General features: G+C 45.2%; 54 protein-coding genes, 7 tRNA genes and 1 other RNA gene (1 of these 62 running past the window's edge). 32 read left to right on the forward strand and 30 right to left on the reverse strand.

All coding sequences use genetic code 11. The annotated features are described in order from the left end of the window. Positions 1-204 carry the beginning of a pyridoxal phosphate-dependent aminotransferase gene (locus tag FIV04_RS04480; protein WP_150871535.1) on the reverse strand. It extends 1014 nt beyond the left edge of the window, so 204 of the gene's 1218 nt are visible here — the first part of the coding sequence; it begins with the start codon at positions 202-204; its stop codon lies off the left edge, out of view. 291 nt (positions 205-495) lie between these two features. Between FIV04_RS04480 and FIV04_RS04485 the strand changes: the two genes are divergently transcribed. From FIV04_RS04485 to menE, 6 genes are all read left to right on the forward strand, one after another. Beyond that, positions 496-1803: an isochorismate synthase MenF gene (locus FIV04_RS04485; RefSeq protein WP_152468363.1), complete on the forward strand. Its 1308-nt coding sequence runs from the start codon at positions 496-498 to the stop codon at positions 1801-1803. 11 nt (positions 1804-1814) lie between these two features. Further along, a complete protein-coding gene (gene menD / locus FIV04_RS04490) occupies positions 1815-3539 on the forward strand; it encodes a 2-succinyl-5-enolpyruvyl-6-hydroxy-3-cyclohexene-1-carboxylic-acid synthase (RefSeq protein ID WP_152469526.1) in 1725 nt (574 codons plus the stop codon). 9 nt (positions 3540-3548) lie between these two features. Next, on the forward strand, positions 3549-4349 hold the full coding sequence (gene menH / locus FIV04_RS04495; protein WP_032549593.1) for a 2-succinyl-6-hydroxy-2,4-cyclohexadiene-1-carboxylate synthase: 801 nt from the start codon (positions 3549-3551) through the stop codon (positions 4347-4349). Between the two features lie 132 nt (positions 4350-4481). Beyond that, complete coding sequence (gene menB, locus FIV04_RS04500; protein ID WP_032549592.1) at positions 4482-5348, forward strand: 1,4-dihydroxy-2-naphthoyl-CoA synthase; 867 nt, start codon at positions 4482-4484, stop codon at positions 5346-5348. Positions 5349-5422: 74 nt separating this feature from the next. After that, complete coding sequence (menC, locus tag FIV04_RS04505; protein WP_152468364.1) at positions 5423-6430, forward strand: o-succinylbenzoate synthase; 1008 nt, start codon at positions 5423-5425, stop codon at positions 6428-6430. A gap of 74 nt (positions 6431-6504) precedes the next feature. Then, positions 6505-7905 carry an o-succinylbenzoate--CoA ligase gene (gene menE / locus FIV04_RS04510; RefSeq protein ID WP_152468365.1) on the forward strand — a complete coding sequence of 467 codons (1401 nt, stop codon included), beginning with the start codon at positions 6505-6507 and terminating at the stop codon, positions 7903-7905. A 109-nt stretch (positions 7906-8014) separates the two neighbouring features. Here menE and nagE read toward each other — a convergent pair whose 3' ends face one another. Continuing rightward, complete coding sequence (gene nagE, locus FIV04_RS04515) at positions 8015-9460, reverse strand: N-acetylglucosamine-specific PTS transporter subunit IIBC (RefSeq protein ID WP_172974262.1); 1446 nt, start codon at positions 9458-9460, stop codon at positions 8015-8017. A 191-nt stretch (positions 9461-9651) separates the two neighbouring features. Here nagE and FIV04_RS04520 point away from each other — a divergent pair, with 191 nt between their 5' ends. Beyond that, positions 9652-10530, forward strand: coding sequence for a LysR substrate-binding domain-containing protein (locus FIV04_RS04520; RefSeq protein WP_152468367.1), 879 nt, complete (start codon positions 9652-9654; stop codon positions 10528-10530). Between the two features lie 107 nt (positions 10531-10637). Then, on the forward strand, positions 10638-10805 hold the full coding sequence (locus FIV04_RS26880) for a hypothetical protein (RefSeq protein WP_172974221.1): 168 nt from the start codon (positions 10638-10640) through the stop codon (positions 10803-10805). 104 nt (positions 10806-10909) lie between these two features. Here FIV04_RS26880 and FIV04_RS04525 read toward each other — a convergent pair whose 3' ends face one another. The 3 genes from FIV04_RS04525 to FIV04_RS04535 all read right to left on the reverse strand — a co-directional run bounded on the left by FIV04_RS04525 (position 10910) and on the right by FIV04_RS04535 (position 14493). Continuing rightward, complete coding sequence (locus FIV04_RS04525; RefSeq protein ID WP_152468368.1) at positions 10910-11830, reverse strand: YeiH family protein; 921 nt, start codon at positions 11828-11830, stop codon at positions 10910-10912. Positions 11831-11978: 148 nt separating this feature from the next. Next, positions 11979-13853, reverse strand: coding sequence for an MFS transporter (locus tag FIV04_RS04530; protein ID WP_152469527.1), 1875 nt, complete (start codon positions 13851-13853; stop codon positions 11979-11981). A gap of 49 nt (positions 13854-13902) precedes the next feature. Further along, on the reverse strand, positions 13903-14493 hold the full coding sequence (locus FIV04_RS04535; RefSeq protein WP_150871560.1) for a TetR/AcrR family transcriptional regulator: 591 nt from the start codon (positions 14491-14493) through the stop codon (positions 13903-13905). Between the two features lie 196 nt (positions 14494-14689). Between FIV04_RS04535 and FIV04_RS04540 the strand changes: the two genes are divergently transcribed. Then, positions 14690-15598 carry a Tim44 domain-containing protein gene (locus tag FIV04_RS04540; protein ID WP_032549584.1) on the forward strand — a complete coding sequence of 303 codons (909 nt, stop codon included), beginning with the start codon at positions 14690-14692 and terminating at the stop codon, positions 15596-15598. An 82-nt stretch (positions 15599-15680) separates the two neighbouring features. Here FIV04_RS04540 and FIV04_RS04545 read toward each other — a convergent pair whose 3' ends face one another. The 8 genes from FIV04_RS04545 to FIV04_RS04580 all read right to left on the reverse strand — a co-directional run bounded on the left by FIV04_RS04545 (position 15681) and on the right by FIV04_RS04580 (position 18342). After that, entirely contained in the window at positions 15681-16937 is a 1257-nt protein-coding gene (locus tag FIV04_RS04545) for a hypothetical protein (protein ID WP_152468369.1), read from the reverse strand. Positions 16938-17205: 268 nt separating this feature from the next. Next, a tRNA-Tyr gene (locus FIV04_RS04550) sits at positions 17206-17290 on the reverse strand. A gap of 89 nt (positions 17291-17379) precedes the next feature. Beyond that, positions 17380-17464 (reverse strand) — tRNA-Tyr (locus tag FIV04_RS04555). 91 nt (positions 17465-17555) lie between these two features. Next, positions 17556-17640: transfer RNA gene (locus FIV04_RS04560), tRNA-Tyr, on the reverse strand. Between the two features lie 91 nt (positions 17641-17731). Next, a tRNA-Tyr gene (locus FIV04_RS04565) sits at positions 17732-17816 on the reverse strand. 92 nt (positions 17817-17908) lie between these two features. Then, a tRNA-Tyr gene (locus tag FIV04_RS04570) sits at positions 17909-17993 on the reverse strand. An 89-nt stretch (positions 17994-18082) separates the two neighbouring features. Next, a tRNA-Tyr gene (locus FIV04_RS04575) sits at positions 18083-18167 on the reverse strand. 90 nt (positions 18168-18257) lie between these two features. Beyond that, positions 18258-18342, reverse strand: a tRNA-Tyr gene (locus FIV04_RS04580). Between the two features lie 422 nt (positions 18343-18764). On the opposite strand from FIV04_RS04580, the gene FIV04_RS04585 reads away from it, so the two are divergent. Together FIV04_RS04585 and vexH are read left to right on the forward strand one after the other, a co-directional pair. Next, on the forward strand, positions 18765-19832 hold the full coding sequence (locus FIV04_RS04585) for an efflux RND transporter periplasmic adaptor subunit (RefSeq protein WP_152468370.1): 1068 nt from the start codon (positions 18765-18767) through the stop codon (positions 19830-19832). Then, the gene (vexH, locus tag FIV04_RS04590) at positions 19832-22945 is read left to right on the forward strand and encodes a vibriobactin export RND transporter permease subunit VexH (RefSeq protein WP_152468371.1); all 3114 of its coding nucleotides are present in this window, start codon (positions 19832-19834) and stop codon (positions 22943-22945) included. Before FIV04_RS04585 ends, vexH begins: the two co-directional genes overlap by 1 nt. 95 nt (positions 22946-23040) lie before the next feature. Here the strand turns inward: vexH and elbB are convergent, their stop codons facing one another. After that, positions 23041-23691, reverse strand: a complete 651-nt coding sequence (elbB, locus tag FIV04_RS04595) for an isoprenoid biosynthesis glyoxalase ElbB (RefSeq protein ID WP_152468372.1) — start codon at positions 23689-23691, stop codon at positions 23041-23043. 402 nt (positions 23692-24093) lie between these two features. On the opposite strand from elbB, the gene FIV04_RS04600 reads away from it, so the two are divergent. Further along, complete coding sequence (locus tag FIV04_RS04600) at positions 24094-24414, forward strand: DUF1244 domain-containing protein (RefSeq protein WP_032549579.1); 321 nt, start codon at positions 24094-24096, stop codon at positions 24412-24414. Between the two features lie 89 nt (positions 24415-24503). Here the strand turns inward: FIV04_RS04600 and FIV04_RS04605 are convergent, their stop codons facing one another. After that, the gene (locus FIV04_RS04605; RefSeq protein ID WP_150871575.1) at positions 24504-25568 is read right to left on the reverse strand and encodes a PLP-dependent cysteine synthase family protein; all 1065 of its coding nucleotides are present in this window, start codon (positions 25566-25568) and stop codon (positions 24504-24506) included. A gap of 149 nt (positions 25569-25717) precedes the next feature. Between FIV04_RS04605 and FIV04_RS04610 the strand changes: the two genes are divergently transcribed. After that, positions 25718-26173, forward strand: coding sequence for an Lrp/AsnC family transcriptional regulator (locus FIV04_RS04610; protein WP_032549577.1), 456 nt, complete (start codon positions 25718-25720; stop codon positions 26171-26173). A gap of 81 nt (positions 26174-26254) precedes the next feature. Next, positions 26255-26953 (forward strand): hypothetical protein, encoded by a 699-nt coding sequence (locus FIV04_RS04615; protein ID WP_152468373.1) that lies wholly within the window; start codon positions 26255-26257, stop codon positions 26951-26953. Positions 26954-27047: 94 nt separating this feature from the next. Here FIV04_RS04615 and tesB read toward each other — a convergent pair whose 3' ends face one another. Continuing rightward, entirely contained in the window at positions 27048-27908 is an 861-nt protein-coding gene (gene tesB, locus FIV04_RS04620; RefSeq protein ID WP_032549575.1) for an acyl-CoA thioesterase II, read from the reverse strand. Between the two features lie 167 nt (positions 27909-28075). On the opposite strand from tesB, the gene FIV04_RS04625 reads away from it, so the two are divergent. Beyond that, complete coding sequence (locus FIV04_RS04625; protein WP_152468374.1) at positions 28076-28516, forward strand: YbaY family lipoprotein; 441 nt, start codon at positions 28076-28078, stop codon at positions 28514-28516. 47 nt (positions 28517-28563) lie between these two features. Here the strand turns inward: FIV04_RS04625 and FIV04_RS04630 are convergent, their stop codons facing one another. Further along, the gene (locus tag FIV04_RS04630) at positions 28564-28866 is read right to left on the reverse strand and encodes a DNA base-flipping protein (RefSeq protein WP_152468375.1); all 303 of its coding nucleotides are present in this window, start codon (positions 28864-28866) and stop codon (positions 28564-28566) included. Between the two features lie 51 nt (positions 28867-28917). Here FIV04_RS04630 and FIV04_RS04635 point away from each other — a divergent pair, with 51 nt between their 5' ends. The 7 genes from FIV04_RS04635 to FIV04_RS04665 all read left to right on the forward strand — a co-directional run bounded on the left by FIV04_RS04635 (position 28918) and on the right by FIV04_RS04665 (position 36086). Next, on the forward strand, positions 28918-29661 hold the full coding sequence (locus FIV04_RS04635; protein WP_152468376.1) for a hypothetical protein: 744 nt from the start codon (positions 28918-28920) through the stop codon (positions 29659-29661). A 216-nt stretch (positions 29662-29877) separates the two neighbouring features. After that, an RNA gene (ffs, locus tag FIV04_RS04640) (signal recognition particle sRNA small type) lies at positions 29878-29974 on the forward strand. Positions 29975-30150: 176 nt separating this feature from the next. Beyond that, complete coding sequence (locus FIV04_RS04645; RefSeq protein ID WP_152468377.1) at positions 30151-30879, forward strand: GntR family transcriptional regulator; 729 nt, start codon at positions 30151-30153, stop codon at positions 30877-30879. A gap of 207 nt (positions 30880-31086) precedes the next feature. After that, positions 31087-32451 carry a PTS transporter subunit EIIC gene (locus FIV04_RS04650; RefSeq protein WP_152468378.1) on the forward strand — a complete coding sequence of 455 codons (1365 nt, stop codon included), beginning with the start codon at positions 31087-31089 and terminating at the stop codon, positions 32449-32451. Positions 32452-32497: 46 nt separating this feature from the next. Continuing rightward, a complete protein-coding gene (locus FIV04_RS04655; RefSeq protein ID WP_152468379.1) occupies positions 32498-33934 on the forward strand; it encodes a sucrose-6-phosphate hydrolase in 1437 nt (478 codons plus the stop codon). A gap of 80 nt (positions 33935-34014) precedes the next feature. Continuing rightward, positions 34015-35133, forward strand: a complete 1119-nt coding sequence (locus FIV04_RS04660) for a carbohydrate porin (RefSeq protein ID WP_152468380.1) — start codon at positions 34015-34017, stop codon at positions 35131-35133. 29 nt (positions 35134-35162) lie between these two features. Then, positions 35163-36086, forward strand: coding sequence for an aminoimidazole riboside kinase (locus tag FIV04_RS04665; protein WP_152468381.1), 924 nt, complete (start codon positions 35163-35165; stop codon positions 36084-36086). 89 nt (positions 36087-36175) lie between these two features. On the opposite strand, the gene FIV04_RS04670 is transcribed toward FIV04_RS04665, so the two are convergent. Beyond that, a complete protein-coding gene (locus tag FIV04_RS04670) occupies positions 36176-36937 on the reverse strand; it encodes a transporter substrate-binding domain-containing protein (RefSeq protein WP_152468382.1) in 762 nt (253 codons plus the stop codon). Positions 36938-37095: 158 nt separating this feature from the next. Next, positions 37096-37437 (reverse strand): hypothetical protein, encoded by a 342-nt coding sequence (locus tag FIV04_RS04675; RefSeq protein ID WP_032549564.1) that lies wholly within the window; start codon positions 37435-37437, stop codon positions 37096-37098. Positions 37438-37726: 289 nt separating this feature from the next. On the opposite strand from FIV04_RS04675, the gene adhP reads away from it, so the two are divergent. Then, on the forward strand, positions 37727-38743 hold the full coding sequence (adhP, locus tag FIV04_RS04680) for an alcohol dehydrogenase AdhP (RefSeq protein WP_152468383.1): 1017 nt from the start codon (positions 37727-37729) through the stop codon (positions 38741-38743). A 77-nt stretch (positions 38744-38820) separates the two neighbouring features. Here adhP and FIV04_RS04685 read toward each other — a convergent pair whose 3' ends face one another. Then, positions 38821-42216: an EAL domain-containing protein gene (locus FIV04_RS04685; RefSeq protein WP_152468384.1), complete on the reverse strand. Its 3396-nt coding sequence runs from the start codon at positions 42214-42216 to the stop codon at positions 38821-38823. Between the two features lie 302 nt (positions 42217-42518). Between FIV04_RS04685 and FIV04_RS04690 the strand changes: the two genes are divergently transcribed. The 3 genes from FIV04_RS04690 to FIV04_RS04700 all read left to right on the forward strand — a co-directional run bounded on the left by FIV04_RS04690 (position 42519) and on the right by FIV04_RS04700 (position 44486). Next, positions 42519-43346, forward strand: a complete 828-nt coding sequence (locus FIV04_RS04690) for an AraC family transcriptional regulator (RefSeq protein ID WP_032549563.1) — start codon at positions 42519-42521, stop codon at positions 43344-43346. Between the two features lie 94 nt (positions 43347-43440). Then, complete coding sequence (locus FIV04_RS04695; protein WP_152468385.1) at positions 43441-44160, forward strand: AzlC family ABC transporter permease; 720 nt, start codon at positions 43441-43443, stop codon at positions 44158-44160. Next, a complete protein-coding gene (locus FIV04_RS04700; RefSeq protein WP_032549561.1) occupies positions 44157-44486 on the forward strand; it encodes an AzlD domain-containing protein in 330 nt (109 codons plus the stop codon). The genes FIV04_RS04695 and FIV04_RS04700 overlap by 4 nt, the downstream gene beginning before the upstream one ends. Before the next feature lie 44 nt (positions 44487-44530). Here the strand turns inward: FIV04_RS04700 and FIV04_RS04705 are convergent, their stop codons facing one another. After that, entirely contained in the window at positions 44531-44779 is a 249-nt protein-coding gene (locus tag FIV04_RS04705; protein ID WP_032549560.1) for a DUF3297 family protein, read from the reverse strand. Between the two features lie 471 nt (positions 44780-45250). On the opposite strand from FIV04_RS04705, the gene FIV04_RS04715 reads away from it, so the two are divergent. Together FIV04_RS04715 and FIV04_RS04720 are read left to right on the forward strand one after the other, a co-directional pair. Then, positions 45251-45586, forward strand: coding sequence for a zinc ribbon domain-containing protein YjdM (locus FIV04_RS04715; RefSeq protein ID WP_032549559.1), 336 nt, complete (start codon positions 45251-45253; stop codon positions 45584-45586). Positions 45587-45733: 147 nt separating this feature from the next. After that, a complete protein-coding gene (locus tag FIV04_RS04720; protein WP_032549558.1) occupies positions 45734-46000 on the forward strand; it encodes a DUF5062 family protein in 267 nt (88 codons plus the stop codon). A 90-nt stretch (positions 46001-46090) separates the two neighbouring features. Here FIV04_RS04720 and FIV04_RS04725 read toward each other — a convergent pair whose 3' ends face one another. The 3 genes from FIV04_RS04725 to FIV04_RS04735 form a co-directional block, all read right to left on the reverse strand. Next, positions 46091-46378 carry a Bor family protein gene (locus FIV04_RS04725; RefSeq protein WP_032549556.1) on the reverse strand — a complete coding sequence of 96 codons (288 nt, stop codon included), beginning with the start codon at positions 46376-46378 and terminating at the stop codon, positions 46091-46093. Positions 46379-46474: 96 nt separating this feature from the next. Next, the gene (locus tag FIV04_RS04730) at positions 46475-47797 is read right to left on the reverse strand and encodes an ATP-binding protein (protein ID WP_152468386.1); all 1323 of its coding nucleotides are present in this window, start codon (positions 47795-47797) and stop codon (positions 46475-46477) included. A 33-nt stretch (positions 47798-47830) separates the two neighbouring features. Beyond that, positions 47831-48535 (reverse strand): response regulator transcription factor, encoded by a 705-nt coding sequence (locus FIV04_RS04735; RefSeq protein ID WP_152468387.1) that lies wholly within the window; start codon positions 48533-48535, stop codon positions 47831-47833. A gap of 220 nt (positions 48536-48755) precedes the next feature. On the opposite strand from FIV04_RS04735, the gene FIV04_RS04740 reads away from it, so the two are divergent. Beyond that, positions 48756-49841 carry an alpha/beta hydrolase gene (locus FIV04_RS04740; RefSeq protein WP_152468388.1) on the forward strand — a complete coding sequence of 362 codons (1086 nt, stop codon included), beginning with the start codon at positions 48756-48758 and terminating at the stop codon, positions 49839-49841. 21 nt (positions 49842-49862) lie between these two features. Here FIV04_RS04740 and FIV04_RS04745 read toward each other — a convergent pair whose 3' ends face one another. After that, a complete protein-coding gene (locus FIV04_RS04745) occupies positions 49863-50264 on the reverse strand; it encodes a thiol-disulfide oxidoreductase DCC family protein (RefSeq protein ID WP_152468389.1) in 402 nt (133 codons plus the stop codon). A 202-nt stretch (positions 50265-50466) separates the two neighbouring features. On the opposite strand from FIV04_RS04745, the gene FIV04_RS04750 reads away from it, so the two are divergent. Beyond that, positions 50467-51024: a DUF1439 domain-containing protein gene (locus tag FIV04_RS04750; RefSeq protein ID WP_152468390.1), complete on the forward strand. Its 558-nt coding sequence runs from the start codon at positions 50467-50469 to the stop codon at positions 51022-51024. Between the two features lie 37 nt (positions 51025-51061). On the opposite strand, the gene FIV04_RS04755 is transcribed toward FIV04_RS04750, so the two are convergent. From FIV04_RS04755 to FIV04_RS04765, 3 genes are all read right to left on the reverse strand, one after another. Next, on the reverse strand, positions 51062-51790 hold the full coding sequence (locus tag FIV04_RS04755) for an esterase family protein (protein ID WP_150871624.1): 729 nt from the start codon (positions 51788-51790) through the stop codon (positions 51062-51064). Continuing rightward, positions 51780-52748: an acetylxylan esterase gene (locus tag FIV04_RS04760; protein WP_032549549.1), complete on the reverse strand. Its 969-nt coding sequence runs from the start codon at positions 52746-52748 to the stop codon at positions 51780-51782. The genes FIV04_RS04755 and FIV04_RS04760 overlap by 11 nt, the downstream gene beginning before the upstream one ends. A 267-nt stretch (positions 52749-53015) precedes the next feature. Next, positions 53016-53918, reverse strand: a complete 903-nt coding sequence (locus FIV04_RS04765) for a DMT family transporter (RefSeq protein WP_172974222.1) — start codon at positions 53916-53918, stop codon at positions 53016-53018. A 210-nt stretch (positions 53919-54128) separates the two neighbouring features. Here FIV04_RS04765 and FIV04_RS04770 point away from each other — a divergent pair, with 210 nt between their 5' ends. Further along, positions 54129-54509, forward strand: coding sequence for a VOC family protein (locus FIV04_RS04770; protein ID WP_152468391.1), 381 nt, complete (start codon positions 54129-54131; stop codon positions 54507-54509). 48 nt (positions 54510-54557) lie between these two features. After that, positions 54558-54962, forward strand: coding sequence for a globin (locus FIV04_RS04775; protein ID WP_152468392.1), 405 nt, complete (start codon positions 54558-54560; stop codon positions 54960-54962). A gap of 62 nt (positions 54963-55024) precedes the next feature. Here the strand turns inward: FIV04_RS04775 and FIV04_RS04780 are convergent, their stop codons facing one another. Beyond that, positions 55025-55591 (reverse strand): outer membrane protein, encoded by a 567-nt coding sequence (locus tag FIV04_RS04780; RefSeq protein ID WP_152468393.1) that lies wholly within the window; start codon positions 55589-55591, stop codon positions 55025-55027. A 352-nt stretch (positions 55592-55943) separates the two neighbouring features. After that, the gene (locus FIV04_RS04785; protein ID WP_152468394.1) at positions 55944-56717 is read right to left on the reverse strand and encodes a hypothetical protein; all 774 of its coding nucleotides are present in this window, start codon (positions 56715-56717) and stop codon (positions 55944-55946) included. Positions 56718-56784: the final 67 nt, after the last annotated feature.

Consider the following 56784-nt stretch of genomic DNA (forward strand, 5'->3'; position numbering starts at 1 on the left):
GTAACCTTGAGATGTCGGCAGGTTACGAATTACGTCAACTAGGATTTCATCTGGGGCGTCAAAACCAAACGGGGCGGGATTACCAATATTTAGCTTTAGGATTTTATGTCCTTCTTCTTCCATGCGCTTAGCATGTTTTAGTACTGGTCCCCTGATCTCATAGCATACACTGTTGAGTTTTGACGACATCCCGATATTTTGCATTGCCGATTTCCTAAAAATTATTTAAATACTTTATTAAAGTACCCTAAATTGACGTTTGATAGAATAAAAATCTGAACAATCGGTTAATTCCGAATAACCTTTAGCCAGTGGCTGTTTAGAAGTGATAGTGAGGGATTTCGTAAACTTGGACCGAGCTTAGGTAAACTGAGGGACGAAACGCTTAAAATCACAGGAATACTGAAAAGATTTTATACATTCTTGATCTAAGTAGGTGCTACCCATAAAGTATCAAACTAATATAATAATAAATTAGATGTGAACGAGGTCGATTTGTCACATTTCCAACAAACCATCTGCGCTTTGATTGAGCGAGTTCAAAATGCACAAGCTGGCGACGTTCGTTGTGTTGAAGTTCTTAAGCAAAAACCACCGTTTGCATTTATTGAATGGCTTCATGCTCAACCGCTGTTCCCCAAGTTCTACTGGCAATCTCGAGACACTCGAGAAGAGGTTGTTGCGTTAGGACAAATCCATACCTTTTCTGATCCTGCACCGGCTTACGCGATTCTTGGAGACGATCAACGCATCTGGGGTGGTCGCTCTTTCGATGGACACACAGAGAAGAATCGACGTTGTATGGAATCGTTTTTCTTTCTCCCGCAGATAGAGCTGATTCGATTTGATGACAAATGGTCTTTAGCCGTCAACTTGACACCCGATCGCGTTGCCTCAATCAATGCGCTGACGAAGCTGTCTGTTGATGCCGCAATATTGGCCCCGTTGAGTGCGCATATTGAACATATCGACCACCTTCCAGAGCAACCAGAGTGGAATGGTTTAGTTGAGAAAGTGCTCACTGGTATCGACAATAACGATTTCAAAAAAGTGGTGCTTGCGCGTAAAACGACAGTGCATTTGGATGAGCCGATTTGTGCAGCTCAGCTGTTAAAAGCGAGCTATCAGAAGAATCACAACAGCTTTCATTTCATGTTGGTGCTGGACTCCAAGCATAGCTTTATCGGTTCAACGCCAGAAAGACTCTACAGTCGCCACGGTACTGAGCTAGATACGGAAGCACTCGCGGGCACGATTGGGCGCGGCAAGAATGCATCGTCTGATATGGAGCTCGCCAACTGGCTGACTCAAGATCAGAAGAATCTCAATGAAAATCAATATGTTGTAGACGACATTATTGATCGCTTAAAGGCGTATTCGCACTCTGTGAATGTTGAGAAAGAGGCTCGATTGGTTCGCCTTCGCAAGGTTCAACACCTGAAGCGTCATATTCATGCGCAGTTACATGCTGGCGTAAACGGGGTGCAACTACTCGGCACACTGCAACCAACCGCCGCTGTTGCTGGTTTGCCTCGCAAAGAGTCAATGGACTTTATTCTGAAACACGAGCCCTTTGCTCGAGGCTGGTACGCAGGTTCGGTTGGCTTCATTAGCCACCAACGCGCTGAATTCTGTGTAGCGATTCGCAGTGCATTGATCGTTGGCGATCAAGTTCAGTTGTTCGCAGGGGCGGGGATCGTGCCAGGATCGGTCGCTGAGCATGAGTGGCAAGAGTTGAATAAGAAAATGTCGACTCTGCTAAGTCTTATTTCTGAGCACCCACCACTGGGTGTGGCATCATGAGTTCACCATCATTGAAGCATGACCAAGCGGTATTAAATCGAGTCTGGTCATCGACAATGCTTGAAGAGTTAGCACGCAGCGGTGTCGAGCACGTCTGTATTGCTCCGGGCTCACGTTCAACGCCTTTGACTCTTGAGGCGGAAGCCAACAACAAACTCACCATTCACACGCATTTTGATGAGCGTGGTTTAGGCTTTTTCGCTTTAGGTTTAGCTAAGGCAACCAAAAGCAAGGTCGCGGTGATTGTGACTTCTGGTACCGCAGTTGCCAACCTTTTACCGGCAGTAGCTGAAGCGGGATTAACTCGTGAGTCTCTGATTCTTTTGACCTCAGATAGACCCGTTGAATTAGTTAATTGTGGTGCGAACCAAGCTATTCAGCAATTGGGTATTTTCTCTCAACATGTTGAAGGTTCATTGAATCTACCAAGCCCGAACACACAAGTGTCACTCAATTGGCTTCTGTGCTCGCTGGGTGATTTGTTGGCGCAGCAGAGTGCCAAGGGTGGACCTATCCATATTAATTGCCCTTATCCAGAGCCGCTTTATTCCAAAGAGAATTCAGATATTTATCATGAGTACCTCTCTTCGATTGCTGCATGGAAGGAGAGTGATAAACCATATACTTCCAAGGCATACAGCTTAAACGCAACTAGTCCCAACATCTCGTCGAGTGATTATTATCAGCGTCGTGGGGTGGTTGTCATTGGATCTTTAGCGTTAGAAGAAGCACAGGCAGCCAAACAGTTCGCACAGTCGCTAGGTTGGCCAGTGTTTTGTGATGCTCAATCTGGCGTTGCGAGCGATTGGCAGCACTACGATCTTTGGCTTCAAATTCCTGAATTCGCTCAGCAATTAAATGATTGTGATTGCATCGTGCAGTTTGGTGAGCGTATTGTGTCTAAGCGTTTAAATCACTGGATCAAGCAACAAGCTAAACACTTTTCGCCAGAGCAGTATCTTGTAATATCGCCTGATAGTCATTGCATCAATCAAGATCATCTGCCTCAGACACACATCGTTTCTCAGCCTGCATCATGGCTGGGCTATCAATCACTACCAAGTCTGCATGCGCAGAGTGCGGGGTGGGCAGATAGTTTGAAGTCAGCCTCACAAAGCATTGCTCAACTGTCTCGTGCACAGTTGATGAATGATGACCAATTAACCGAGCTCAGTATTGCGGTCGATTTGTCGGCTAGACTTAAAGAGCGAGCGCTGTTTGTTGGAAACAGCCTAATGGTGAGACTGGTCGATATGTTGTCAGCAGTTCCGAATAGCTCAGTTTATAGTAACCGAGGCGCATCAGGCATTGATGGGCTAGTTGCTACTGCAGCGGGCGTACTTAAAGCGCGTCAGCAGCCTATGATGATGTTAATCGGTGACACGTCGCTTCTATACGATTTGAATTCACTAGCACTGCTTAGTGAGTCACAGACACCTATGGTTATCGTGGTGACGAATAACGACGGTGGTGCGATTTTTGACTTGCTCCCTGTTCCTCAGCAGCAGAAGCAGTCTCTCTACCAAATGCCTCATGGGTACAGCTTTGAACATGCGGCTGCTCAGTTTCGATTGCAATATGTCGCCCCTGAAACCCTAACTCAGTATCAAGATGTCATTGATTCACACTTTGAGCAGGGCGAGGGCACACTACTGGTTGAAGTAAAAACACCTCCAGAACAAGCCTCTCACTTGTTGAAGCAGTTCAATTCAATGTTAAAAGAGGCGCAAGCCTAAGGAGTCGACATGCTTTTCTCCACTTACTACCCCGCTGAGCAAACCTCATCAGAGAAACCTTTGCTTGTGTTCTTGCACGGTCTACTTGGAAGCGGAGAGGATTGGAGTGCATGTCACTCATATCTGTCTGAATACCCGCGCTTGTGTATCGATCTGCCAGGGCACGGTAAGAGCTGTTTTGTTGATCCTATTGGCTTTGATCATTGCTGCGAGAAAATCGTTCAAAACGTTCTATTTCAGTTTCAGCAATATCAGTTACCTGATGACTATCCTATTGTTTTGATTGGTTACTCGCTGGGTGGCCGCTTAGCGATGTATGGAGTCACCAGTGGTAAGTTTGAAGCACTTAATTTGGTGAAAGTCGTGGTAGAGGGAGGTAACTTCGGACTCGACTGTGATGACGCAAGAGCACAGCGCCTGGTGCATGACACTCAATGGGCGGTACGCTTTGCACAGCAATCAATTGAGGATGTTTTAGACGATTGGTATCAGCAAAGTGTCTTTTCTTCACTAAATCATGAGCAAAGACAAACTTTAGTGATAAAGCGTAGTGGTAACCTTGGAGTATCCGTAGCAAATATGTTGTTATCTACATCACTGGCTAAGCAACCGGATTTACGTGCCACATTGAAATCTTGTGAGCATCAGCTGCATTACATTTGTGGCAAAAAAGATCGTAAATTCATTGAATTGGCGGAGAGTAGCGGCTTTGAATGTAGTCAGGTCGATCACGCTGGGCATAATGTCCATTTTGAACAGCCTGAACTATTTTCGAATTTGATCATCCAATGCATTAGCAAGCATGATTGAACTCGCACTCAACGCATTACGTAAAAACGCTTGATGTAAACAGCACTCGACATATCTAGCAATTGATATAAACAGAGATTGCGACACCGCCGAATATCGGCTGTGATCATGAATATAACAATGGGAACCACCATGGCGAAAACAGTAGGCATCACCGAAGAAGAACTATACGCAGCAGTAAATTGGAGCGATGTAGGCAGTCAATACGAAGATATCCAATACCACAAGTCAGACGACGGTATTGCCAAGATCACGATTGCGCGTCCTCAAGTCCACAATGCGTTTCGTCCACAAACTGTAAAAGAGATGATTAACGCTCTGGCTGACGCTCGTTACGACGAGAAAGTTGGCGTGATTATTCTTACCGGACTCGGTGAAAAAGCATTCTGTTCTGGCGGCGACCAAAGCATCCGTGGTGACTACGGCGGCTACCAAGATGATTCTGGCACGCACCACTTGAACGTTCTGGACTTCCAACGTCAGATCCGTACTTGTCCTAAGCCTGTCATTGCAGCTGTTTCTGGTTGGGCTGTTGGTGGCGGTCACGTACTGCACATGATGTGTGACCTCACGATTGCTGCTGAAAATGCTCAGTTCGGTCAAACAGGCCCGAAAGTGGGTTCATTTGACGGTGGTTGGGGCGCATCTTACATGGCGCGTATCGTTGGTCAGAAGAAAGCGCGCGAAATCTGGTTCCTATGTCGTTTCTACGATGCACAAGAAGCTGTAGATATGGGCTTGGTGAACACAGTCGTTCCTGTAGAGGATTTAGAGAAAGAGACAGTACGTTGGTGTCGTGAGGTTCTACAACACAGCCCGATGGCTCTACGATGCCTAAAAGCAGCACTGAACGCTGATTGTGACGGTCAAGCTGGTCTGCAAGAACTAGCGGGTAATGCGACCATGATGTTCTACATGACAGAAGAAGGCCAAGAGGGTCGAAACGCGTTTAACGAGAAACGTCGCCCCGATTTCGACAAGTTCCCGCGTAACCCATAATCGAATCTACTACCACACTGAGTCGCACAATGCGGCTCTTTGTGTTTTTGATGCTTTGTTCACTAGGAAGACTTATGAACACAATGAATTCTACACGCACAGCTAAACTCTATCGTTATCAATTACCTATGGATAGTGGTGTGGTTCTGCGTGATAACAAGCTGAATCAACGTACAGGTTACGTTATCGAGCTTGAGCATGACGGCAAGCGAGCGCTAGGTGAGGTTTCTCCTCTACCTGGGTTTAGCTTGGAGAATACCGAGCAAGCGGGTATTCAACTTCAAGAACAGTTGGAGTTATGGAGCCACAACAAACCTTTGACGCCTTATGAAGAGCTGTATCCTTCGGTTGCATTTGGCTTGTCGATGGCAATGATGGAGCTTGAAGGTGAATTGGGAGAGCAGGGCAACTACCGCGCAGCTCCTCTGTGTACAGGAGACCCTGATGAACTCATTCCTGTGCTCAATGAGATGGAAGGTGAGAAGGTCGCTAAAGTGAAGGTTGGTCTTTATGAAGCGATTCGCGATGGGATGCTAGTGAGTCTTTTCCTGGAATCAATTCCAGACCTAAGCCTACGACTGGATGCCAATCGCGCTTGGAAACCAGAAAAAGCTAAGCAGTTCATAAAGTACATCTCCCCTTCGCTGCGTCAGCGCATTAGCTTTATCGAAGAGCCGTGTCAGCAGCCGGAGGATAGTCTAGCGTTTGCCATTGATAATGGCGTCGCGATTGCGTGGGATGAAACCCTGCAAGATGCAGTGAAGCGACCAGATTTCAACCTTAGCGATCTCACAGGTGCTAAAGCTGTGGTGATTAAACCAACACTGATTGGTTCAGTAGAGCGCTGCGTTGCAATCATTGAGCGAGCGAAACAATTAGGCATTAAGCCAGTGCTGAGTTCAAGTATTGAGACAAGTCTTGGTCTGACGCAGATTGCTCGTTTGGCCCATCAATACTTGCCTGAGGAAGTGCCGGGTTTAGACACTATTGGTCTGTTCCAGTCTCAACTTGAAGTCGCTTGGCCAAACTGCGATTTACCTCTAGAGACGTTAGAAAGTCAGCAGTTGATTTGGCAGTCTTAACGCCCTTGTAGTATTTACATCAGTTCAGCTCATCATGTTGCGATGAGCTGACTCCTTCAGCATTAGGTACGCTTGTGACCTTTACCAATTCATTATGGCAGCAGTGGGTGAATGCTTCACCATTCAGCCGCGCGTTAATCACCCCATTACACACGCTAAATTGGCGCGAGCTCGATGCGTTAGTCGAACGCTATAGCGCCTACTTAAATACGCAAGGTCTATCCAAAGGTGACATACTCACCATTGTTGGAAAAAACAGCAGTGAGTTAGTGCTCGCTTATCTTGCTTCTATCAACCTTGGGGTTTTGGTCGCGATGACGATGCCTCAGCCGTCGAAGAAACTAGAACAAAAGCTAGAGACCCTTTATTCAGCTGGGAAAGAGCGTTTTGTTGCATTCACAGGCGAGTATGGCGAAGCGTTGAATGTCGATGCAAAGCTCATCCAACTCCCAAGTTTAGAAGAGGTTCTAGGCTTGCAACTACATCCCCTGAAACAACCTTTAGGTGAAACGAATGATCTTGCATCAATCGTGTTTACATCGGGTTCTACTGGTAACCCAAAGGCAGTAGCACACACGGCTAAGCAGCACATTGCTTCGGCTACAGGGTTATTAGAACATTTTAAGTTTGGTTCTGATGATACTTGGCTGCTCAGCTTGCCTATGTACCACGTCTCTGGGCTAGCCATTTTTTATCGCTGGCTGTTGGCGGGTGCGACGCTCAAAGTGGGTACTCAAGGTCTAGAGCAAGACATTGATGGTTGTACTCATGTCTCGCTGGTCGCGACTCAGCTTAGACGTTTGCTTGATAGTGAGTGTCCACTTTCATTGAGTCATGTGCTGCTCGGTGGTAGCCATATTTCAAATCAATTGGCACAAGAAGCCAACCAACGTGGTATTAAAACCTGGTTGGGTTACGGCATGACAGAGGCTGCATCAACGGTGACGGCTAAACCTGTTGATGAAAGTAATACAACGGGCTTTGTGCTTCCTCAACGGCGGGTAAGAGTCGACGATGGTCGAATCTACATCGCTGGCGAGACACTAGCCAGCGGTTACTATTATCAGGGGAATCTAACACCTTTGGTTGATGATACAGGTTGGTTTGATAGCAAAGACCTAGGGCAATGGGTCGATGATCAGCTGTTGATTATTGGTCGTGCAGATAACCAATTTATTTCAGGTGGAGAGAACATTCACTGTGAAGAGATAGAGCAAGCCTTGAGTAAACTATCGGGTATCAATCAAGCGATTGTCGTGCCGGTAGAGGACCGCGAATTTGGTTTTCGCCCTGTCGCCATTGTTGATTGTGTTGAGCTACCTACCAAGGACTGGTTCTGTGAAAAGCTGGTGGGGCGTTTAGAAAAATTCAAATTGCCGATCGAGTATTATCGTATGCCAGTGCTAGATCAACAGGGTATTAAAGTTTCAAGAGCTGACCTTGCACGCTGGCTTAAGGAAGCTAGGCGCCAATAAAACGAAGCGCAATACACGGTGACTAGTCGTAATTGCGCTTCAGGGGGTTGTGATAGAGGTGAAGCCATCACAAATTCTTAGTTCTTGTTAAGGAAGGTATCTGTTTAGATTAAGCGAGTGCCTTCTTCATTTGCTCCGCCACTTTATCGACTTTGCCTAGGCCAATGATGACTTGTAGTCCACCTTTGCCCACTGGAACTACGCCAGCCGCCCCAAGCTTTTTCAAGGCTTCGCTATCTGCTACTGACGAGTCTTTTACTGTCAGGCGGAGGCGAGTGATACAGTTGTCCACTTCAAGAATATTATCTGCACCACCAATCGCTTCTATGTAGTTCTGGGTTAGGTTAACCAATGCTTCCGGAGATTCACTTTTATCCTCTGATTCCATCTCTTCACCACGACCTGGAGTGCGTAGATTGAACTTGATAATCGCAAAGCGGAAGATGCTGTAGTAAAGCGCGAAGAACACCACACCTTGAACCAATAACATGTACCAGTTAGTCGCTAGTGGGTTTTGGCTCGATAGTACTAGGTCAACAAAACCTGCCGAGAATCCAAAGCCTGCCATCCACTCCATGCTTGCTGCAATGTACAGTGATAAGCCTGTTAACACAGCGTGAATCAAGAACAGCACTGGTGCTAAGAACATGAAGCTGAATTCCAGTGGCTCTGTAATACCGGTAAAGAATGATGCCATTGCCGCTGCAAGCATGATTGCGAATACTTGGTTTTTGTTTTTCGCATCAGAGCAGTGGTACATCGCCAAGGCTGCAGCAGGCAAGCCGAACATCATGATAGGGAAGAAGCCAGCTTGGTACATGCCTGTTTTACCTGGAATACCTGTGCCGTTAGCGATAGATTGCGCACCGCCTAGGAAGTTTGGAATATCGTTAATGCCTACAACATCAAACCAGAATACAGGGTAGAGCGCGTGATGCATACCAACGGATAAGAACAGGCGGTTGAAGAATCCGAACAGACCCGCACCAATTGCGCCCATGCTTTCCAGCTTAATGCCAAGAACGATCAGAGCATCGTAAACAGCAGGCCAGATGGAAAGCAGAGCAAAAGAGAGTGCCATACCCGCAATCGAGGTTAGGATCGGTACTAAGCGCTTGCCGCTGAAGAACGCGAGAGCTTGTGGCAGTTCAACTGTAGAGTAGCGGTTATAGATCTCAGCCGAGATGATACCTACGATGATACCAATAAACTGATTACTGATTTTGCCAAATGCCGCTGGGACTTCATTCGCATCCACATTCATTAACTGCGCAACTGATCCCGGGTTAAGTAGAGTAGTGACGACCAGAAACATCACAAAACCAGATAGCGCGGCAGAACCGTTTTTATCTCGGCTCAAACCAAAAGCAACACCAACGGCAAACAGGACGGCCATGTTATCGATGATGGCACCACCAGACTTGATTAAAAATGCCGCCAGAATACTCTCTGAACCCCATCCAACAGGATCGAGCCAATAGCCGATCCCCATTAAAATAGCTGCAGCAGGAAGTGTCGCGACGGGAACCATCAACGCCTTACCCACTTTCTGCATGTATCCGAGTATGTTCATATCTACCCCTAAGTTTGTAATTAATTTTTTTAATGTTCCTACTAAGCCCATTTGGTATTAACTGTGGACGGAGTAGGGTTTTAAGCAACTGAGGCTATTAGAAACTTATTTCTTGATGCGAACAAACGAATTGGGTAGTACTATGAATTAAAAATTTTAATGCATGGGCTCCTATGGCGAATCATCAATCTTTACTAAGAAATCTGCATACCTTCAACATAGCAGCAGAAAAAATGAGTTTTACGTTAGCCGCTAAAAAGCTTCACCTAACGCAAGGAGCTGTGAGTCATCGTATTAAGGTACTAGAGGGGGAGCTGGGCTTTAATTTGTTTGTACGTGGGACTCGAAAGCTAGAATTGACCGAAGAAGGGCTGCGTTTCCAACGAACTTTGTCGAAGTCTTTGAGTTCTATTTTCAGTGAGATTGAAGACATCAACAATACTGACCTTTATGGCCAAATCAATATTGGTACCAGTCCAGCTTTTGCTAATAGTTGGTTGCTACCAAGGCTAGCGGACTTTAAGAAGCGATACCCCAAGTTTAACCTCAATATCTTTTCTCAAGAAGAGCAAGACTTTCATCAAAACCATTTAGATATCGCGATTTATTACGGTGCTGAAAATCTAAAAGACATGTACCGACAACCTCTGTTTGGAGAAAAGTATATCCCCGTTTGTACACCGAGTTATGCGGCGGAAAATGACATTTTTGAAGATGGTTTAGAGTCCTTACATAGGATTAACTTTATTCATGCATTGGGTTCTGATGTTTGGCAGCGTTGGATAAAGCATCATCAGCTGGACGTAAATTTGTTTGAACAGTTCTATTGTGTCAGTCACCGCGATATGGGAGTAAGGAGTGCTCTACACAATATTGGAGTAGCGATGGGACGCTATCACTTCGTCAAGCAGTACATAGAAACTGGTGAGCTCATTACGCCTTATCCAAGTATGGAAACGAATAAAAGCTATGAACTGATTTGTCCGCTAGGTACTGAAAAGCGCCCTAAAGTAAGGACGTTTATTCGATGGTTAGAGGATCAACTTAGCTAGGTTAGTTGATTTGGAGATAAAATAGTTCAAAACAGAATTTATTATCTTTATAACTATCCATCATAATAAAGCCTAATTCTAAGGGACTAGTGAATAAGGCTTCGGTTATGAAAACAGCGCTGATCTTTGCGGTACTACTGCAAATTGGACAGGCAGTGACCTCACACGGACTGACTCGCTCTCTGGCTGAGTTCACCGCATTTATTTTGGTGGTTGTGCTAGTTATGATGAAGAAACAAGAGAGTCAATCCAATACCTCAGTACAAGAGCAGTAGCCAGATACAAAGAACCCTCACCACTGTGATTGCATTGGTGAGGGCTTTTCGTTTTAGAATAAGGCTTTTTGGATTAAGGCGTTTTGAAATGAGGCGTTTTTAAATTAAGCGAATAACAGCCAACTTAACGATCCAACAGAGATCAATACCCACATCGTGATACCAAACATCAATGGCTTAGGCCCGGCTGCTTTGAGCTTTTCAACAGAGATACCACACCCAATTAGGAATAAACAAACCACCAAAGCGCGCTTGGAAACATCAAAGATGCCTTGGTAGACCATTTCAAATTGCGGCAACAGATCGCTCACGGCAATAGCAGCGCAGTAGAAGAAAATGAAGTAGGGAATGGTGATCTTCTTTTGGTCACTTTTAAAGATCATCGCACTGACTAACGCAATTGGAATGATCCATAGGGCTCTTGCCAATTTAAGCGTTGTTGCGGTTGTTAAAGCCTCTTCACCATAAGCCGATGCTGCACCCACCACTGATGAGGTATCGTGAATGGCGATTGCTGCCCATGTACCAAAGGTGTGTTGGCTAAGCTCTAGTGCGTGACCAATCATTGGAAATAGGAATAGCGCAATCGAGTTGAGAACAAAAACCGTCGCTAAAGCTAAACCTATTTGTTCATCATCAGCCTTTATTGCTGGAGCGACCGCGGCAATGGCACTACCACCGCAAATCGCGGTACCAGAAGAGATTAAGTAACCCGTTGTGCGGTCTAACCCCATGCGTTTTGCCAAGAACCAACCAATCACTAACGTGCCGATGATGGTGGTAACAATAAGTCCAATCCCATCGCCAGTTACTGACAACGCTTTCTCAAATTGAATCCCGAAGCCCAAGCCAACGATAGAGTAGGCGAGCAGCTTCTTAGTAATTTTACCGACTTCAAGGTTAGCTGGAACCAAGCCCAAACTTGCGAGCAGAAAGCCGATAACAAGTGCTGTCGGGGAGCTTACCCAAGGTGTTAGGCAAAAAAGGGCTGCAAGGTAAAAAGGGATGCTTTTGTTGAAGCTCATGATGGTGTCAGTTTTTATTATTAGGTTAAGTTAGAGAGCACTATACGTTTAAACAGTCGATAAGTAAGTCTAAATGAACTGAACAAACGTTTAGAAAAACTGAACGTTTGTTCGTTGGCCATAGTACTCGCGTAATACAGAGTGTTATCTAACGAAAATCACCGCGCAGTTCGACGACTTTCTGATGCAGTACATCGCATGAAGCTTGTTTTGGATCGATAGCGTCACCTGCTTCAATCTCAAGTTTGGTCCAAAATCGAGTTGGTAGGCCTTTACAAGCTCGACCTTTGTAGCGGCTGAAATAGCTACCCCAAAGGCCTTTCAATGCCATTGGGATGACTGGAACAGGAGAGCGCTTGATGATCAGCTCCATACCGCGCATGAACTCTCCGACTTCACCATCAGACGTTAAACGCCCTTCAGGGAAAATGCAGACAATGTGTCCATCATGCAGAGCTTGCTCGACCTCATTGAAAGCATTGCGGATTGAACGTCGATTGGTCGCTGAAATAGGTATCACCCCTGCACGTTTTAAGAATCGACGAATAGGCGGCAGCTTGGCGTAGTCCTCTTCCATTACAAATCGAATCAAGCGAGGGCAAACCGCACTCAGTAGTAGTGCATCCATATAGCTTACGTGGTTACAAATAATCAACGCCCCGCCTTTTTCAGGCAAGTGATGTAGATTCTTATGCTTCACACGATACATAGTATGAGTCACAACCCAAGTGAAAAATCTGAATGCGTAAATAGGTACTTGATAGAAGAGGTACAGAACCACGAGCGTATTCATTGCCGCCAATAGAATGAACAGATCAACAATGTCCATTTCAAGCAGGCTTAAACAGATGATACCGAGTACTGCGCTGCCAACCATAAACAGAGAGTTGTAAATGTTTAGCCCTGCAATCACTTGAGCTCGTTCGTTTGGTTCAGCTCTGAACTGCATTAAGGCGTACAGCGGAACGATGAAAATACCACCGGAAATACCAAGAAGCAGTAGGTATGCAAACAGTGGCCAGAGATCAGAGTGAACAATAAATTGATCAAAGGATTCGAATTGAGGCAAATTCTCTGGGACTGACAGAGCCATCAGTAATCCAAACAAGGAAATACCTAGGCTTCCCATAGGAACGATGCCAATCTCAATACGGTGATTAGAAAGCTTGTCACAAGCCAATGAACCGATAGCGATACCAACAGAGAACAGGGCTAGCAAGAAAGCCACCGCGCTCTCGGTGCCGTTCAGGTGAATCTTGGTAAAGTTCGGGAATTGGGTTAAGTAAGCTGCGCCTAAGAACCAGAACCAGCTGATGGCCATTAGAGCTTGGAAAGTCGGACGGTCTTTCTTAGCAATCTTTAGTGTCTGGCGAGTAAGCGCAATTGGTCGCCATTTGATTTTCATATCTGGCGCATTGCTTGGCGCATTCGGAATAAAGCAGCTAGCACCATAACCTATCACAGCGAATAGAACGATACACACCGAGGCAACGATCTTCGCGCTCTCATGAGAGGCAATAATCCCTGCGCCCAAAGTACCAATAAGAATCGCCAGGAAAGTTCCGGTTTCGACTAAAGCGTTACCAGAGACAAGCTCTTTAGGTTCAAGTTGTTGCGGCAACAGTGCGTATTTCACTGGCCCGAAGAAAGCGCTTTGGGTTCCCATAAGGAAAAGTAAGAGCAAAAGAATGCCGTAGCTTTCATAGATAAAGCCAATGGCACCCAACGACATAATCACGATTTCTAGCAGCTTAACCTTACGAATGAACCATGACTTTTCATATTTGTCCGCGAGTACGCCTGCTAGTGCAGAAAACAGGAAGAATGGCAGTATAAAAAGACCCGCAGCCAGATTAATGAAGAGGTTGCTAGAGATGGGTAATGTATCGACGCTGGCGAAAGCGACAAACAGCAGCAACACATTCTTGAAGATATTGTCGTTAAAGGCCCCTAGAAACTGGGTAATAAAATAGGGTAGGAACCTTTGTTGCGTTAACAGCGAAGATTGGCTGCTGCTCTTCATATACGAACCTTGTTCATTTGCGACCTTATTCATTTGCCACTGTAATGGCTTACCAATTGGTTAAGTAATTTGATAATAAGTTATTAATCAGGTCTTTACCATCAATTGGCTCGGAAGCGAAGAACTTGTCATCGACACTCAACAGCGTAATACCGTGCACGCCAGACCATAATACTCGGCTTGCTTTCAGTACTTCTTTTTCTGTGTGATGCGGGGCAATAGCAAGTAACAGTTGCTCAAGCATGCCTGTCATCTTATCGATACGGTTCGATTGCCACTGAGGTAGGTTTTCACCATTCATGTTGTGTTCGAAAACTAACTGCCAACGGTTTGGGTGCTTAAGAGCAAAATCGTGATAACAGTAGGCTAGGTTAAACAGTGCATCTTGAGGGTTGCTTGATTGCTCAACCGCTACGGTCGCTTCAGCAGACAGTTCATCAAGTGTTTTAGCAACAACGTGCAGAAGAAGCAGGTTGTAGTTGCCGAATACATTAACAAGAGTACTTGGCACATATCCAATCATGTTCGCGATTTTTCGAAGGCTCAGCTCGTGATATGAGTGATCTTCTAAAAATTGAGTAACTGTGTCGAGTGTGAGCTGAACTAATTGCTCGCGCGTGTGATCGTTTCTTCTGGCCATGGTGAACTTCTATTAATGAACAACGTTCAATATTTTAGTCGCCCGCTCTAGTGGGCGTCAATGCTTTACTCTACAAGGGTTAAATTAATCTCAGCAATATTATGATACATGTGTAGCGACTGTGAATATTTCATTGTTCATTGTTAACGAGTATGATTAAAGAGTCGAAAGATAACGAAACCTATAAAGGATAAGAATGAAACGATTTTTCTCACTAATCGCGATTATGATGGTATCAGTCGCGGTGACACCAATCGCAGAAGCGAAAAAGTTTGGTGGTGGTAAGTCATTTGGTAAAAGTTTCAAAACGGCTCCCGCTCCTAAACAACAACAGCAAAACACAAACTCGATTAAGCAAGACCAAGCTGGCAAGACAAATGCGGCTGGCTCTAGTAAAAAAGGTCTAATGGGTGGTCTATTAGGCGGCCTACTGGCTGGCGGCCTGTTAGCGGCATTCTTTGGTGGCGCTTTTGAAGGTATCCAGTTCATGGATATCCTGATCATGGGTCTGATTGCGTTCCTAGCATTTAAATTCTTACGTGGCATGTTGGGTGCTAAGCAGGGCTCAATGAACCAGCAACGCGGCCAACAGCCAGCGTTTGGTGGTATGGGTCAGAACAAATTTGAGCAACCACAACAGCAGCCAAACGTTCATAACTTTGAACAAGCACAACCTCAATCACAAGGCACAGCTGGCGGTTTTGGTTTTGGCGCACAAAGCGATGTTCCTCATAACTACCCACCGGGTTTTGATCAAGCCGCATTCATTAACGGTTCTCGTGAGCACTACCGTACCCTACAAGGCGCTTGGAATCACAATGAACTGAACACGATTGAAGAATATGTATCTCCAAGTCTGTTTGAAGACCTAAAAGCAGAGCGCAACAAGCTTGAAGGTGAGCAACATACAGACGTAATGTACGTAGATGCGGAAATTGTTCGTGCTGACCATGACGGCAGCAAGGCGCAATTGAGTCTTCAATTCAGCGGTCGCTACCGTGACTCAGTTGAAGGTATCGAAGAAGATATTACGGACATCTGGCACTTAGAGCGCGACCTTACTGCGCCAAATGCACCTTGGTTGATCGTTGGTATCCAAGGCTAATTAATCCAGTTTCGTGATTAAACGAAGAGCCCTTGCTGTTATGGCAAGGGCTCTTTTTGTTGGTGGTAAGTCATCTGTGAAGCTAAGGGGTATAGTTCAACGTATGGTTGTGCAGACTTCCCCAATCATAGATCTCAAATTTTAGCTGGTCATCGGCAGTCTTTTTGAGACTGATGATCTCTTCAACGCCACTGGTACCATCGTAGTAATCCCCCCAAGGTTTATCAGGAAGTTGTTCGCGGAGGGTTTCGGACTGGACACTGAGCCTAAGTGATACCGAATCTGATTGTTGTCCATCATCAATAAACTTATAACCACCGCTTTTAACGGACTCAGTTTTAAATACGTTTGTTCCCTCAACACCACAGTCGCCATTTTGGTAGGTGACTTTGGTTAATATGTAACTTTGCTCAGACAATGTAAGTTGATAGCGAGAATCATCTGTTGGAGCTGGTGAACAGGTGTTGGCATTTTCTTGCCATGTACCATAAAAGGCATCAACACCAAAGGCACTGTGTAAGTTTTTCCAAGGGCTTTGTTCGTCAATCTCAATGGCTGCTGGCAGTGTCGCTGTGACTTCGTCATCTTCGTCATCTTCGTCTCTAAAACGATTGAAGCCATCGAGTGTGAGTTCGGTTGGATTGGTAACTGAAGCACTGGTGTCCTTGATTTTGATGATACCGATACTCGGCGCAAACCAAAGCTCTTGCCTCAATGAGATTTGGTCAAGACTAATTGCGCCGTATGTTGGAGAGTAGACCGTAACATCAAACGCTAAAACAAACTCAATATGTACCGCCTCATAAGAGCCATGCTGAGTCACAACGGTCTCAATTCCGTGGTTTTTCCAGATTGGTAACACGCTAGTATAAGCGGGCCCCGGGTCTGGAGTGATTGTAGTAGTCGCTTCGCTGTAGCCCGAGTCTGACCGTTCGCCTAATTCCGCATAAGCCGGAAGTAGAAGAAAGGGAGTTGTGGAGATATCAAATTGAGCTGTGTAACGGGTGCCATTTACCATGACTTGATTAAAGGTGAGGCCATCTAGATAAAGCCTCTGATCTTTATATTCAAAGGATTGTTTGAACCCGCTGTGTGGCCAGTTAAGCGAGAATGTTTCACTGCCGTCGGTGTGTACGGTGACTGGGGAGCTCGTAACTTTGTAGTTTTGTCCGGTGTTATCGTCGCTGTATGTCCAAGCTGCGCCATTTTGCGCAGGTAGATATTGATTGGTAGAAATAGCAGACGATACCGGAGTAGAAGGAGAGCTCGAGCCTCCACCGCCACATGCTGTTAATCCGATAAGACACAGACTCACCATCATCCAATTGTGATTACTCATGTTTCTTTCCTTGCTTAGCCTAAAAGACATTGTGCTTTTTAATTAGTATTCGCAAGGGGACTTTATGCTTGTTGTTTTATAAAATATTGATATGTATCAATCGATTAACAAGGTTCGCGTATATCGAATGGAAGAAAAATTAGAAGTATTGAATGCATCAAGTTTTGTAGGTCTACAAAGTATGAGCTAAATCTACGGTGATATTAGTATGGTTAGATACAAAAAAAGCCAACTCAGTGAGTTGGCTTTTTGATCTCTTAAGAGAATATGGTGGAGGGGGACGGATTCGAACCATCGAAGGCAGTGCCGGCAGATTTACAGTCTGCTCCCTTTGGCCACTCGGGAACCCCTCCAGGGTGTTTCCTATCTAAAATAGGCTCAATTGAAGTTTTCCCAACGATTCAATCGAGGTTTTCTTATCTCTAAAGAGTTAAGAAGAATATGGTGGAGGGGGACGGATTCGAACCATCGAAGGCGGAGCCGGCAGATTTACAGTCTGCTCCCTTTGGCCACTCGGGAACCCCTCCAGGGTATTTCCTATCTAAAATAGGCTCAATTGAAGTTTTCCCAACGATTCAATCGAGGTTTTCTTATCTCTTAAAGAGTTAAGAAGAAATATGGTGGAGGGGGACGGATTCGAACCATCGAAGGCGGAGCCGGCAGATTTACAGTCTGCTCCCTTTGGCCACTCGGGAACCCCTCCAGGGTATTTCCTATCTAAAATAGGCTCAATTGAAGTTTTCCCAACGATTCAATCGAGGTTTTCTTATCTCTTAAAGAGTTAAGAAGAAATATGGTGGAGGGGGACGGATTCGAACCATCGAAGGCGGAGCCGGCAGATTTACAGTCTGCTCCCTTTGGCCACTCGGGAACCCCTCCAGGGTGTTTCCCTATCTAACATAGGCTCAATTGAAGTTTTCCCAACGATTCAATCGAGGTTTTCTTATCTCTTAAAGAGTTAAGAAGAAATATGGTGGAGGGGGACGGATTCGAACCATCGAAGGCGGAGCCGGCAGATTTACAGTCTGCTCCCTTTGGCCACTCGGGAACCCCTCCAGGGTGTTTCCTATCTAACATAGGCTCAATTGAAGTTTTCCCAACGATTCAATCGAGGTTTCTTATCTCTTAAAGAGTTAAGGAGAATATGGTGGAGGGGGACGGATTCGAACCATCGAAGGCGGAGCCGGCAGATTTACAGTCTGCTCCCTTTGGCCACTCGGGAACCCCTCCAGGGTGTTTCCTATCTAACATAGGCTCAATTGAAGTTTTCCCAACGATTCAATCGAGGTTTCTTATCTCTTAAAGAGCTAAGAAGAAATATGGTGGAGGGGGACGGATTCGAACCATCGAAGGCGGAGCCGGCAGATTTACAGTCTGCTCCCTTTGGCCACTCGGGAACCCCTCCAGGGGTGTTTTCCTATCTCTTAGTGGATAGGCTTAAGAAATGTTTTTCCCAACGCATCTCTCAAGTGCGGAGCGCATCATAGCAAACACGTTTAACCTGTAAAGAGTTTTTCTTATGGTTTTGTGTTGAATGCTGCCTTTTTGGGCAAAGATAGCGAAAAGTGCGCGTTTTGCTCGGTAAGTGAACATATGTTCTGGCTGTACCGTATTGCTGTCCTAAATTATAGAGTGCGTAATTACCGTAAATGCCGAAAGTAATTGTATTTAGTCGGCCATCAAAGCTGGCTAGACGCATGATATTTTACCGAATGTCAGCATAATTTAGCGACATTTACACTTCTTGACGTTATTCGTTGCTATCAGTTGATAGAATACGGTTAATTACTTTATAGAGATCTCGAATCTAACTTACAGACTATCGTTATGACACATAAATCCATTTTATCTCTACTTAGCTTATCTATCATCTTGGCGTCTCCAGCCGTAGTTGCTAAGCGCATGGGACCAAGTTCAGTGACTGTCGTTACTGAGCAGGTCGATATTCATCAAGTTAACCAGTCACTTTCACTGGTTGGTAAGCTAGAAGCTGAGCAATCAGTGATCATCTCTTCTGAGATCTCTGGCAAAGTTGACTCCATCCATGTCAAAGCTAACCAAGAAGTTAAGAAAGACCAGTTATTGGTTCAACTGGATGACGACAAAGCCAAAGCGGCGGTGGCAGAAGCAAAAGCGTATCTAAAAGACGAACGTCGTAAATTGGCCGAGTTTGAGCGCTTAGTAAAAAGAAACGCTATTACACAAACTGAAATTGATGCGCAGAAAACCAGTGTAGAGATTGCACTTGCGAGACTGGCGGCAGCAAATGCCAACCTAAAAGACCTTCATATTTCAGCACCATTCTCCGGCACCGTGGGTTTTATCGACTTTAGCCGCGGCAAACTCGTTAGTTCAGGTACTGAATTGGTGGCACTGGATGACTTATCTGTGATGCAGTTAGATCTTCAGGTTCCAGAGCGTTACCTAGCGATGCTTTCAAAAGGTATGACAGTAACAGCACGCACAAGCGCATGGGGAGATACTGAATTCTCAGGCACAGTCGTGGGTATCGACTCACGCATTAACACAGAAACACTGAACCTGCGTGTTCGTATTCACTTCGATAACCCGAACGACTATCTAAAGCCGGGTATGCTCGTTTCAGCTGAGATGGACTTCCCACCCGTTGAAGCGCCGATTATCCCTGTGCAGGCTCTGCAATACTCAGGTACCAAGCGTTACGTTTATGTCGTCGGCGAAGATAATAAAGCGACGCGCACGGAAGTATTCCTAGGTGCTCGTATTGGTAACGAAGTGGTTATCGAAAAAGGCATCAATATTGGTGAGAAGATCGTGGTCCAAGGCATTGTGAACATGCGCGATGGCGTTCAGGTACAAGAGCTTGGTGTAACAACATCAGCAAAGCGTCAACCTCAGCAAGAGGAATCTAACTAATGCTGTTATCTGATGTTTCAGTAAAAAGGCCAGTAGCAGCGCTGGTTCTCAGTTTGCTGTTAGTGGTGTTTGGTATCGTTTCGTTCAGCAAACTTGCCGTACGAGAAATGCCAGATATCGAGAGCCCAGTTGTTTCTATTAGTACTCGCTATGAAGGCGCTTCTGCGACCATCATTGAAAGCCAGATTACCTCCAATCTAGAGGATCAGCTATCTGGTATTAGTGGGATTGATGAGATCGAGTCGACAACCCGAAATGGTTCTTCACGAATTACAATTACCTTTGAACTCGGTTATGACCTTAATACAGGTGTCAGTGACGTTCGTGATGCGGTAGCTCGCGCTCAACGTTCTTTGCCTGATGAAGCAGACGATCCGATTGTTTATAAGAACAATGGTAGTGGTGAAGCTTCGTTATACATCAACCTTAGCTCCACTGAAATGGACCGAACCCAACTGACGGACTACACCGAGCGTGTGCTTATCGATAGGTTCAGTTTGATTTCAGGTGTTAGCTCGGTTGATATCTCGGGTGGCCTATATAAGGTTATGTACGTCAAACTCAAGCCTGAGTTGATGGCGGGCCGTGGTGTAACCGCTACTGATATCACCACAGCGCTTCGCAACGAGAACATTGAGAGCCCGGGCGGTGAGGTACGTAACGATGCGATCGTTATGTCAGTCCGTACTGCGCGCTCATATACCCAAGCGGAAGACTTCGAGTATCTGGTTGTTAAGCGTGCATCGGACAACTCACCGATCTACCTAAAAGACGTTGCTGATGTCTATATTGGCGCAGAGAACGAAAACTCGACCTTTAAGAGTGATGGTATCGTTAACGTGAGCATGGGTATCGTGCCGCAATCGGATGCGAACCCGCTAGAAGTGGCTGACCTTGTTCATAAGGAAGTAGAGAACATTCAAAAGTTCTTACCAGACGGCACGCGCTTAGCCATTGACTACGACTCAACTGTTTTCATTGACCGCTCAATTACAGAGGTGTATAGCACGCTGTTTATCACAGGTGGTTTGGTTATCTTAGTGCTGTACGTGTTTATCGGCCAAGCACGTGCCACTTTGATTCCTGCGGTAACCGTGCCCGTATCTCTGATATCTTCATTTATCGCCGCCTACTACTTTGGCTTCTCGATCAACTTGATCACCTTGATGGCGCTAATTCTATCGATTGGTCTGGTAGTGGATGACGCTATCGTTGTAGTCGAGAATATTTTCCACCACATCGAACGTGGTGAATCGCCACTGCTTGCTGCCTATAAAGGTACGCGCGAAGTTGGTTTTGCCGTTGTTGCAACAACGCTAGTACTGGTGATGGTATTCCTGCCGATCTCTTTTATGGATGGCATGGTTGGCCTGCTGTTCACTGAATTCTCAGTGCTATTAGCAATGTCGGTGATCTTCTCTTCGCTGGTTGCTCTAACACTGACGCCAGTATTGGGCAGTAAGATCTTAAAAGCTAACGTGAAACCGAATCGCTTCAACCACTTCGTTGAGCGCGTTTTCGGCAAGCTAGAGAAAGGCTATCGCAGTGTTTTGCGTCGCGCTCTGGTGTGGCGTTTGGCCGCACCAATCATCATTATTGCGTGTCTGGGCGGCAGCTACGGCTTAATGCAACAAGTGCCAGCACAACTAACACCACAAGAAGACCGAGGTGTGATCTTCGCGTTTGTTCGTGGTGCAGATGCAACCAGTTATAACCGCATGTCAGCCAACATGGATCTGGTTGAAGAGCGTTTGATGCCGCTACTAGGTCAAGGGTTCTTGAAGTCGTTCAGCTTACAGTCGCCAGCATTCGGCGGTAATGCAGGTGACCAAACTGGCTTCGTGATAATGATTCTAGAAGACTGGAATGAGCGTGAAGCGACCGCTCAAGAAGCGCTAGGTCAAGTGAGAAAAGCGCTGACGGGAATTCCGGATGTTCGTATTTTCCCATTCATGCCAGGTTTCCGTGGCGGTTCGAGCGAACCTGTTCAGTTTGTTCTTGGTGGTTCGGATTACCCTGAACTGCAAAAGTGGGCTGAGATCTTAAAGCAAGCGGCTGAAGACTCGCCAATGATGGAAGGTGCTGACATCGACTACTCAGAGAAAACGCCTGAGCTGTTGGTGACGGTAGATAAACAGCGTGCTGCAGAACTTGGGGTGAGTGTTTCAGACATCTCAGACACACTAGAGATTATGCTAGGTGGTAAGAGTGAAACCACCTTTGTAGAGCGTGGTGAAGAGTACGATGTCTACCTACGTGGCGATGAGAACAGCTTCAACAACGCCAATGATCTCAGCCAGATTTACATGAGAACCCAGTCTGGTGAGCTAGTCACGCTGGATACGCTAACTAAGATTGAAGAAGTTGCTTCGTCGATTCGTTTGTCTCACTACAACAAGCAGAAGTCGATCACCATTAAGGCGAACTTGATGGATGGCTACACTCTAGGTGAAGCCCTTGATTTCCTCGATGAACAAGCAATTGAGATGCTGCCAGGTGATATCTCAGTGAGCTACTCTGGCGAGTCTAAAGACTTTAAAGAGAATCAATCGAGCATTCTCGTGGTCTTTGCCTTGGCGATGCTGGTTGCTTACCTCGTGCTAGCCGCCCAGTTTGAAAGCTTCATCAACCCGTTGGTGGTGATGTTCACCGTACCTATGGGGATCTTCGGTGGTTTCTTAGGTTTGGTGCTGATGAGCCAAGGTCTGAACGTCTATAGCCAGATCGGTATGATCATGTTGATTGGTATGGTAACTAAGAATGGTATCTTGATCGTTGAGTTTGCCAACCAACTGCGTGACCGTGGCATCGAGTTTGAGAAAGCGATTGTGGATGCTTCTGCGCGTCGTCTGCGTCCAATCATGATGACAGCGTTTACCACTCTGGCAGGTGCTATTCCGCTGATTACATCGACTGGTGCGGGTTACGAGAGCCGCGTTGCGGTTGGTACGGTTATCTTTTTCGGTATGGGCTTTGCGACACTGGTAACTCTGTTTGTCATTCCAGCGATGTATCGTCTGATCTCAGGTGCGACAAGAGCTCCAGGTCACGTTGAGTCTGAACTGAATAAAGCGTTGAGTCACGATACGGTAGGTCGCACCTCACACGGGTAGATTGTCTTTGGGCTGAATGTTAAAAAGCTCGGCTTCTGAATTGAAGTCGAGCTTTTTTAATGCTTGGAACATTATAGGAAATGAGCAGCTGGTCGTTACGCTCTCGCGATAACCTCTTTTACCAAACGCTCGATACCAGAGTTGGCTTCTGAAATAGAGCCAGCCAACATATAAGCAGGTGTAGAGACAATGTTGTGCTGGTCATCGATAACAATATCATCCACAGGGCACTCTTGGTGTGCGCCCCCTAACTGCTGGAATGCGCCAGCGGTGCCTTCATCGTTACCGATTGTGCCCTTTGCTTGAGAAGCGTAAACCATTGGAATGATTACTGGCGCAATACACATGTAGCCAGCAGGTTTGTTCGCTTGTGCAAAAGAAAGACATGCGGTCTTAACATCTTCATTGATTTGACAATCTGCTTGAGCAACGGCAAAGGTGGTTAAGTTCTTCGCTGCGCCAAAACCGCCCGGCACAATCAAAGCATCAAAGTCTTGAGCAACGAGTTGTTTTACATCTTGAACATTGCCGCGAGCAATTCGCGCCGACTCGACCAGTACGTTGCGCGACTCTTCCGTTACCTCGCCGGTAAGGTGATTGACGACATGTAATTGGTCGATATTAGGAGCAAAGCAGTGCCATGTCGCCCCTTCTTTTTCAACAGCGTGCAGCGTTAATACCGCTTCGTGGATCTCGGCTCCGTCAAATACACCGCAGCCACTTAAAATCACAGCAATCTTTTTCATGGTAGTCCCTAAGGTTTGATGGTCATTGTAATGGTGCTCAACGTTTTAATGGCTCGAACATCGTTAACTCAGAGCCTAAGCGTTGAACTGTTAATGTTATTGTGTCGTCTTGGTTTCGAGGTAGAACCGTATCATTAGTTCTAGAGTCAGCACTTTTCATCAGCAAATCAAGCGGTTGTTTGTGATTTGTTGACCTCTGTTCTGATACTCAATACCACGCATTTCTTAAGATTACTCTGCAAGGTAAACCAGCCATGATGGTAAGGATACTAAGCATATTTAAGGGATGACGTTTACTTTCTAATACACAACGAAAAAGCACGACTTGTGTCTGGCGCGCATGACACTTTTTTTGTATAACAACAGAGCTCAATACAAATAGAACAGAATAAGGAATGTAAAGTGGCTGAATTCAAATATAAAAATCTGTCTCAAGAAGAACAAGACAAGCTGGATGCGGCGACTTTTCGTCGTTTGTTGGCACATCTAGATAACAACAAAGATGTTCAGAACATTGATCTAATGATTCTTGCTGGTTTCTGCCGCAACTGCTTCAGCAAGTGGTACAAAGCCGAGGCAGAGCAACAAGGTCTAGACATCGATATCGATGATGCTCGTGAGCGCGTATACGGAATGACTTATGATGAGTGGAAACAGAACCACCAACCGAAAGCGACACCAGAGCAGCTAGCCGCGTTCGAAGCGAAGCAAAAGCCTGAGTAAACAACTCGACCCATATTAAAAAAGCGGCATGAACCTTTTCATGCCGCTTTTTGTTTTAAGCCTTTCGGTATTGTTTAAACAACGAGTGTTTACAGCTCGCCAGTTTGGTTAAACACTTTGAGTTTTTCCGCGAACGGCTCAATATCACCGATGTTTTCACGAACCCACTCGTCATCAAAGTATGTGTCTAGGTAACGTTCACCGCTATCACACAACAGAGTCACGATAGAGCCTTTCTCTCCACGTGCTTTCATCTCGCTTGCCAGCTGTAATACGCCATACATATTTGTACCTGTTGACGCGCCGACTTTACGGCCAAGCAGTTCTGACAACCAGTGCGTTGTCGCAATACTTGCTGCATCTGGAATAGTGCGCATCTCATCGATCACACCCGTAATGAAGCTTGGCTCCACGCGCGGGCGGCCAATGCCTTCAATTTTACTGCCCTTGTCACCAGTTAGGTCGACATTGCCTGTCTTAAAGAAGTCGTGGAATACCGAGTTCTCAGGGTCTACCACACACAGTTGTGTTTCATGTTGTTGGTAGCGAATGAAGCGACCAATGGTTGCAGATGTGCCACCCGTGCCAGGGCTCATCACGACCCATGCTGGGATAGGGTGATCTTCCATTTGCATCTGGTTGAAAATCGAGTTGGCGATGTTGTTGTTACCGCGCCAGTCAGTTGCACGCTCTGCATAGGTGAATTGATCCATGTAGTGGCCATTCAACTCTTCAGCAAGGCGACGAGACTCAGCATAAATCTGGTCTGAGCGATCAACTAGGTGAGCTTGACCGCCGTAGAATTCAATCTGTTCAATCTTTTTCTTGGCTGTGCACTTTGGCATAACCGCAATGAAAGGTAGGCCAAGCAAACGTGCAAAATACGCCTCTGATACTGCAGTACTACCAGATGATGATTCAATGATAGTAGTCTCTGGACCAACCCAGCCATTACAAATCGCGTATAGGAAAAGTGAACGCGCTAAACGGTGTTTTAGAGATCCCGTAGGGTGTGTACTTTCATCTTTTAGATAGATATCGATGCCTTCGACACTCGGTAAATCAAGCTTGATAAGGTGAGTATCAGCAGAACGTTGAAAGTCTGCTTCGATTTTGCGGATGGCGTTGTTGATCCATTTATGGTCAGTACACATAGGGGTATCTCCAGAAATTTGACGTTGTTATTTTTATCTTTGCTATGTCACTAAATTAGCGGGAACTGCAGAGAAAAACTTTGCTATATTTACTGCATATTGATGACTAAGTAGAAAAAATTTCTCTTTTATAGGCTTTTATTAAAAACATGATCGATGCCACGGACAAAAAAATACTGCGTCTGCTACAGCAAGACAGCACACTGTCACTTAACGATATTGCGGAAGCCGTTAACCTCACTACGACTCCTTGTTGGAAGCGTCTTAAGCGTTTAGAAGAGGAGGGGGTGATAGAAAAACGCGTTGCGCTGCTCAACCCTGAGAAGCTGGATTTATCCTTTACGGCATTTGTTTTGGTCAAAACCAGTGACCACTCACATGAATGGTACGGGCGCTTCGTCGGCACGGTCTCCGAATTCCCAGAAGTGATGGAGTTCTACCGAATGGCTGGCGAATATGATTACATGCTCAAAGTTCAGGTCAGAGACATGAAGTGTTTTGATGAGTTTTATAAGCGTCTAGTGAACAGTGTTGATGGCCTCTCTAATGTCACTTCTACATTTGCAATGGAACCTTTGAAATACACAACCGCACTGCCGCTATAATTAATGGAAAGGGCACCTTTTGGTTAACGCAAGGCATCAATGAGCTAACTCAAGGTACTAATCAGGAAAATAAGGACGTTTATGCAAGCAAAAATCTCTATGGCCATTCAGTTGCTATTGGCGACGGCGATTTTTTATTTGGGATACAGCATCTTCGCTTTTACCAATAAGGTAGGTGAGGTGGTGGATACCTACCCACAGGTGATTGATGACCTATCTGTTGTTACCAAGGAGCTCAAAGTGGAAGAGTTTCTTGTGTTAGCCGAGCATATTGATGAGCTAGCTCCAGAAGTACTATTGACTGTAGAAGCAGTGCGTCAAACCATTGATGAGGTTAATCAAACTGTCGCTTCAGTGGACAGTAAGATCCCATCTATTCTGCTTGAAGTGAAGAACGTCAGAACAGAGACGGTACCTACTGTACTGAAAGAAATTAAAGTATTGAGAACGGATGTGATACCTCCGACTCTCAACGAAGTCACACGTTACCGTGTGGATGTGGTGCCGCCTGTACTGGCAGAAAGCCAAGCTTATCGTGAACAAGTGATCCCTGTCGTTGTGCAAGAGTCTGCTCAGTTAAGAGAAGAGGTTCCGGGGATTTTGAATCAGGCAACAGAGCTGGTGGATAAGAGTAAAGTGTTAGCTCAAACCGCGACTCAAGGGGCAGTTGAAGGCACAGTGAAAGGGGTGGTGTTATCACCTATTAACTTGATTCGCGATGCCGGTAATGGGATTAAGACTCGCGTTCAGGGTGAAGAAGAAGTACCAGTCGCTGAATAGGTATTCGAACTATTAAGAACATGGAAAAGGGCTTGAGTAGTACTCAAGCCCTTTGTGTTTTGGTTTACCATTATTGGCAAAGGCTAGACGAAAATTACTTAGTAAAGCGCATTACGCCTTCTTGTACTGCCGTAGCAACCAGTTGACCTTGCTGGTTGTAGATCTCACCTCGAACCAAGCCACGAGTGTTACTCGCAGTAGGGCTCTCTATCGCGTACAGCAGCCACTCATCCATCTTGAATGGGCGGTGGAACCAGATTGAATGGTCAATAGTGGCCACTTGGAAATTCGGTGTCATCAGAGAAACTTCGTGAGGATGCAGAGCCGTCACGAGGAAACCCCAGTCAGAAGCGTAAGCTAGCAGGTATTGGTGAATCAGATGGTTGTCTGGCATTTCACCATTTGCACGAACCCATAAGTATTGCTTTGGTTCAGTCTTCTTCGGTTTGAGAGGGTTCACAACCGTAACTGGGCGCATCTCAATTGGCTTCTCGCCACAGAAAGTCTTTCTTAGCTTCTCAGGTAAAAACTCAGCGATATGGCTAGCAAGCTCTGTTTCCGATGCAAAGTTTTCCGGCCCTGGAATCTCAGGCATGGTGTTTTGGTGTTCAAAGCCTTCAGCATCACCATGGTATGAAGCGGTGAGGTAGAAGATAGGGCGACCATTTTGAATCGCCTTAACACGGCGAGTGCTGAAGCTGCGTCCGTCTCGTAAGTTCTCTACATCATAAATAATCGGCTTCTCTGGATCGCCTGGATACAGAAAGTAGCTGTGAAACGAATGGACACTGCGATCTTCCTCAACCGTGTAGCGCGCAGCAGACAACGCTTGGCCAAGTACCTGTCCGCCGTAAACTTGTGGCAGACCAAGGTTTTCACTCTGTCCTCGAAACAGACCCTCTTCCAGTTTTTCTAGCTGAAGTAAACTTAGTAATTCTTTTAATGGTTGACTCATTGCCAGAGCACCTCTTAATAAAATGAGAGCAGGTTAAAGGGTTAACCGAGCCACTCAGTCAAATATCTGTCAATAAATCATAGGGTTTCAAGACAGAATATGAAAGCTCTCTTATAATTAGCATTCAGTTTTGCTATATCCGGCAAACACATTGAGAGAAATATCTTATGAAAAAGGCTTTATTAATCGCAACGTCTTTAATCTCTTTTGGCTTCCTCGCTGGCTGCCAAACCACTGAACAAAGTGAGGCGCATCAACAGGTTGTCGCAGAGAACATGAAAATGGTAACCGGTACGGTAAGTTACCGAGAGCGCATTGCACTTCCTGAAAATGCACTAGTAACGGTAACACTAGAAGATATCTCATTGGCTGATGCACCTTCAAAGGTATTGGCGACTCAAGAATTCACAACCGATGGCAAGCAGGTCCCATTTGCTTTTGAACTGAAGTACGACGCTAGTCAGATTAAGGCGAACCATCGTTACAATGTGCGCGCAAGTATCCATGTAGATAGCAAGCTGCGTTTTACAACAGATACAATTGCACCTGTGATCACAGATGCAGCTAACACAGAATCACTGGATTTGCGTTTAGTTGGTGTTCGTTAATTCATTGTTCTCTAAGAGAACGAACTGAATAAAGAACAATGGCAGCGTTACGGCTGCCATTTGTATTTTCTGAGCTTGATTCTCCCTGCCTCACTCACTTCAATGCCTTCCGCTTCTAAATGGCGCTTTTGTCGCTCGAAGTCCTCGCCTTTTAGCGAAATCTCGCCTTTACTATTAATGACCCTAAACCAAGGGAGCTGACTTCCCTCTGGTAAATTGCCCAAAGCTTTGCCTACGTGACGCGCATAGCCTGGAAAGCCTGAAAAACGTGCTATGTCTCCATAAGTTGTTACTTTCCCATAGGGAATTTGGTGAATTACAGCAAAGATTTGGGGTAAAAATTGGTCCATACTAACTATTCCTAGTTCATTAATACCACGGATCGGTAGAAGGAGAGAGCTATGGTATTTTCAACGTTTCAGTTCTTAGTGACAACCCTATTAGCGGTTGTTTGTGCCCGAGCTATTAGTCTAAGTGACGGAGACATTCCCGTTTTGGCTATGGTTATCCCTGCGCTATGGGTTTTGCCGCAAGGAGGAGTCGCAGGCTTAGCTCTGCTTGCTTCGATGACCGTATACGGCCTGACACTTCCAATGCAGCCAATAACTTTATCAGTCAGTGCGTGGGTGTTGTTTCCTTTGCTGATGGTTGTCTTCTCACGCCACAGTAGCTTGTCAGTGCTTGTGGTTTCAGGATTAATTGTCACGACTCTACAAGTCGGCATTATGGTGACTCAGTCTGCAGGTAAGCTTGAAGGTACGCCTTGGGTTACGGTTCTTCAAACCCTATCAATAATAGTCATCTGGTGGGCGGCTAATCACCTCAAACCGGCTAGTCGACATAGCTGGTGGTCACTGGTTCTAATATTGCCACTCTGGATAGCCGACTTACCTTATGCGGCACTAGTAGCCTTGTGTGTAACGGGCATTATGGCGTCAATGGAGGCGATGACCAAGCTCAAAACCTTCCGTTGGAATAAGCTATTGTGTTGGACACTGCCCACTGCGGGTTTTGCTGCTCTGGTGATTACACCGAGTATTGAGGTACCGAGCCCAGTATTTGTTGTGTGGTTATGCTTGCTAGGCACTGCGTGGATGACGGACTACATTATTCGTACAGAAGATAACGAAGATATCGATATCTAAGCGTTAATAGCTCCAACGTCAGCATTTGTTTCCTATCTCTCTTTTTCGCAGGTAAATGACCAATTTACCTGCGATTTAGTATTGGTTTGAGTAAAGGATAAGCACTTAGACCACAATTGTTTAAAAATAGGGTGGAAGGGCTTGCAATGGTTGCGGGGATGCTTAATAATCCAGTCACTCTTTGAGGCAAGCCTCTTAGAAAACGAATCTATGGGGGCCTGGTCCTCCCGCAACAATAGCTCGTGAACTCGGTCAGGTCCGGAAGGAAGCAGCCGCAGCGAGTGACTTGTGTGCCGGGATGTGGCTGGGTTCCCACCCTTTAAAAAAGCCGCTCTTCATGAGCGGCTTTTTGCTTTTCTGGTCCCTTCCAATTCACCTCTGTTTCTCCTCATCTCTTTGGTTAGAAATTGTTTTCTCTCGCTTTGCAGGCTTGGTATTCCTTGATAGCTTGAGTAATATGAACCGAACCCCCTTAGTTTTTATGGAATTATGACTGAGTTATTTGAGCAAAAAAATTTGCAGCCGCTGTACATCCAAGTTGCGGGAGAGTTAAAGCGCGAGATTGATAAAGGCACTTACCCTGTGGGCAGTAAGCTACCTTCTGAAAATCAGCTGGTTGATCTGTTGAAAGTCAGCCGAGTTACGGTGCGTAAAGCGTTGCAGCAGCTCAATGATGGCGGTTATATCTTTTCAGAGAAGGGCAAAGGCAGCTTTGTTAAATCCAATAAACTGCGTCATGACTTCTTATCTATGTCTGGTTTGGCGCAAGAGGCGGCAGGTGCGGGTCTAGAAGCGACCAATATTGTCGATGCCTTTGAGGTGCAGCCTGCAGATGAGCTTGTCGCTCAAAAACTCAATATCTCTGTTGGTGAGCCCGTTAATTTTGCTCGTCGTTTAAGGCTGGTTAACGACCAAGTCGTCTCATTTGAAGAGTTCTACATCCCACGAGTACTACTTCCCAACCTAACAAAAGACGATCTCAAGGGATCAAAGTTCGAATATTTGAGTCGTCACGGTATTGAGATGGTCAAGACGCAACAAAAGTTATTACCGGCGTTGCCTGATGTGACAGTTCAGCAATTTTTAGATGTTGGAGAGCTTGATCCCATCTTGATCAACCAATCTCAGAACTACTATGAAGAGCAGAAAATATATGAGTACTCAACGGTTTACTATAAATCTAGTTTGTATGATTTTGAGATAACCGCACGAGTTTAGAGAGTGTCGAATAGCCCACGTTTGTGGGCTATTTTTTTATCTATAGGTTTTTGAATGTAAGCAATCTTATGCATTTCAGGTAAACAACAAGTGTGACGAATAACAAAAAACGACAACGAAAAATACAACCTGTATCTAACCTGTATTAGTATAAATACAGGTTAGATACAGGTTGTTATTTCTTTGCACTCTTTGGAGACGAAATTTATGGCGCGAGATGCGAAAGTTGTAGCGAATAGAGTTATGGCCTTACTGGGAGGTGAGGGCAATATCGCACAACTTAATCACTGTGCAACACGACTGCGTGTTGTGGCCAAGGAAGATGAAAAAGTCGACGCTGAAGGACTCAGCGCAACGGAGGGAGTACATGGGTACTTCTTCCAAAATGGTCAGCACCAAGTGATCTTGGGGACAGGTTTTGTAGGTAAGGTTTTTGCCATCATGAAAGGCAACGACGCCATTGAAGAAGCTCCACAAGCTGAAGAGAAAAAAGACAAAGTGAGTACCTTCCAAACGGTAACACGTACGTTCTCTGACATCTTTGTCGCTATTATTCCTGCCTTGGTTGCGACCGGTTTATTGATGGGTTTGCGTGGGTTGTTGGTGAACGGTTTCGGGATTGAGCTTTCTCCTCAGCTCAATACTCTGTCTCAAGTTTTAACCGATACCGCCTTCATCTTTATCCCAGTATTGGTGACTTGGTCGGCGATGCGCGTATTCGGTGGTAATCCAGTGCTCGGTATTGTTTTGGGCTTGATGTTGGTGGCTCCGCAACTAGCTAGTAAATGGGATGTCGCTTTCGGTAACGCAGAAGCGATGATGATTCCGTTTATGGGCTTTGAGATTGCGGTAACTGGTTTGCAGAGTTCAATTCTTCCAGCGGTGTTTATGGGTTGGTTCGCTGCTCTAGTTGAGCGTACATCACGCAAATACATCCCTGAAGTATTGGACCTCATTCTGACGCCATTTATCACTCTGTTGGTCTCTCTGATTGCAGGTTTGGTGTTCGTTGGTCCAATCCTACTCGGAATTGAGAAGCTGATTACCGAAGCCGTGCTCTACTTCTTACAAATCCCATACGGCATTGGTGGCTTGATTTACGGCGGCGCAATTCAATTCATGGCGGTAACCGGTATGCACCACACCATCGTGCCTATCACGATCGCGATGGTGACAGACACAGGCTTCGACTACATCAACCCATTGGGTACTGCTGCAATCGCAGGCCAGTTTGGAGCGGCAATGGCGGTGATGTCGATGCAGACAGATAAAGTGAAGCGCACCGGTATGTTTGGTGCAGCGTTGCCAGCTCTGTTTGGTATCACTGAGCCAGCGATGTTTGCGATTACTCTACCTCGCGTAAAACCTTTCTTGTATGGCTGTATTGGCGGTGCATTAGGTGGCTGTTTAGGCGCGATTGCGGGTATTGGCTCTGCAGGTACGGGAGCAACCATGCTACCAGGTGTTTTGCTTTACCTTGGCGGCGGTCTAGGAATGTATGTTCTTGTGATGCTAGTCGGTGCAGCCTCTGCTTTCGCGCTGACAAAGCTGCTTTACAAAGAGCCTAAATAATTTTTCACCACTTATTTGAGTGAATATTCTTTTTCTTGGAGTTGTTATGGATTTTTCTAATCGTCAAAACCGCTTTGTCCGAATTCACGAGGTGAGTGAGGAGTATTTGGCGGATATTGAGCACAAAACACAAACTGACCCGTTTTATCCGAGCTACCACATTGCACCAAAGCACGGTTTGTTGAATGACCCGAACGGTTTGAGTTACTTCAATGGCGAGCACCACATTTTCTACCAGTGGTTCCCGCTTGGCCCTGTGCACGGTTTGAAGCACTGGTACCACGTATCGACCAAAGATTTCGTGAACTTTACTGACCGCGGTATCGCGATGTACCCAGACCAAGATTACGACCATCATGGTTGTTATACCGGAGTTGGTGTACCGCACGATGATCAACTTTACCTTTTCTATACGGCGAATTTGAAAAAGGAGAACGACCAACGTCATCCGACTCAAGTTCTCGCGATTATGGACAAGCAAGGTAACGTGGAAAAGAAAGGTATCGTGGTTGACTTCGATCCGAGTGCATATACCGCAGAGATTCGTGACCCGGTGTTGGTGTGTCGTGATAACGACTATCACATGCTGATTGGCGCTCAAGGTCATAACGAAAAGGGAACTCTCGCTTACTATCGCGGTAGCGACATTGATGACTACCATCACCAAGGTGATATCGATGTAGGGTTAGAAGATTTTGGCTATATGTGGGAGTGCCCGAACTACTATGAGACGGATGAGCATGGGGTTTACATCTTCTCACCACAGGGCGTGAGTTCAGACAACAAATATGACCTCAAAAACGTATTTTCTGTGGTTTATATGGTGGGTGAGCCTATTGATTTTGAATCGAAAGTATTCAAAAACCAAGGCTATCGAGAGCTAGATAAAGGCTTTGATTTCTATGCACCACAAACGTATCTAGATAACAAACAACGTCGCATTCTTATTGGTTGGTTGGGCAACTCAAAGAGCGACTATCCGACGGATAAAAACGGCTGGGCGCATATGCTCACGCTACCACGTGAGTTGATCATTGATGGCGACTATCTGATCCAGAAACCATTGAAAGAGCTTAAAGCACTACGCCAAAGTTCAATTGACGTCGAAGACTCTGAGCCTCTAGATCTAACGTCACGAGCATTCGAGTTGGAACTGAATGTAGATGAGTCTTTCACTCTGACTTTGGCTAACCAGAAAGGTGAGCAGATGGTGTTCCGAGGCGATCAAGATGAGTTGATTCTAGACCGTTCTCAGGTCTCTCACTTACACGCAGAAGCATATGGCACGGTTCGCTACGCTCAGCGTCTAGAGCAAGCGCAAACCATCCGCGTCTTTGTCGATAACTCAGCGATTGAAATTTTTGCTGACAACGGCAAGACAGTGTTCACCTCTCGAATCTTCATTGATGAGTTGTCTCTAGTCACTCTCAATCAGGCAAGCGGCACACTGCATTATATGTCTGCGATACAGGCTACTCGCTAGCCACCAGTAAATTATTCCAAAACAAAAAAATAAGGCCCTCGTCGGGGAGGGCCTCTTATTGCCAAAATATAGGGTTTAGCATGAAAAATACACTAAAAATGTCGCTTGCGGCGGCTTCCGTAATGGTTGCAATGTCAGCGAACGCTGGAATCAGCATTGTTGATACTGAAGAGGGTAACTTCTCTGTCGGTGGCAACGTGGAGTTGAATTTCAACTACCAAGACCGTGAGTCACACGATAACAATGACAGCGAATTCAACCAAGACGGCCGCGTTCTAATCGAGTTTGCGGGCGAAAAGTACACGAGCAAAGGTCATTATGTGGGTGTGAAAGCGCAACCGCTGTTTGAGAGCACAGGCAATATTGCATTGGATGATGCGTACTTTGAGTTTGGTAAAAAAGACGGTTGGGCAATTAAAGCGGGTCGATTTGAAGCTTACGATATGTTTCCTGTTGGCTTAGATGTCTTCCTAGAGTACTCGGGAGATACAGCGAATGATCTTTATTCAGACGGTTCAGCATATTCATACCAAGCAAAAGAAGCACGTGGTCGCGGTTCAGACGGTCAAATCATGTACAGCCAAACCTTTGGTGACTTGTATGTGGAAGTTGGCGCAATGTTAGGTGACCGCTCTAACTTGTTCGATGGCGGCCTTGATGGCAAGTACCACGGTAAAGAGATCGAATCGAGCAAAGATTCGTTTTTAGTTCGCCCTGTTGTCGCTTACCAAATGGGTGATTTCAAAGTGGCTGCTTCGATTGAAACCAATCTCGTTTCTAACGCAATTGTCGCTGATGGTGTGGATATCTCAGATCGTACCGGTTATGGCTTAACTGGTAACTGGACGAGCGGTGATTGGACAGTAAATGCGAACGTTGCTTACTTAGATGCTGTTGACGAAAACAACTTATCAGCAGGTGTTAATGCACTGTGGAATAACTTTGGATTGGGTTACATTCACTCGATAAATGAGTATGAAAATAAGGAGTTTTCTTCTTGGGCTGAAGGCGACGTAAACGTATCAACATGGTATGCATCTTACGCTTTCCGTGATGTACTGGAGGTACAAGATTTTTCAATTCTTCTAGGTACATACTACACAACCGTCGACAACAAGTTGGATCAGCAGTCGGATGCATCAGCCTTTGCTGAAGAAGACGATTTCGGTGCTCGTGTACGTCTGTTCTACGAATTTTAATTTAACGTCGTTACGAGAGGCAAAGTGATATGAACAAAGTTTGGGTAACTGGAGATGCTGTTGTGGATTTGATTCCAGATGGCGAGACTCGTTATTTAAAATGCCCAGGTGGCGCGCCAGCAAACGTTGCTGTGGCCATCTCTCGATTGGGCGGTGATACTGCTTTTTTTGGTCGAGCTGGGCAAGATCCGCTAGGGCGCTTTATGAAGCAAACCCTAACGGATGAGAAGGTGAATACCGATGGCATGTTTCTGGACGAAGCTCAGCGAACATCTACTGTCATTGTCGACCTAGATGATGATGGTGAACGCAGCTTCACCTTTATGGTTAAGCCAAGCGCCGACCAGTTTTTCAGCATCGAAGACATCCCCCAATTTACATATGGACAATGGATGCACAGTTGTTCAATCGCTTTGGCTAACGAACCCTCTCGCAGTACGACGCTTGAAGCGATGCAGCGAATGAAATCAGCAGGCGGCTATATCAGCTTTGACCCGAACCTGAGGGAAGAAGTATGGGCTGAACCATCACAAATCAAAGAAGTTGTGATGAGTGCTGTTGAGCTGGCAGATGTGGTGAAGTTTTCTGAAGAGGAACTAACGTTCTTAACCGGTACTGAAACGCTAGATTCGGCTTTGGACGAGCTAAATGCTGCGCCTAACAAGCTGATCATGGTGACGCTAGGCGCTCGTGGTGCATTGGCGGTTTACAATGGTGAACGTCGAGTGATTGAAGGCACTAAGGTTGAGCAAGTTATTGATACGACGGGCGCAGGTGATGCATTTGTCGGTGGCTTGCTAGCCAAACTGTCTCAGAGTGATGACTGGTGTTCATGGTCTCAGGTCGAAGCAGCTGTTCACTGGGGCAATGCTTGCGGCGCACTAGCGACCACGCAAAAAGGTGCGATGACGGCACTGCCTTCTTTGCAGCAATTAACTGAGCTAGTGGGCTAGCGATCTATGTCAGCCATGTAAGTGTCTATCCCATAACAAAGCCGCTCATAGAGAGCGGCTTTTTTGTTCTATTGAGTCACAGTGTTGCTTTATTCGTAAATACTGTACGAGAAGTACTTGCTAGCAATTTTTGCATGCTGGCCGTTGTCGATCAGTCTTTGGATGCCGTCATTGATTAGTAGTTTTAAATCGTCGTCTTGTTTGCGAACGGCAACACCGATACCACGACCAAACCATTTCTCTTCAGTGAATTTGGGCCCGGTAAAGTGATAGTTTTTACCTTGTTCTGTTTCTAAGAATCCAGAATTTAAACCCATAGAGCCACCAAATACTGTATCAAGGCGTCCGTTCAATAAGTCAGTAAAGGCTTCATCAAAGTTACCGTAGCGGCGGATATCGACGTTCGGGTAGATTGCAGAAAGGTACTTATCTCCGATAGTTGCGCGCTGCACTCCAATCGTAAGCTCGTTTAAGCTGCCGTCTTCCATGTTGATTTCACGACCGTTTTCCATCACGAAGCGCGTTGGTACTTTTGCGTATGGGATGGTGAAGTCAACCTTCTTTTCGCGCTCTTCTGTGATTGTCATTGCAGCGATAATCGCGTCGTTTTTGCGACTAAGCAGAGAAGGGATAATGCCATCCCAATCGGTTTTAGATATTACGCATTTTACCTGCAGCTCATCACACAGTGCGTTGGCCAGATCGACTTCAAAGCCTTCTAACTTACCTTCTTTAGTTGTCCAACTAAAAGGAGGGTAAGCGCCCTCTACAGTAAATCGTATTTGCTTCCACTCTTTTGCGTAAGTGAACGCAGAAAACAGACTAACCAACGCAACTAATATCCACTTCATTTCATTATGTCCTTATATTAGAGATGGATATGCATCATTAACGATCCATTAACAACTATCAATGTAAATGCATATCCTTGTGAACTAAGGCATAAATTTTAATCAATGGCTCTCTTCTATCTTTGCGATTTGGTCGAGTGTATCGATGGTTAAAAAGGTCAATTTGCAGGCAGAATTACGGCTGAGTCGTCACTTTCGGTTTGTTCATCATCGCTATCGGCTTGTTGTGCTAGCCAATTGAGGGCTTGGGTTAGATAGAGCTTGTTGGCTTCGGCATCGCACCAAGTTTTAGATAAGCCTCTTCGATTGAACTCAGCACCAATGGCTGCCAGCGTTTGGTTACTTGGTCGACCATAGTAGAGGGTGTCGCACAGCTGCATGTTCGACATTGATTGTGCATAAACGTTGACTGAAGAGGTGTTAGCGTTCAGCGCTTTTGATTGGTTATGTGTACAGCCAGTCAAAAGAACAAGAAGAGTAATAGAAATAGCAGCTTTCATTTATTTGGTCGATGTTAGGTGGCTTTCATGAATTATGTCTGCAATTTTGCGGTTTATTGTCAATTTTACCCAAAGCTAGGTTATTACGAGAGGTTAGTACCAGTTTTAATGAATTAGTTGTTGTGGGTAAGTTATGCTCACTTTGTCTTGTGATGTTATAACATAATAAGCCATTTATTTTTAGGGTTTATTTTTTTAAGTTTACTGACAGGTTATGAGCCTTGTCACATAGATTAATTCAATTGAATGATAATTATTCTCATGTGTTTTTTTGAAAATGGAGAATCATATGAAAGCGGCAGTTGTTAGTGAATTTAAAGGGCCTTTAGAGATAAAAGATATTCCGTTACCAAACATCAAACCAAGAGATGTGCTTGTGAAGGTGCACGCTTGTGGTGTTTGTCATACCGACTTACATGCTTGTCATGGTGATTGGCCTGTGAAACCTAAAATGCCACTGGTACCTGGGCATGAAGGTGTAGGTGAGATTGTTGAAGTTGGCAGTGAGATTAAGCATTTGAACGTCGGCGACCGTGTAGGCGTGCCTTGGTTATACAGTGCTTGTGGGCATTGTGATTACTGTTTAGATGGCAAAGAGACACTCTGTCTAGACCAACATAATGCTGGATACTCAGTGGATGGCGGTTACGCGGAATATTGCCTTGCGCATGGTGAGTATGTGGTCAAGTTGCCAGATGAGCTTAACTATGTGGATGCCGCACCTCTGTTTTGTGCAGGTGTGACTACCTATAAAGCGCTCAAAGTAACTGAGGTTAAACCAGGTCAATGGGTCGCGATTGTTGGTGCTGGTGGCCTTGGTCATTTGGCTATCCAATACGCAGTGGCGATGGGAATGAATGTGATTGCTGTTGATACCGGTGACGAGAAGCTGGCTCTTGCTAAAGAGCTGGGTGCAGTTCACTGTATCGACTTTATGAAAGACAAGCCTTCGCAAGTGATCGCTGAACTTACCCAAGGTGGTGTGCACGGTGTGGTGTGTACTGCCGTATCTAAGCCAGCCTTTGAAGAAGCTTATCGCTCAATACGTCGTGGAGGGGCTTGTGTGCTGGTAGGGTTGCCGCCAGAAGAGATGCCAATCCCAATTTTTGACACGGTACTTAATGGTGTGAAAATTATTGGCTCCATTGTCGGAACAAGAAAAGACCAGCAAGAGTGCCTTCAATTTGCCGCTGAGGGTAAGGTAAAAGCGATCACCGAAACCAAGAAGCTAGAGGATATCAATGACATCTTCGCTGATATGGAGAAAGGTGAAATCACCGGCCGTATTGTGATGGAACTGGCTTAGATTCGCTCTGTATGTTGTGCACCTAACCTTGAACGTGAGGTGCACAATGTACTTGTTACGCTCAAAAGCTTGGCTCGCTAGAGAGTTTCAATCGTTCCCTTTTTCTCGATTTGTTGTTCAAGCACAGATTGCGCGTTTAATGCGGTCATAGGTTTATAGAAGTAATAACCTTGGATCTCGTGACACCCCAGTTGAGCGATGGTTTTGAACTGAGATAGGGTTTCAACACCTTCGGCAACAATGTTTAGATTGAGCTGATCGGCAATCAGCTTAGTGCCCTTGATGATTGCTTGGTTCTTTTTGTTATCAATTGCATCTGAAACAAAAGAGCGGTCGATCTTCACTGTATCAATGGGGTAGAGGTTGATACAGCTTAGGGATGAATAACCAGTACCGAAATCATCTAACGCGATACTTACACCATACTCTTTGAAGCCAGTTAGAACTTCCAATGCAACATCCTCGTTGTCGATCAGTGCGTTTTCGGTGATCTCTAGTTGAATGTTGCACGGGTTGATTTTGTGCTTCTCCATAATGTGGATGTATTTAGTTAAAACGGCATTGCTGCGCAGTTGAATGGCAGAGAGGTTTATGGAAAGTCGAACATCATTGAGCCCCTGAGTTTGCCAAGTATGGTATTGCGCACAAGCGTTCTCGAATACCCACTCATCAATTTGTCCAATTAATCCAAGCTCCTCTGCTAGTGGAATAAAATTATTAGGAGGGACAATACCCAACTCTTGGTTTTGGATTCTGACTAACACCTCAAAGCCGATGATTTTGCCACTTTGGACAGACACTTGAGGCTGATAGTGAAGCACGAAACTGTGTGTGGCGATCGCTTCCCGAAGAATCACTTCATGGGTATTTCTGCGTATACTTTTCTGTTCAATCTGTTTGTTATAGAAAGCGTAGCCATTCCTTCCTTGTGACTTGGCTTGATACATCGCGCTGTCACCTCGCTTTAGGAGCGTTTCAGCATCGAGCCCATCATTTGGAAAGATGCTGATCCCCAAACTCAGCGTGACGAAAATAGGCTTATCACACACGATAATTTCGGTTTTAAAGCTCTCAAATATTCTCTGTGCAATGTCGATGACTTCCTGATCGGTATGAATATCAGGCAGGATAATGACGAACTCATCACCGCCCAATCTTGCTAATACATCCCTAGAGCGCAGTGACTGATTGAGACGCTCAGATAGCTTAATTAGAAGTTGGTCGCCTGCCGCATGTCCCATTGAGTCGTTGATGTACTTGAAGTGATCCAAGTCGATGAACATGATGGCGAATTTCTTGTTATCCCGAGAAGAGAAGCGAATCGTTTCATCCAGCTTGTCTTGAAATAACGTTCTATTAGGTAGCCCTGTTAAAACATCTGAGTAGGCGAGGTTTTTAATTTTCTCTTCCTGTAGACGTTTTTCAGTAATGTCTTCAAACACGCCACGATAACCGCTGAAAGCTCCGTTCTTGGTGATGGGTTTTGCGGATACCAGTAAACAGACGATGCGCCCGTCCTGATGTTTGAACCAACATTCAACGTCGACTAGGTTTTGTTCCCCCTGCATTGCGTTCAGGTAGCTATTGCTTTCTTGAATATTGAACTGGTTAATCCATTTTCCAATAAGGTCACTTGGTTGATAGCCGATGATCTCGCTTGAAGAGTGCGAGCAATAGGTGAAGCGATGGTCGACGTTGGTTTCCCAAAGCCAATTTGAAGTGCTGTGGGCTATATCGCTGAATCTTTCTTCCGCTTTCTTTAGATCCTGAATCAGCATTTCATTTTTCAGTGCGGAACTGATGATGGCACGCAAGTTTTCAAATGCTGTGCCTTTTCGACTACTGAGGTTGACGGTCATAAAGCCAATCGGTTTGTTGGCAAACGACAGCGGGAACACCATCAAAGAGTAGCGTTGCTTGTAAGCCTCGACATTATTGGGAATCAGATGGTTAGCATTAAACACCTTTTTATCTGATGGAACAGGCTGATTGTTACGAACCGAAATGATATTGGTTGCGGTGAGTGTCTCGGCATGGATATCGTTGAAAATAGATATGTACATTTCCGAAAGCTTTAAGATGTCGATGGCGTACTTTTTGATAGTCCCAAGGTCGAAAGAAGCGTTGAGATTATTGACGATAGCCCGAAAATAGTTGAGATAGTATTCAGTTTCAAAGCTCTGAAATTTAATCGCTGTCTGTTCTATCCTGTTTTTGAGTGTCGTCAGATCCGCTATGAATTTGGTTAACTTTGCGGGTTGGGTGCTCAGCTCAAGATACCGTAATGCATTGATTTGAAATTTCGACGCAACTTCTAGCCAAAACAGAACATCATCAGACTCCAATGACTCGTCCAAAGTTTGTTTTAGAAGCTTCAACACATCTCTGTAGTCGTTGTTTTCTAAAGCCCAATGAAAAGTATCGAGAACGCACTGAACCTGCTCGCTGCTGATTGCGCCCTTATGTTGTGCGATCACGTGAACAATGTGTTCATGGGTATCATCGAAGATAGCTTGTTTGTCGGTATTCAGAAGTCCTCTATTGTGTACTTGGTTGTGGTTAAATTCTTGCGTGTTACAGCCGCATGACTCACGAATAACCACCGATGTTGGGATCTTAACTTCATCAACGGGAGGCTCTCCTTCGATCTGTGCAATCACTTCTATGGCTGCGGCTCTACCTAGCTCAAACAAAGGCTCTCTGATGCTGGTTAACGGTGGCTCAGAAAATGCGCCTTCTAATGTGTCCATTGAACCAACAACCGCTAAGTCTTGAGGCACCCTAATTCCTAACTCTTGGCAAGCTTCAACCACTCCTAATGCTTGGTTATCGTTGATAGTAATTACGGCATCGATAGGTTTATTTTTGTCAGACAAGAAGCATTCAAGTTCCTGCTTGGCAGATCGCTTTTTTAAGTCAGAATAGAGCACAAGATCAGGATCGAAAGGGATGTCGTATTTTTCTAGTTGGGCTCTGTAGATGTGCATCCTCTGCTCAGAAGAAGCGTGATGCTCAGGGCCGCGGATCAAGAGGATATTGCGATAATGATGGACGTTGACAAAATGATCAAAAAGATCTGAAAAGCCGGTTTCGTAATCGGTTGAGATACTGGTGTAGGGGCTGATTTTACTGCCGATATTGACGATAGGCACATTAGAGAATTGCCCGATGAAATCTGCACTTTCTCTTTCATTAACAAAGCGCATATGAGAGCTGAATGGGCTGATGACGCCGGAAATTAGCCCCATATCGACGAGATCAAATACCTTATCCCGCGTCAGCGTTAAATGGTCTGTCGATTTAATGACTCCGCCACAAAAGCCGATGATGTTGTAATTACGCTGCTCTGCTACGTGGGCGGCACCTCGCATGATGCCTTCGTGGTAGTGGGAGGTCATAGAGCCCACTAAAACCGCTATCGTAGGACGCCCATTTTGTAAGCCCACCATCGATTTTTGTAGAGAGTCACTCATAATACTAACTGCCTTGTTATCCTTTTATTTGTATTATTTATCTGCGTGAGGAAAAGGCAAATTCTCAACTCTGGGAGCGTGATCTCGTTAGCTATCCATACACAGTTCGAATAGATAGTTATGAAGTGAGTCATGTTTTGCTTATGGCAGCTTTTGACGGTGTTTTGATTTCTTTTTAAGTCGCATGAAGAGTAAAACGATGAATATTTGAAACGTAAAACCGCAATTTTGTACAAAAGCTTCTTTAACTTATAGAGTAGAGTGATGGATTGAGAGGATGTCGATACCTGAGGAATGGCGAGATGAAGAAAGCGAAAAAGGAAAAGGCGGATTACAAGATCACAGAAGAACTTGGTGGCCTTGAGATCCTGAACGCAGAATATGAAAAGCAGAATTTCTCTCGCCATAGTCATGAAGGGTATACGCTCGGAGTGATTGAACAGGGCGCACAACGTTTTTATCGCACGGGTGGTCATCACGTTGCACCTCAAGACGCGATTATCTTGGTCAATGCCGATGAAGTGCATAGCGGGCATTCGGCCACAGAAGGCGGCTGGGCGTATCGCGCAATGTACCCACTGCCAGAGCAGCTTGCGAAAATAACTCAAGAGCTTAATTTGCCAAACTACGGCGCGCCATACTTTCCACGTGCGGTGGTTGAAGACCCTGAACTCGCTAACCAATTGCGTTTGGTCTTCAATACCATTGATGAGTCGGACAATCGCTTACTGCGTGAGACTTTGATGTACGGCATGTTAGTTAAGCTTATCAGTCGTCATGGTAAAAGCCCGCTCAAACCTCAACTCGACAGCAAAACGCAGCGACAACTGGTGTTGGTTAAAGAGTTTCTCGATGATTTTCCACAGGCCGATGTCTCTTTGGAAGAGCTTTCAAAGCTGGCGGCTCTGAGTCCGTATCATTTGGTTCGTTCATTCCAAAAAGAGTTTGGCTTACCGCCTCATGCTTATCAAATCCAGTCTCGATTGCGCCTCGCGAGAACTTTGCTCAAACGTGGTCACTCTATATCGGATACGGCGCAAGAGTGCGGTTTTCACGACCAGAGCCATTTTCATCGACACTTTAAAAAGGCCAATGGCTACACGCCGGGCCAGTACATCAAGATGTTATAACGCTTAATATTGAGCAAGTTTGTACAATCGCGAATAACATAGGCTGACTAAATTGTTCCCTAAGGTTTAACAGATTTAAAATGGAAGTATCAATATGACGAGAAAATCTCAGCTTTGGAAAGGGGCGCTAGCCGGGATGCCACTGAGTATTGCGGTGATTCCATGGGGAATATTGGCGGGCTCGTATGCTATAGATGCGGGGCTTGACCCTCTTCAAGCACAGGCGATGTCAGCGATTTTGTTTGCAGGCTCAGCGCAGCTGGTTGCGGCGGGTATGTTTAAGGCTGGAATTGGCTTAGGCACCATGTTACTAACCACGCTGTTCATTACGTCACGTCACTTTTTATACAGCGTCTCTATGCGCGATAAAATCAGTGATTTACCGACACGATGGCGTTTACTGTTGGGCTTCTGGCTGACGGATGAATTGTTCGCGATCTGTAGTGGTCAATCCAAGCAAGAGTTCAATCGTTGGTATGCGGCAGGCGTTGGAGGTGTGTTCTATCTCTTCTGGAATCTGGCGAGCTTTGTCGGCATTGTCGCAGGTAGCCAAATTCCATCTCTGAATGAAATTGGTTTGGATTTCGCCGTTGCAGCGACCTTCATTGCGCTAGTATTCCCGCTGATTAATACCATGCCGGTTATTGTATGCGTGTTGGTGTCATTGCTGGTGTCTGTGGTGTTGACGGTTCACCAAGTCGAAGGGGCGTTAATGGTGGCTTCAATTGCGGGTATGCTCTCCGGCTTCCTTTGTGAAAGCTATAAAGATGGCAATGTTTCAAGTCATTCGATCACAGAAGGAGAGTCATCATGATCTGGTTAACCATATTGCTGATGACAGCGATTGTATTTGTGAGTCGTTATTTGTTTCTGGAGCCTGCAGTGCCACTTCGTTTGAACGCCTCAGCTCGGAGGTTACTTCGCTACTCTGGCCCAGCGGTATTAACGGCGATTTGGGGACCCATCGTATTTGCTCCAGAAAAAGAGTTATGGGTGAGTGCAGAAAACCCTTACTTAATCGCGGCGCTAGTGACTTTTTTGTTGATCTGGAAAACAGGCAATGTGTTAGTCACCATCCTGCTCAGCATGGGAGTGTTTCTTTTGTATAACTTGGTGCTAGTCGATTATCTTTTCCACTAATAAAAACAGGGCTCATTTGAGCCCTGTTTTTTTGTGTTCTCAGCTTACTTGTAGAAAGCTTCAACTGTGCCTTTCAATGTGATTAGCATTGGGCGACCGAAACGGTCTAGCGCTTTAGGTGAAGGGATTTTTACCCAACCTTCGCTGATGCAGTACTCTTCAACGTCAGTGCGCTCTTTACCGTTTAGACGAATGCCGATGTGGTGTTCGAAACACTCAGCTACGTGATGTGGACTGCGTGGGTTACCTGCTAGACGATCTGGTAGAGCTGGCTTTGCTGTGTTATCTGTCATGATGCTTACTTACAGTAAATAAAAAGTGCGTCATTGTAGACAAAATAAGACCTGAGCATCAAGAAAAGTTGTCATTATTCTAGGGGTATTTGTCAGGTTGGATCAAACCATGAACAAGCCCGTCGGGTTATTAGGGCGTGTTGATCTTTCGAGCTGGTTTTTGCAGCGAGTTGCTGGGTATTTATACAAGGCAGAGGCTTTGATGTGTAGCTAGCCTACATGAGAAGCCAATAACGCAGTAGAAATGACCAGCAAACGCTGCCCAAAGGGTTCGGCTAAAAGCGTTTTACTCTTTGTTGAGGGAGATTTGCTTAGAATGACTAGGCTACTTCTCCCTCGCCGCGATTAAAACGCTTTTATCTCGAACAAAATTTAACCACGAAAGGTCAACACGCTCTAAGCAATTCCACTCGCTATGTATAGACAGAGCGTTTACCATGTAGCATAAATTTGTATTTGGAAGTAATTACTATGTCTTTTCCTCCTTGCCCGAGCTGCAGCTCTGAATATGTTTATCAAGACCAAAGCCACCTTGTTTGTCCTGAATGCGCTTATGAGTGGAACCCTGAAGAAGTCGCGAAAGAGAACGAACTCAACATCAAAGATGCGAATGGGAGCTTATTGGCGGAAGGGGATAAGATTACTTTGGCTAAAGACCTAAAAGTAAAAGGCAGTTCTCTTGTGTTAAAGATTGGCACCAAAGGGGTGATCAAACGAATGAACGACGGCAAAGATCACCAATTAGACTGCAAGCTTGATGGCGCTGGTGAAATGATGGTGACTGCCAAGTATGTGAAAAAGGCGTAGCACGCCGCTTTGGTGAGTAGGGTGAGACTGTGTATTGCTCCTCAAAACCAAGATTTGTTTTGTTAGAAACTGCTAAGTATGCAAAAAGTCGACGTTAATAAATGATATATACTGAAGTCACTGCTTTGTAACCACGAAGGTGACGAAATGTCGAAAACCACTAAGCTACAAAACGAAGACAAACTGTTTAAAAAGGCGATGGAAGTCGGAACTAAGCTAGCCGAAATGCAAGGCTTTAAGCTCAATGACCCGAGTATGTCACAGTCGGTAAAAGCAAAGGCTATCTATCTATTTTTAGTCGATGCAAAGCAAATTACGCCTCTCCCTGCTGACAAGCAAGAAGGTAAGGACATTAAAAAGCGCCTTGCCGTTTGGATTCACAGTGCCTTGCCAGAGGGTGACCCTCTTAAATAATCAAACGAATATAAAAATCCCCAATCAGTCTAGCCTCTGATTGGGGATTTTTTGCATGTCAAAAGTCTTGGAGTTGTTTTTTAGATTTGATTACGCTTTGCAGTAAACACGCGCGTCACGTGGTGTGTAGATGCCAAATGTCACTGTACGTAGTAGGCCGTTAACAAACGTCTCTTGAACTTCTACTTTTGCTACTTTATCTGCACCGCCACAAACTTTCGCAGCATCGATCTCTTTCTCTTGAGCCAGACCGTTAATAAAGAAGTGTTGTGGTGCTTCTGTTGTTACTTCTGCTTCGTCCGGTGCCATAACAAATGTTTGTTGAGCACAGCCCGTTGCTACCATAGATAGTGCCGCGATAAGAATTAGCTTTTTCATAGTGTTCTCCATTGAGTAATCATGTTTCGGTTAACCAACACTCAGCGGTGTTGGCTAACGGTTGATGGAGTCAATTATTCCAAAGTTCTTATTTTGTTACTGTATAGGTTTGTCAGGCTCAGAATTACATTTCGGTAAGCATAACGTAAACAGTGCGCCGTTGAGCTTTGTACTGCGTTTCACGCTTGCGTACCCACCGTGTTGTTGGCAGATCTTCTCAACAATTGAGAGACCAAGGCCATGGCCACTCTTACCTTTATTACGAGCTTTATTGCCCACATAGAAGGGCTCAAACAGGTGAGCGATGTGTTCTTCATCGACACCCGGTCCGTCATCGTGGATCTCAATACACAGGTACTTCTCTTTTTCGACAAGATGAATGTCGATTTGTGATTCGGCAAACTTAAATGCATTGCGAACGACATTATCGAGAGCACGTTTGAGCTGATGTTTGTCAGCGTCCAATTGATAGTCAGTATTGAGGTGAGACGTCATCGCTAGCGTTAGCTTGGTCTCTTTTTGCCATCGTGGTATCAATTTATCGACGTAAGTTGAAAGCTCAAAACGGCTCTTTTCTAAATCCAATTTTTGGTTATCAAGTTTGGCAAAATAGAGCAGTTCATCCACCATGCCTTCCATCTCTTCGGTGTCTTCTACAATGCTATCGATGGTGGCTCTCTGGTCTTGGTCGAGCGGTGTGTCTTTCAGCAGTTCAGCTTGCCATTGAATGCGGAAAACTGGCGTTCTGAGTTCATGGGCAACAGCGTTAGTCAGTGCACGATTGCTGTCGATAAGGTGCTGAATTTTGTCTGCCATGAGGTTAAAAGAGCGATTTAGCGTACCAATTGCGCTGCCGCTACGGGTTTCCGCTCTTATCGAAAAATCGCCAGAAGCGAAGCCTAGAGTTGCGCGCTCTAGCTTCTTCACTCTACGGTGAATGACGAACAGGTGCCCTGACGCGTAAATGACAAAGCTGAGAGAGAAGAATAACCAGAGCAAATCATCTTCGAGCTGTATCTTTTGTCGCACAAAGGCTTCTTCATCAGGCGCATAGCGATAAATGGCATCTGATCCAGGGAAGTGAAACCAGAGATCCCTATCGTCATCAAATAACACCGGCATATCTGATTGAGCTTTAAAAAACTCGACAACCTCAGAAGGTGCGCCTTGGCCAAGGGGGAACGTGGTCACGATATGTCGAGTCATGTCGGCAAACTGAGCAATAGCTTCTTCAGCGGCCTCAACGCCCTGATTAGTCGCGATATTACTGATGAGCTGTTGGTGGGCCAACGCCTCGTAATCGTACAACACGAACTCGTAGTCGGTTGTCCACTGATAGACGGTGACCTCATAAGCGAAGATGCTCGCCATAAAGCAAGCAAACAGGCCGATGAGTGATTCTAGGTATATGCGTTTCATTATTCTCTTCGCTACTGGGTGAATTAACGCAAATTAGCCCCAAGCTGTGGAGACAAACAAGTAGCCTTTTCCTCGCAGTGTCTGGATCTTTTCAGCAGGGGAGTGGTCATCACCAAGCATTTTTCTCAGACGTACGATTTTGTTGTCTACTGTTCTGTCGAATCCATCGTATTCAATGCCACGTAATTCTTGAGTTAGGGTGTCTCTGGAGAGCGCAGTATCCGGCTGGCTAGCAAGTATCCAAAGTAGGTCGAACTCACTGTCTGTTAGCTGGACAATCTTGCTGTCTAATTCACATCGTTTGTATTTGTTTTTTAGTACTAACTGGCCAAAAGTGATTTGATCTTTGTCTTCATCGACAGCGTCAACGGGCTCTGCACGTCGCAATAAGCTTCTAACACGAGCAAGAAGAACGCGTGGTTTAATGGGTTTCGTCACGTAATCATCAGCCCCGGTTTCTAGTCCGGCGACATGGTCAAAGTCATCATCACTTGCTGTTAGCATCAAAATCTTACCGAGGAATTTTGTACGCGTCTGTCGGCAAATTGTCAGGCCATCTGCGACAGGCAGCATCAGATCAAGCAGAACAATATCGGGCTGGTGGTCTAGCATGTGGTCAATGGCTTCACTGCCATCATCTAATGTCGTCACATCAAAACCTTGGGTAACAAAGTAACTCTTTAATAGCTGTTGAAGTTTCAAGTCGTCTTCAACGATGAGCATGGAATGTTGTGTCATAAATTTTCGGCCGTTTGGTATGAAAGACTTAGATTAAGAACGCAGGGCACAGCGTAAATCATGAATGCCAAGTTTATAGTTTGTTCTTGTTCGAGTGCTTTATTATAAAACATGGAAATGTATTGTAATGATGCAGTACGACATTTCCATACATCATTCAGACAGCTAATGACAAAAACGTTCCATAGAATTCTCTCCATACCAACATTGGAGAGAAATTATGAAGCAACATCGAAACCTATTATTAGCCGTACCGCTGATTGTGCTAGCTGGATGCAACTCGAGTTCGAGCGGTACTCATAAAGCTAAGGTCGCGAAACCTGCGGCAGATTATAAGTTTACTGAAAGTGCTCTGGACGAAATCATCGAAGATCGAGAAGACTACTTTGAAGGTATGCGCTTAACTTATGACGGCAAGTCATATGAACAAGTTCAGTATGCAGAGGGTTTTGGTGACATCTTACTGATTACAAGATTGGCCGATGTTCATGGTCAAACCATTGATGTTGCGGTCTACAATGATAGACGAAACTGCCATATCTACTCGCCAACAACAAAGCTTAAAACTTTTGATTGCAGAGCTAATAAGCGAACGGTGGGTAAAGATAAAACGTTGATTCAATCTGAAATTGATGACTCACGAGAGTCAGTAATGATCGAATTCTACAATGAGGCTTTCGAAGCATTAGGCAGTATGGGGTCTACCATCTTAACTGCCTCTGAAGTCGACGGTAAGGTGAATATTGTTACTTCATTCGCATTTGACGATATCTATCGAGAAATTAAGCCGGTGAATGATCCTCGAAATAGATCAACATTAGGTGTGACGACGTTTCTACAATTGAAAGACATCGTGGAAAAGCATGTTGGTCAAGAAATGACGATGAAGTTTAATAGTCATATTGGTGGTAGTGGTGATGATGATATCAACATGTACACAGGTTTGCTGATTCATAAAACCAAGATGCACACGGTAGTCACACCCAACGGATCGGTTTTCTCTGGCGGTACAGACCTTTTCGCAGCTGGCCAAACTCGTACTCTCCAGCGCGCGAAGAAGATTGATAACTTCGAAACACTGAAGCAAATTGGTGTTCATAGTTGGGGGACTGAAGGTAAAACAGCAAAAGATTTCCCATACACGGATGAAAGTCACCGCAAACAAGCGACTTACTTCAATACCGTAATGGGTGAAAAGGGTATCGACTTCTATCTGTTCACGTTAGATTCCGCTCCATTCAATGGAGAACACTGGGTGACCAAAGTGGATTCAGATAAGTATCAATTTATCACGCATATTGAGTAGATAAATCTCCACGCAGTGACGTCATTTGGCGTCACTGTCAATTTTACACCTGTTGTTATCACAACGCGCGACGCCAGTTAGCCAGTAAGATATTTTGTAGCGGTTGTTAGCGAAGCGCAGATAACACCAGTCTGCCAATGGCTTCACGAATGGCCAGCGCAATGGCGCGTATAACCAACCTTTCCCCACCAAATCCCAAGCCTTATGGGTAACGTCTAACCCCAGTATCAACTCACCCTTGTCATTCAATGCATGCAAAACCGTGTTGGCCGCGCTGGCGTCAATGTTTGGGTAATGAGCAAATTCATCGCTGTAGATGTCGACCGTCTTTATTCGACCACGGGTATCTTGTTGCGTCAGTGCATTCATCTCCTTTGAGCACAAAGGGCAGGTTCCATCATAAAATATCGTCAGTTGAGGCATTGCTTTTCCACTGGTTGCTTTGTTTTTTCCGTTATAGACATACGCAAGGTGACTCCCGTTTGATCATCATAATCGGTTGTTTTTCAGTTAGATTAGACGCCGCTCTATGAAAAACTATACTTGATCAAAGTGAGCCTAACATTGCTGTTTTGCATCTTCTAGGTAAACTCACGTCCCCAGTCATCATCTAGAGTGGATACTCATGATAAAAAGAGTCTCACAATTTTCCTTTCTCGCCGTTGCCTTTTCGGTTCTAGCAGGCTGCGCTAGCTATAGTATTTCAGAGCAAGATATGACCGAGTACTTGCAAGAGTCAGTCGAAATCAACCAGTCTGTTGGTGTTGAGAATATGATGTATGCGCAAGTCGCGGTCGAAGAGTTACAAGTTAAGATTGGACGGGCAGACGCTGATCGCGTGTCAGTTTATGCAAACACGAATGCTCAAGTGCAAGTATTCAATATGCCTAATATTGGACTAGATCTCGATATTGAGTTCAGTGCGATTCCTGAATATGACAAAGAGAGCGGCGAAGTGTATTTGAAATCGTTGCGCTTAGAGAACTTCAATGAAAGTGGTAAACAGTTGCCTGATAACATATCTAATCTACTACAACCCGCAGTGTCTATGATTGGGTTGGCGTTGTCACAAGAACCTGTTTACAAGCTTGATGGAGCAAAGGTTCAAGAAGCACTGTTAAAGTCGGCTGAACCGAACTTAGTGATCAAGAACAATAAGCTTGTTATAGAGCTGTTTGACTGAGCCTACCTAGCCCCAAATTGATTCCGCGATTAGGAAATCATAGATAGAGCGGGATCATTTGACGCCAATAACGCCCTCGATGCGCGCGCCCGTCCCACTCATACATTCGATGCTTAATTCCTTTTTGGTTCAGGATACGGCTGAGCTGGTGGTTGTTCTGCAGAAATGGATCTTCCTTGCCTATCGCAAAAACAATATCGCTATTTTTGATTTGAGTGAGTTGGTCTGAAGGCGGTAAACCTGGCAGAAAATGGGTTGGGGTGTGGTAATAAATTTCGTCGTTGTACAAGCCATCAAACAGGTCTTTAAATGACTCAGTACTCCAAGTGAGGTCGTAGCGACCAGAAAAGGCGACCAATTTCTGGAACAGGTGAGGGTGTCTAAAAAATAGAGTTGCAGCGTGGTAAGCACCCAGAGAGCAGCCGTGCGAAATAGTACAAGGGTGGCTGTTTTTACTCGCCATCAATGGTAGCACTTCTCTGAGAATATACTCTTCATACTGACAATGGCGGTGCATTCGGCCAAAAGGGTGCGCCCAAAAACAGTACATACTTTCGGTATCGACACTATCCACGCAGTAGAGTTGCAGTTGCCCCGCATTGATTTTGTCGGCAATTGAGTCGACCAACCCAAGGTTCTCATATTCGTAGAAGCGACCAGTACGAGTTGGAAAGACCAGAACCTTAGCACCTGCATGACCGAATATCAGTAGCTCCATATTGCGATTGAGGTTGGGGCTCCACCATTTGTGATACTCACGTTTCATCACAATCCCCCAAGGTTTTAAAGAATGACTCAACACTCTTCCGCAGCTCACGACGCTGTTTGCCTTCACCTCGGTAAATAAAGTGTCCTGCCTCTAATACAAACAACTCTTTTTGACCTTTACAGGCGTTGTAGGCACTGAATTGCCCGGGAGGTGCAACATAAGGGTCGAACAGTGCTAGCCCCCAATGAGAAGGTTGAGAGATAAACTTGGCGGCGCATGAGGTATCAAAATAGGGGAGGTTACGAGCAAGCAGGGCTTGATTACCAAAATCGATAAGGGCTTGTGTACTGCCAATGGTCGGCATAGTTAAGCGTAGCGATACATTACCAAAAGTAGGTACATGAAAATGACAACGTTTGATGCGCTTATCAAAGGCCGTAGCAAAAATAGCAAGACCACCACCCAAGCTATTCCCAATCATGCCAATTTTGTATTTGAGGTTGGGGTATAGAGTGAGCACCGCGGAAATCCCACACCACAAATCTTGAACGCATCCGCCTAAGATGTAGTGTTCTCTGTCTTGCACGTTGTGCAGTACATGCCAGTATGGATCGTCTGAGATTGGGTGATGATGGCTGCGACTGATACCACGCACACATGGGACTAATATCGCTGTGTGTTTTAGCTTCCAAGTTGTATCTGGTTCATCAAGTCCGCCGTAGCCGTGAGCCCATACCACCGCGCAGTGAATCTCTTCTTTCTCGGGTAGTAACAGCCAACCACCTACACGTACGCCATCGGTCGAGTTGTAGTAACAATCGAATACACGCCAGTGATTCACAATACGTCCAGTGTCTTGCAAGCTAACATAGGGCGTTACCTGCAGTGCTCGCTCATATTTCTGTTGCCAAAAGTAGGCGAAGTCTGCTGGCGTAATGCTTGCTTCAACTTGTAAGAGTTGGTCTAGATCGTATCCGTAGGTCGGATCGAAGTCGTAATTGTGTTTAAAAGTCACTGGCGTCTCGCTACTGGTTTTAGCGTGGAAAGAAAAACATTAACGATTTCATGTTACATGTTTATTGCGAACACCGTGTTTGAGCCAATCCACAAACTTGTTTGAACATTGGTCAACTTGATGACACTGAAACGACGGTGCTTTGTTATTTATAGACCGACAAATAGCACTCTATCCAGTTGAAATATAATAAAATTAAGAAGGAATGATAAAGAAAAAGCCGCCACTAGGGCGACTTCGTACATGAAGGGGATAATATCTAACTGCTTATGCGCTCCTTTTAAACGGTTTGAGCAGTTGTTTTCCAAATACATTGATAAGTGCGCCCGTCACAATCAAGCCACCACCTAGGTAAGTCCAAATCGATGGTATTTCATTAAATAGCCATACACCAAGAAGCGCAGAAAAGACAATCTGTACGTAAGAGTAAGCTGAGGCTTTACCAGCGGCTTGGGTTTGCATTGCCTTGGTTAAGCCATATTGACCGATCTGAGTGAATACACCGACTAATACCAACATGATGGTGATGAATAAGCTTGGCCAAACAAAGTCATTCCAAATCAGGGCTATTGATATCGGTAATGCAACCATAGGGAAGTACAGAATGATCACTGAGCTGTCTTCAGTTTGGCTGAGCTTTCGTACAATTACGTAGGCAATCGAACTACCCAATGCGCCAATCAATGCCATCATGATGCTGAACAGAGGCAGTTCATTGGTCATGCTACTGTTCATATTGGGTTGAACCATCACAAATAGACCAGCCAGGCAGAAGGCAATACAGATCATGGTTGAGGTTTGAACACGCTCTTTCAGAAAAAGGACACCAAGTAGAGCTGTAAATACAGGGTGCACGTACTGAAGGATGGTCGCTTCTGCCAGCGGCAGTGTCGTCACCGCATAGTAAACACACATCAATGCCGCGGTTCCGACTGCTCCTCTAACGAATAACAACGGTTTGTTGTTACCCCAAACTGAGATTCCCTTACGCTTAACGTCAATATAGCTGATGATGAGAGACACCAAAGCCCTAGCGGCGACAATTTCAAAGACAGGAATGCCATAGTTGCTCACATACTTTACGCATGCCGACATTAGCGCGAAACCTAATGCGGATAGCAACATAAAACGAACCCCAACGGGGATGAACGAGAAAGAGAGTGAAGGCATAGGGTTGTCTTTGTGAGTTGAGTAAGAGCTGAATGTAAATCATACCTCAATTGCGAACACCGAACGTAAACGAATTGAAAATTATTCCACTTTACGCTTACAAAACCATTGGACTGTTTGGGGATGATGAGTGTTCACAAATCACTCTGGACAAGCTCTCGGTAACCTCTTATTTTGGTAGCAATCCCATAACGAAGGAATGCTTAGTTTATGTTTAGTCATGTATTTTTAGGTGTAGAAAGTATCGCGCGAGCAAAGTCATTTTATGACGCAACCTTAGCGGCATTAGGCCAAAGCGAAGGTGTAGTGGATCCTAAAGGTCGCTGTATTTACCTATCTGAAAATGGCGTTCTGGGTTTAACCCAGCCAATTAATGGTGATCCTGCCAGTGTCGGCAATGGGATGACGGTAGGGTTTGTTGCGAAATCTCCAGAAGAAGTGGATGAGTGGCATCGCATCGGTTTGGAAAACGGCGGTACCAGTATTGAAGACGCTCCGGGCGTGAGGGATTCAGGTGTGCGTCGACTTTATATGGCATATTTGCGTGACCCCGATGGTAATAAAGTCTGTGCGACCCATTTTATGTCATAGTTGCATATACTAAAATTAGAGTCAGAGGATTGCATTGAGGAGAGTGACATGGAACATAGTGAACGGTTTTATGAGAGCTTTGAACGCTGTCGAATCGATCAAGAGTTTTTGGAAGCTTTCCTCAGTGATTTTTGTGAACATAACCCACGGTTTTCGGAGCGATTCGCCAATGTTGGCTTAGAGCAACAAACCAAGATGCTTAAGGCGTCGATTATCTTGATCTATAACTCTTCTGGTTTACCAAGTGTAAGAAACTCGGTAAAGCGCTTGGGTAAGCAACATAAAGACTTAGGGATGAATATCTCAGAGCAAGAGCTTAATGAGTGGTTTCAATCGCTGCTAAATACGGTTAAAAAGTTCGACCCGCACTATGATGTGCAGGTCGAACAAGCTTGGACCGAAACACTCGATATTGGCCTTAAGCTTATGAAGCAAGAGTGTGTTGTTAAATAAGCTTTGAGTCAGTTAAGCCTCGGTTATCCAAGCCTATATGTGTTTTATCCGTAGCGCTTCTTTTAAAAAGTAAAACCGGCCTGGATACCAAAGGTTGAATCTCTGTTGTGCCAGTCGTTACTGCTGCTGAATTCGTACCAATCATATCCTGCGCGAGCTAGGAATTGAGATTGACCAAAAATAGGCGTTAGGGACTTGTATTCAACGCCAATCCCGTAAGTGGCACCGAAGTTAACCGTTGAACCTTTGGTGCTTGTGCCGTCGCCGTATTTTGATTTTACTTCTGACTTTATATGGTAGGCCCCTAACTTACCGTAAATTGCGAAGTTATTGCTGACGTTATGTTTGTACATCGGCGTTACGGAAACCAGTAAGGAATCCAAATCTTCCTCGACGGTGATTGTTGGGTTATTGCCATATGCATACTTGTCATTGGCGTTGATTAGAAGCAGTGACGATTCGATGTACCAATTGCTTTGCATAATCTGACTACCAAGCGTGAACTCGCCACCAATGTCATTGTTGTCGATCGCGACACCACCTAATACATACATCTCATTTGATGCGAATGCCGAAGTGGCTGCCATTGCCATCAAAGAAGTTAGTGCTGCTACGTGTAGTTTTTTCATTTTTTCTTCCGAAGTGTGTGAATTTCTGGAGAGGATTCTAGCGGCACTTTTAAAATAAAAAACAGCGTTCAAAAAGATTAAGGACGTTTAAACAAGTATTAAATTTATCAATACCTAGACCTAATGCTTTTAGGTCTAAAACGATGTTTTTTTAGATTTGTTATTTGATGGCTATCTTTTGATTTTATTAGCTTTGTTGAAATTTTTACTGTCAATTCTTGTATAAAAAGCTCTAGAAACTAAACGTTCGCTAGAGCTCAATATCGTATGAATTGATCACCATTTTAATAAAGATTAAGCGTGCCAGATGAACCGCAAGCAGGCCTGTTCCAGTAGCAAGGGAAGATGAGGCTTAGAAATGAGCAGCCCAACCGACTAAGAAACCTTGTGATGCAGTGTCGTAGCTGAAGGTGCCCGGGTTGCTATAGTCGACCCAAGTGGATTTGTAGGCGATGTTTAAATCGGACCAGTCATTAATTTGATAGCGCGCCCCCAGCAGTAGACCCGATGTGAAGTCGGTATCGCTACCTAGACCGATATCAAGGCTCGCATGAGTTTGCCAGCTAGCATTGAGTTTTTGCGTCCAACGCACCCCAATCAGATAATCGATCCAATCCTCATCCAGTGACCGCGAGTTATTAATCAAACCTCCTCCACCGGTAGAGTAAAGCTTGGTATCAATGTCGTTGTCCCACCATCGAAAACCCACCATGTAGTCAATAGAACCAAAATCATAGTGATAGCGTTTAAAGCCCTTGGTTTCGAGTACGCCTTGCCTGATGTCTACTTCGCCTTTCAATAACCCAGAATTCCCAACGATTGAGTCGGCTTTACCGCTTAACTTCATGAAGCTGTAGTCGACATAGTAGCCCCATTGATTGTCGTAGATGCCCTCAAGCCTCAACATAGCACCCATGTCGAGATGATCCATGATGAACGAAGGATCAACATCGACATCAGTTGAGAGGTTTGCAATCGAGGTATCGCCTCGAATGTTAAGAGCCAGCGCATAGATCTCTACGCTGTGTTGCAACTGTTTTGTTGAATCAAGACCTTCGTTACTTTGAGCCTCAGTGACAAAGCCTGTGCAGATAAGGGGAGTAAGCAAGTAGTTCCATCGAGCCATACAAATATCCTTATAACGTTTCAATGTGCGAATGATTAGTTGAATAACTATGACAAGAAACTTACTT

Origin of the sequence: Vibrio sp. THAF190c (assembly GCF_009363355.1) — a bacterium.
Taxonomy (GTDB): Bacteria; Pseudomonadota; Gammaproteobacteria; order Enterobacterales; family Vibrionaceae; genus Vibrio; species Vibrio fortis_A.

Bases quoted from the DNA above. Each gene is read 5' to 3' on its own strand.
- FIV04_RS04675 (WP_032549564.1), bottom strand. From the start codon at position 37,437: ATGAAAGCTGCTATTTCTATTACTCTTCTTGTTCTTTTGACTGGCTGT.
- FIV04_RS04755 (WP_150871624.1), bottom strand. From the start codon at position 51,790: ATGAAACGTGAGTATCACAAATGGTGGAGCCCCAACCTCAATCGCAAT.
- FIV04_RS04655 (WP_152468379.1), top strand. From the start codon at position 32,498: ATGGATTTTTCTAATCGTCAAAACCGCTTTGTCCGAATTCACGAGGTG.
- FIV04_RS04540 (WP_032549584.1), top strand. From the start codon at position 14,690: ATGAAACGATTTTTCTCACTAATCGCGATTATGATGGTATCAGTCGCG.
- FIV04_RS04740 (WP_152468388.1), top strand. From the start codon at position 48,756: ATGAAGCAACATCGAAACCTATTATTAGCCGTACCGCTGATTGTGCTA.
- FIV04_RS04745 (WP_152468389.1), bottom strand. From the start codon at position 50,264: ATGCCTCAACTGACGATATTTTATGATGGAACCTGCCCTTTGTGCTCA.
- FIV04_RS04605 (WP_150871575.1), bottom strand. From the start codon at position 25,568: ATGTGTACTGACCATAAATGGATCAACAACGCCATCCGCAAAATCGAA.
- FIV04_RS04780 (WP_152468393.1), bottom strand. From the start codon at position 55,591: ATGAAAAAACTACACGTAGCAGCACTAACTTCTTTGATGGCAATGGCA.
- FIV04_RS04770 (WP_152468391.1), top strand. From the start codon at position 54,129: ATGTTTAGTCATGTATTTTTAGGTGTAGAAAGTATCGCGCGAGCAAAG.
- tesB (WP_032549575.1), bottom strand. From the start codon at position 27,908: ATGAGTCAACCATTAAAAGAATTACTAAGTTTACTTCAGCTAGAAAAA.
- menH (WP_032549593.1), top strand. From the start codon at position 3,549: ATGCTTTTCTCCACTTACTACCCCGCTGAGCAAACCTCATCAGAGAAA.
- FIV04_RS04750 (WP_152468390.1), top strand. From the start codon at position 50,467: ATGATAAAAAGAGTCTCACAATTTTCCTTTCTCGCCGTTGCCTTTTCG.
- elbB (WP_152468372.1), bottom strand. From the start codon at position 23,691: ATGAAAAAGATTGCTGTGATTTTAAGTGGCTGCGGTGTATTTGACGGA.
- FIV04_RS04615 (WP_152468373.1), top strand. From the start codon at position 26,255: ATGCAAGCAAAAATCTCTATGGCCATTCAGTTGCTATTGGCGACGGCG.
- FIV04_RS04585 (WP_152468370.1), top strand. From the start codon at position 18,765: ATGACACATAAATCCATTTTATCTCTACTTAGCTTATCTATCATCTTG.
- menC (WP_152468364.1), top strand. From the start codon at position 5,423: ATGAACACAATGAATTCTACACGCACAGCTAAACTCTATCGTTATCAA.
- menB (WP_032549592.1), top strand. From the start codon at position 4,482: ATGGCGAAAACAGTAGGCATCACCGAAGAAGAACTATACGCAGCAGTA.
- FIV04_RS04700 (WP_032549561.1), top strand. From the start codon at position 44,157: ATGATCTGGTTAACCATATTGCTGATGACAGCGATTGTATTTGTGAGT.
- FIV04_RS04665 (WP_152468381.1), top strand. From the start codon at position 35,163: ATGAACAAAGTTTGGGTAACTGGAGATGCTGTTGTGGATTTGATTCCA.
- FIV04_RS04650 (WP_152468378.1), top strand. From the start codon at position 31,087: ATGGCGCGAGATGCGAAAGTTGTAGCGAATAGAGTTATGGCCTTACTG.
- FIV04_RS04725 (WP_032549556.1), bottom strand. From the start codon at position 46,378: ATGAAAAAGCTAATTCTTATCGCGGCACTATCTATGGTAGCAACGGGC.
- FIV04_RS04730 (WP_152468386.1), bottom strand. From the start codon at position 47,797: ATGAAACGCATATACCTAGAATCACTCATCGGCCTGTTTGCTTGCTTT.
- FIV04_RS04545 (WP_152468369.1), bottom strand. From the start codon at position 16,937: ATGAGTAATCACAATTGGATGATGGTGAGTCTGTGTCTTATCGGATTA.
- vexH (WP_152468371.1), top strand. From the start codon at position 19,832: ATGCTGTTATCTGATGTTTCAGTAAAAAGGCCAGTAGCAGCGCTGGTT.
- FIV04_RS04685 (WP_152468384.1), bottom strand. From the start codon at position 42,216: ATGAGTGACTCTCTACAAAAATCGATGGTGGGCTTACAAAATGGGCGT.
- FIV04_RS04530 (WP_152469527.1), bottom strand. From the start codon at position 13,853: ATGAAGAGCAGCAGCCAATCTTCGCTGTTAACGCAACAAAGGTTCCTA.
- FIV04_RS04720 (WP_032549558.1), top strand. From the start codon at position 45,734: ATGTCGAAAACCACTAAGCTACAAAACGAAGACAAACTGTTTAAAAAG.
- FIV04_RS04625 (WP_152468374.1), top strand. From the start codon at position 28,076: ATGAAAAAGGCTTTATTAATCGCAACGTCTTTAATCTCTTTTGGCTTC.
- FIV04_RS04660 (WP_152468380.1), top strand. From the start codon at position 34,015: ATGAAAAATACACTAAAAATGTCGCTTGCGGCGGCTTCCGTAATGGTT.
- FIV04_RS04630 (WP_152468375.1), bottom strand. From the start codon at position 28,866: ATGGACCAATTTTTACCCCAAATCTTTGCTGTAATTCACCAAATTCCC.
- FIV04_RS04735 (WP_152468387.1), bottom strand. From the start codon at position 48,535: ATGACACAACATTCCATGCTCATCGTTGAAGACGACTTGAAACTTCAA.
- FIV04_RS04670 (WP_152468382.1), bottom strand. From the start codon at position 36,937: ATGAAGTGGATATTAGTTGCGTTGGTTAGTCTGTTTTCTGCGTTCACT.
- FIV04_RS26880 (WP_172974221.1), top strand. From the start codon at position 10,638: ATGAAAACAGCGCTGATCTTTGCGGTACTACTGCAAATTGGACAGGCA.
- FIV04_RS04520 (WP_152468367.1), top strand. From the start codon at position 9,652: ATGGCGAATCATCAATCTTTACTAAGAAATCTGCATACCTTCAACATA.
- nagE (WP_172974262.1), bottom strand. From the start codon at position 9,460: ATGCAGAAAGTGGGTAAGGCGTTGATGGTTCCCGTCGCGACACTTCCT.
- FIV04_RS04635 (WP_152468376.1), top strand. From the start codon at position 28,918: ATGGTATTTTCAACGTTTCAGTTCTTAGTGACAACCCTATTAGCGGTT.
- FIV04_RS04645 (WP_152468377.1), top strand. From the start codon at position 30,151: ATGACTGAGTTATTTGAGCAAAAAAATTTGCAGCCGCTGTACATCCAA.
- FIV04_RS04705 (WP_032549560.1), bottom strand. From the start codon at position 44,779: ATGACAGATAACACAGCAAAGCCAGCTCTACCAGATCGTCTAGCAGGT.
- adhP (WP_152468383.1), top strand. From the start codon at position 37,727: ATGAAAGCGGCAGTTGTTAGTGAATTTAAAGGGCCTTTAGAGATAAAA.
- FIV04_RS04535 (WP_150871560.1), bottom strand. From the start codon at position 14,493: ATGGCCAGAAGAAACGATCACACGCGCGAGCAATTAGTTCAGCTCACA.
- FIV04_RS04715 (WP_032549559.1), top strand. From the start codon at position 45,251: ATGTCTTTTCCTCCTTGCCCGAGCTGCAGCTCTGAATATGTTTATCAA.
- FIV04_RS04775 (WP_152468392.1), top strand. From the start codon at position 54,558: ATGGAACATAGTGAACGGTTTTATGAGAGCTTTGAACGCTGTCGAATC.
- FIV04_RS04525 (WP_152468368.1), bottom strand. From the start codon at position 11,830: ATGAGCTTCAACAAAAGCATCCCTTTTTACCTTGCAGCCCTTTTTTGC.
- FIV04_RS04785 (WP_152468394.1), bottom strand. From the start codon at position 56,717: ATGGCTCGATGGAACTACTTGCTTACTCCCCTTATCTGCACAGGCTTT.
- FIV04_RS04610 (WP_032549577.1), top strand. From the start codon at position 25,718: ATGATCGATGCCACGGACAAAAAAATACTGCGTCTGCTACAGCAAGAC.
- FIV04_RS04695 (WP_152468385.1), top strand. From the start codon at position 43,441: ATGACGAGAAAATCTCAGCTTTGGAAAGGGGCGCTAGCCGGGATGCCA.
- FIV04_RS04765 (WP_172974222.1), bottom strand. From the start codon at position 53,918: ATGCCTTCACTCTCTTTCTCGTTCATCCCCGTTGGGGTTCGTTTTATG.
- FIV04_RS04690 (WP_032549563.1), top strand. From the start codon at position 42,519: ATGAAGAAAGCGAAAAAGGAAAAGGCGGATTACAAGATCACAGAAGAA.